At 59.2% G+C, this 55,529-nt stretch carries 58 protein-coding genes and 3 pseudogenes (2 of these 61 running past the window's edge); 24 read left to right on the top strand and 37 right to left on the bottom strand.

What is annotated here, in order from left to right; translation table 11 throughout:
• On the bottom strand, positions 1-438 hold the 5' portion of the coding sequence (locus ASE04_RS29250; protein ID WP_056826263.1) for a PAS domain-containing protein. The gene continues 255 nt to the left of window position 1, outside the view; 438 of the gene's 693 nt are visible here — the first part of the coding sequence; the start codon lies at positions 436-438; its stop codon lies off the left edge, out of view.
• A 607-nt stretch (positions 439-1,045) separates the two neighbouring features.
• On the opposite strand from ASE04_RS29250, the gene ASE04_RS29245 reads away from it, so the two are divergent.
• The 6 genes and pseudogenes from ASE04_RS29245 (at position 1,046) to ASE04_RS31840 (ending at position 6,937) form a co-directional block, all read left to right on the top strand.
• Positions 1,046-1,297, top strand: coding sequence for a GlsB/YeaQ/YmgE family stress response membrane protein (locus ASE04_RS29245; RefSeq protein ID WP_056826261.1), 252 nt, complete (start codon positions 1,046-1,048; stop codon positions 1,295-1,297).
• A gap of 667 nt (positions 1,298-1,964) precedes the next feature.
• Complete coding sequence (locus tag ASE04_RS29240; RefSeq protein WP_056826259.1) at positions 1,965-2,870, top strand: hypothetical protein; 906 nt, start codon at positions 1,965-1,967, stop codon at positions 2,868-2,870.
• Positions 2,871-2,890: 20 nt separating this feature from the next.
• Positions 2,891-3,405: pseudogene (locus tag ASE04_RS29235) on the top strand (DUF3597 domain-containing protein).
• 59 nt (positions 3,406-3,464) lie between these two features.
• The gene (locus ASE04_RS29230) at positions 3,465-3,953 is read left to right on the top strand and encodes a hypothetical protein (protein WP_056826459.1); all 489 of its coding nucleotides are present in this window, start codon (positions 3,465-3,467) and stop codon (positions 3,951-3,953) included.
• 273 nt (positions 3,954-4,226) lie between these two features.
• Positions 4,227-6,377 carry a catalase C gene (gene catE, locus ASE04_RS29225; RefSeq protein WP_056826257.1) on the top strand — a complete coding sequence of 717 codons (2,151 nt, stop codon included), beginning with the start codon at positions 4,227-4,229 and terminating at the stop codon, positions 6,375-6,377.
• Positions 6,378-6,613: 236 nt separating this feature from the next.
• Positions 6,614-6,937: a hypothetical protein gene (locus ASE04_RS31840; protein WP_082597553.1), complete on the top strand. Its 324-nt coding sequence runs from the start codon at positions 6,614-6,616 to the stop codon at positions 6,935-6,937.
• A 493-nt stretch (positions 6,938-7,430) separates the two neighbouring features.
• Here ASE04_RS31840 and ASE04_RS29215 read toward each other — a convergent pair whose 3' ends face one another.
• Complete coding sequence (locus ASE04_RS29215) at positions 7,431-7,784, bottom strand: DUF2934 domain-containing protein (protein WP_056826457.1); 354 nt, start codon at positions 7,782-7,784, stop codon at positions 7,431-7,433.
• A gap of 105 nt (positions 7,785-7,889) precedes the next feature.
• Here ASE04_RS29215 and ASE04_RS29210 point away from each other — a divergent pair.
• The 3 genes and pseudogenes from ASE04_RS29210 (at position 7,890) to ASE04_RS29200 (ending at position 9,977) form a co-directional block, all read left to right on the top strand.
• Positions 7,890-8,518, top strand: a pseudogene (locus ASE04_RS29210) (hypothetical protein).
• A gap of 81 nt (positions 8,519-8,599) precedes the next feature.
• On the top strand, positions 8,600-9,412 hold the full coding sequence (locus ASE04_RS29205) for a DUF1206 domain-containing protein (protein ID WP_056826253.1): 813 nt from the start codon (positions 8,600-8,602) through the stop codon (positions 9,410-9,412).
• Between the two features lie 241 nt (positions 9,413-9,653).
• Positions 9,654-9,977, top strand: coding sequence for a hypothetical protein (locus ASE04_RS29200; RefSeq protein WP_056826251.1), 324 nt, complete (start codon positions 9,654-9,656; stop codon positions 9,975-9,977).
• A 262-nt stretch (positions 9,978-10,239) separates the two neighbouring features.
• On the opposite strand, the gene ASE04_RS29195 is transcribed toward ASE04_RS29200, so the two are convergent.
• Positions 10,240-10,539 carry a hypothetical protein gene (locus ASE04_RS29195; protein ID WP_056826248.1) on the bottom strand — a complete coding sequence of 100 codons (300 nt, stop codon included), beginning with the start codon at positions 10,537-10,539 and terminating at the stop codon, positions 10,240-10,242.
• Positions 10,540-11,176: 637 nt separating this feature from the next.
• Here ASE04_RS29195 and ASE04_RS29190 point away from each other — a divergent pair.
• The 5 genes from ASE04_RS29190 (at position 11,177) to ASE04_RS29170 (ending at position 16,070) form a co-directional block, all read left to right on the top strand.
• Complete coding sequence (locus ASE04_RS29190) at positions 11,177-11,647, top strand: HD domain-containing protein (protein WP_056826246.1); 471 nt, start codon at positions 11,177-11,179, stop codon at positions 11,645-11,647.
• Positions 11,648-12,476: 829 nt separating this feature from the next.
• On the top strand, positions 12,477-13,253 hold the full coding sequence (locus ASE04_RS29185) for an SDR family oxidoreductase (protein ID WP_056826243.1): 777 nt from the start codon (positions 12,477-12,479) through the stop codon (positions 13,251-13,253).
• Entirely contained in the window at positions 13,250-15,130 is a 1,881-nt protein-coding gene (treZ, locus tag ASE04_RS29180) for a malto-oligosyltrehalose trehalohydrolase (RefSeq protein WP_082597551.1), read from the top strand. Before ASE04_RS29185 ends, treZ begins: the two co-directional genes overlap by 4 nt.
• A gap of 446 nt (positions 15,131-15,576) precedes the next feature.
• Complete coding sequence (locus ASE04_RS29175; RefSeq protein ID WP_056826239.1) at positions 15,577-15,759, top strand: hypothetical protein; 183 nt, start codon at positions 15,577-15,579, stop codon at positions 15,757-15,759.
• Between the two features lie 35 nt (positions 15,760-15,794).
• Entirely contained in the window at positions 15,795-16,070 is a 276-nt protein-coding gene (locus ASE04_RS29170) for a hypothetical protein (protein WP_056826237.1), read from the top strand.
• A 435-nt stretch (positions 16,071-16,505) separates the two neighbouring features.
• On the opposite strand, the gene ASE04_RS29165 is transcribed toward ASE04_RS29170, so the two are convergent.
• The 9 genes from ASE04_RS29165 to ASE04_RS29125 all read right to left on the bottom strand — a co-directional run bounded on the left by ASE04_RS29165 (position 16,506) and on the right by ASE04_RS29125 (position 24,058).
• Positions 16,506-17,042: a dihydroxyacetone kinase subunit L gene (locus ASE04_RS29165; protein ID WP_162260552.1), complete on the bottom strand. Its 537-nt coding sequence runs from the start codon at positions 17,040-17,042 to the stop codon at positions 16,506-16,508.
• 62 nt (positions 17,043-17,104) lie between these two features.
• Positions 17,105-18,097 carry a dihydroxyacetone kinase subunit DhaK gene (locus ASE04_RS29160; RefSeq protein WP_056826232.1) on the bottom strand — a complete coding sequence of 331 codons (993 nt, stop codon included), beginning with the start codon at positions 18,095-18,097 and terminating at the stop codon, positions 17,105-17,107.
• Between the two features lie 19 nt (positions 18,098-18,116).
• Positions 18,117-18,833 (bottom strand): amino acid ABC transporter permease, encoded by a 717-nt coding sequence (locus tag ASE04_RS29155; protein WP_056826230.1) that lies wholly within the window; start codon positions 18,831-18,833, stop codon positions 18,117-18,119.
• A gap of 1 nt (position 18,834) precedes the next feature.
• A complete protein-coding gene (locus ASE04_RS29150; protein WP_056826228.1) occupies positions 18,835-19,482 on the bottom strand; it encodes an amino acid ABC transporter permease in 648 nt (215 codons plus the stop codon).
• Positions 19,479-20,258, bottom strand: a complete 780-nt coding sequence (locus ASE04_RS29145) for an amino acid ABC transporter ATP-binding protein (protein WP_056826226.1) — start codon at positions 20,256-20,258, stop codon at positions 19,479-19,481. The genes ASE04_RS29150 and ASE04_RS29145 overlap by 4 nt, the downstream gene beginning before the upstream one ends.
• Positions 20,259-20,312: 54 nt before the next feature.
• Positions 20,313-21,188: a substrate-binding periplasmic protein gene (locus tag ASE04_RS29140; protein WP_056826224.1), complete on the bottom strand. Its 876-nt coding sequence runs from the start codon at positions 21,186-21,188 to the stop codon at positions 20,313-20,315.
• Between the two features lie 32 nt (positions 21,189-21,220).
• Positions 21,221-22,375: an NAD(P)/FAD-dependent oxidoreductase gene (locus tag ASE04_RS29135; RefSeq protein WP_056826222.1), complete on the bottom strand. Its 1,155-nt coding sequence runs from the start codon at positions 22,373-22,375 to the stop codon at positions 21,221-21,223.
• Positions 22,362-23,747, bottom strand: a complete 1,386-nt coding sequence (locus ASE04_RS29130) for an FAD-dependent oxidoreductase (RefSeq protein WP_056826219.1) — start codon at positions 23,745-23,747, stop codon at positions 22,362-22,364. The genes ASE04_RS29135 and ASE04_RS29130 overlap by 14 nt, the downstream gene beginning before the upstream one ends.
• Positions 23,744-24,058, bottom strand: coding sequence for a (2Fe-2S)-binding protein (locus ASE04_RS29125; RefSeq protein WP_082597548.1), 315 nt, complete (start codon positions 24,056-24,058; stop codon positions 23,744-23,746). The genes ASE04_RS29130 and ASE04_RS29125 overlap by 4 nt, the downstream gene beginning before the upstream one ends.
• A 145-nt stretch (positions 24,059-24,203) precedes the next feature.
• Here ASE04_RS29125 and ASE04_RS29120 point away from each other — a divergent pair, with 145 nt between their 5' ends.
• On the top strand, positions 24,204-25,535 hold the full coding sequence (locus ASE04_RS29120) for an MmgE/PrpD family protein (RefSeq protein ID WP_056826217.1): 1,332 nt from the start codon (positions 24,204-24,206) through the stop codon (positions 25,533-25,535).
• Positions 25,536-25,598: 63 nt separating this feature from the next.
• Positions 25,599-26,429 carry an IclR family transcriptional regulator gene (locus tag ASE04_RS29115; RefSeq protein WP_056826215.1) on the top strand — a complete coding sequence of 277 codons (831 nt, stop codon included), beginning with the start codon at positions 25,599-25,601 and terminating at the stop codon, positions 26,427-26,429.
• A 21-nt stretch (positions 26,430-26,450) separates the two neighbouring features.
• Here ASE04_RS29115 and ASE04_RS29110 read toward each other — a convergent pair whose 3' ends face one another.
• The 3 genes from ASE04_RS29110 to alr are packed head-to-tail and all read right to left on the bottom strand — an operon-like array spanning position 26,451 to position 29,298.
• Complete coding sequence (locus ASE04_RS29110; protein ID WP_056826213.1) at positions 26,451-27,305, bottom strand: TIGR01459 family HAD-type hydrolase; 855 nt, start codon at positions 27,303-27,305, stop codon at positions 26,451-26,453.
• Entirely contained in the window at positions 27,302-28,195 is an 894-nt protein-coding gene (locus ASE04_RS29105) for a DMT family transporter (RefSeq protein WP_056826210.1), read from the bottom strand. Before ASE04_RS29105 ends, ASE04_RS29110 begins: the two co-directional genes overlap by 4 nt.
• Positions 28,195-29,298, bottom strand: coding sequence for an alanine racemase (gene alr / locus ASE04_RS29100; RefSeq protein ID WP_056826208.1), 1,104 nt, complete (start codon positions 29,296-29,298; stop codon positions 28,195-28,197). The genes ASE04_RS29105 and alr overlap by 1 nt, the downstream gene beginning before the upstream one ends.
• A 123-nt stretch (positions 29,299-29,421) precedes the next feature.
• On the opposite strand from alr, the gene ASE04_RS29095 reads away from it, so the two are divergent.
• Entirely contained in the window at positions 29,422-30,585 is a 1,164-nt protein-coding gene (locus ASE04_RS29095) for a hypothetical protein (protein ID WP_056826453.1), read from the top strand.
• On the opposite strand, the gene ASE04_RS29090 is transcribed toward ASE04_RS29095, so the two are convergent.
• On the bottom strand, positions 30,582-31,616 hold the full coding sequence (locus ASE04_RS29090) for a C45 family autoproteolytic acyltransferase/hydolase (protein WP_082597546.1): 1,035 nt from the start codon (positions 31,614-31,616) through the stop codon (positions 30,582-30,584). The genes ASE04_RS29095 and ASE04_RS29090 overlap by 4 nt on opposite strands.
• 432 nt (positions 31,617-32,048) lie before the next feature.
• Between ASE04_RS29090 and ASE04_RS29085 the strand changes: the two genes are divergently transcribed.
• From ASE04_RS29085 to ASE04_RS29075, 3 genes and pseudogenes are all read left to right on the top strand, one after another.
• Positions 32,049-32,258: a hypothetical protein gene (locus tag ASE04_RS29085; protein WP_156408918.1), complete on the top strand. Its 210-nt coding sequence runs from the start codon at positions 32,049-32,051 to the stop codon at positions 32,256-32,258.
• Positions 32,259-32,574: 316 nt separating this feature from the next.
• Entirely contained in the window at positions 32,575-33,021 is a 447-nt protein-coding gene (locus ASE04_RS29080) for a helix-turn-helix domain-containing protein (RefSeq protein WP_056826201.1), read from the top strand.
• 261 nt (positions 33,022-33,282) lie between these two features.
• Positions 33,283-33,887, top strand: a pseudogene (locus tag ASE04_RS29075) (outer membrane protein).
• Between the two features lie 87 nt (positions 33,888-33,974).
• On the opposite strand, the gene ASE04_RS29070 reads toward ASE04_RS29075, so the two are convergent.
• The 12 genes from ASE04_RS29070 to traI all read right to left on the bottom strand — a co-directional run bounded on the left by ASE04_RS29070 (position 33,975) and on the right by traI (position 44,996).
• The gene (locus ASE04_RS29070; protein ID WP_244490512.1) at positions 33,975-34,679 is read right to left on the bottom strand and encodes an autoinducer binding domain-containing protein; all 705 of its coding nucleotides are present in this window, start codon (positions 34,677-34,679) and stop codon (positions 33,975-33,977) included.
• 392 nt (positions 34,680-35,071) lie between these two features.
• Positions 35,072-36,352, bottom strand: a complete 1,281-nt coding sequence (gene trbI, locus ASE04_RS29065) for an IncP-type conjugal transfer protein TrbI (RefSeq protein WP_056826197.1) — start codon at positions 36,350-36,352, stop codon at positions 35,072-35,074.
• Positions 36,353-36,362: 10 nt separating this feature from the next.
• Positions 36,363-36,800, bottom strand: a complete 438-nt coding sequence (gene trbH, locus ASE04_RS29060; protein ID WP_056826195.1) for a conjugal transfer protein TrbH — start codon at positions 36,798-36,800, stop codon at positions 36,363-36,365.
• A gap of 3 nt (positions 36,801-36,803) precedes the next feature.
• On the bottom strand, positions 36,804-37,610 hold the full coding sequence (gene trbG / locus ASE04_RS29055; RefSeq protein WP_056826193.1) for a P-type conjugative transfer protein TrbG: 807 nt from the start codon (positions 37,608-37,610) through the stop codon (positions 36,804-36,806).
• A 19-nt stretch (positions 37,611-37,629) separates the two neighbouring features.
• Positions 37,630-38,286, bottom strand: a complete 657-nt coding sequence (locus ASE04_RS29050; protein WP_056826190.1) for a conjugal transfer protein TrbF — start codon at positions 38,284-38,286, stop codon at positions 37,630-37,632.
• Positions 38,287-38,314: 28 nt separating this feature from the next.
• Positions 38,315-39,496 carry a P-type conjugative transfer protein TrbL gene (gene trbL, locus ASE04_RS29045; RefSeq protein ID WP_056826451.1) on the bottom strand — a complete coding sequence of 394 codons (1,182 nt, stop codon included), beginning with the start codon at positions 39,494-39,496 and terminating at the stop codon, positions 38,315-38,317.
• A gap of 5 nt (positions 39,497-39,501) precedes the next feature.
• Complete coding sequence (trbJ, locus tag ASE04_RS29040; protein WP_056826188.1) at positions 39,502-40,296, bottom strand: P-type conjugative transfer protein TrbJ; 795 nt, start codon at positions 40,294-40,296, stop codon at positions 39,502-39,504.
• Entirely contained in the window at positions 40,268-42,718 is a 2,451-nt protein-coding gene (locus ASE04_RS29035) for a conjugal transfer protein TrbE (protein ID WP_056826186.1), read from the bottom strand. Before ASE04_RS29035 ends, trbJ begins: the two co-directional genes overlap by 29 nt.
• 10 nt (positions 42,719-42,728) lie before the next feature.
• Positions 42,729-43,028 (bottom strand): conjugal transfer protein TrbD, encoded by a 300-nt coding sequence (locus tag ASE04_RS29030; protein WP_056826184.1) that lies wholly within the window; start codon positions 43,026-43,028, stop codon positions 42,729-42,731.
• Positions 43,021-43,401 (bottom strand): TrbC/VirB2 family protein, encoded by a 381-nt coding sequence (locus tag ASE04_RS29025; RefSeq protein ID WP_056826182.1) that lies wholly within the window; start codon positions 43,399-43,401, stop codon positions 43,021-43,023. The genes ASE04_RS29030 and ASE04_RS29025 overlap by 8 nt, the downstream gene beginning before the upstream one ends.
• Positions 43,391-44,362 (bottom strand): P-type conjugative transfer ATPase TrbB, encoded by a 972-nt coding sequence (gene trbB, locus ASE04_RS29020; RefSeq protein ID WP_056826180.1) that lies wholly within the window; start codon positions 44,360-44,362, stop codon positions 43,391-43,393. The genes ASE04_RS29025 and trbB overlap by 11 nt, the downstream gene beginning before the upstream one ends.
• Positions 44,363-44,372: 10 nt before the next feature.
• Positions 44,373-44,996 (bottom strand): acyl-homoserine-lactone synthase TraI, encoded by a 624-nt coding sequence (gene traI / locus ASE04_RS29015; RefSeq protein ID WP_056826178.1) that lies wholly within the window; start codon positions 44,994-44,996, stop codon positions 44,373-44,375.
• A 38-nt stretch (positions 44,997-45,034) separates the two neighbouring features.
• On the opposite strand from traI, the gene ASE04_RS30905 reads away from it, so the two are divergent.
• The gene (locus ASE04_RS30905) at positions 45,035-45,235 is read left to right on the top strand and encodes a hypothetical protein (protein ID WP_156408917.1); all 201 of its coding nucleotides are present in this window, start codon (positions 45,035-45,037) and stop codon (positions 45,233-45,235) included.
• A 12-nt stretch (positions 45,236-45,247) separates the two neighbouring features.
• Here the strand turns inward: ASE04_RS30905 and ASE04_RS29010 are convergent, their stop codons facing one another.
• From ASE04_RS29010 to ASE04_RS28975, 9 genes are all read right to left on the bottom strand, one after another.
• Complete coding sequence (locus ASE04_RS29010; RefSeq protein ID WP_056826177.1) at positions 45,248-45,784, bottom strand: hypothetical protein; 537 nt, start codon at positions 45,782-45,784, stop codon at positions 45,248-45,250.
• A gap of 117 nt (positions 45,785-45,901) precedes the next feature.
• Positions 45,902-46,321, bottom strand: a complete 420-nt coding sequence (locus ASE04_RS29005) for a hypothetical protein (protein WP_056826174.1) — start codon at positions 46,319-46,321, stop codon at positions 45,902-45,904.
• A 530-nt stretch (positions 46,322-46,851) separates the two neighbouring features.
• Positions 46,852-47,562: a NapC/NirT family cytochrome c gene (locus ASE04_RS29000; RefSeq protein WP_056826173.1), complete on the bottom strand. Its 711-nt coding sequence runs from the start codon at positions 47,560-47,562 to the stop codon at positions 46,852-46,854.
• A gap of 3 nt (positions 47,563-47,565) precedes the next feature.
• The gene (locus ASE04_RS28995; protein WP_056826171.1) at positions 47,566-48,066 is read right to left on the bottom strand and encodes a nitrate reductase cytochrome c-type subunit; all 501 of its coding nucleotides are present in this window, start codon (positions 48,064-48,066) and stop codon (positions 47,566-47,568) included.
• A complete protein-coding gene (napA, locus tag ASE04_RS28990; protein WP_056826170.1) occupies positions 48,036-50,546 on the bottom strand; it encodes a periplasmic nitrate reductase subunit alpha in 2,511 nt (836 codons plus the stop codon). The genes ASE04_RS28995 and napA overlap by 31 nt, the downstream gene beginning before the upstream one ends.
• A complete protein-coding gene (locus tag ASE04_RS28985; protein ID WP_056826168.1) occupies positions 50,515-50,796 on the bottom strand; it encodes a chaperone NapD in 282 nt (93 codons plus the stop codon). Before ASE04_RS28985 ends, napA begins: the two co-directional genes overlap by 32 nt.
• Complete coding sequence (locus tag ASE04_RS30445; protein ID WP_156408916.1) at positions 50,789-51,286, bottom strand: ferredoxin-type protein NapF; 498 nt, start codon at positions 51,284-51,286, stop codon at positions 50,789-50,791. The genes ASE04_RS28985 and ASE04_RS30445 overlap by 8 nt, the downstream gene beginning before the upstream one ends.
• A gap of 10 nt (positions 51,287-51,296) precedes the next feature.
• Positions 51,297-51,488 (bottom strand): periplasmic nitrate reductase, NapE protein, encoded by a 192-nt coding sequence (gene napE / locus ASE04_RS28980; protein ID WP_056826166.1) that lies wholly within the window; start codon positions 51,486-51,488, stop codon positions 51,297-51,299.
• Positions 51,489-51,810: 322 nt separating this feature from the next.
• On the bottom strand, positions 51,811-52,107 hold the full coding sequence (locus ASE04_RS28975; protein WP_056826164.1) for a hypothetical protein: 297 nt from the start codon (positions 52,105-52,107) through the stop codon (positions 51,811-51,813).
• A gap of 499 nt (positions 52,108-52,606) precedes the next feature.
• Between ASE04_RS28975 and repA the strand changes: the two genes are divergently transcribed.
• The 3 genes from repA to repC all read left to right on the top strand — a co-directional run.
• A complete protein-coding gene (repA, locus tag ASE04_RS28970) occupies positions 52,607-53,830 on the top strand; it encodes a plasmid partitioning protein RepA (protein WP_056826161.1) in 1,224 nt (407 codons plus the stop codon).
• On the top strand, positions 53,827-54,870 hold the full coding sequence (gene repB / locus ASE04_RS28965) for a plasmid partitioning protein RepB (protein ID WP_056826158.1): 1,044 nt from the start codon (positions 53,827-53,829) through the stop codon (positions 54,868-54,870). Before repA ends, repB begins: the two co-directional genes overlap by 4 nt.
• 182 nt (positions 54,871-55,052) lie before the next feature.
• Positions 55,053-55,529, top strand: the start of a protein-coding gene (repC, locus tag ASE04_RS28960) for a plasmid replication protein RepC (RefSeq protein WP_056826156.1). The gene runs 738 nt beyond the window's last position; the window shows 477 of its 1,215 coding nt (coding positions 1-477); it begins with the start codon at positions 55,053-55,055; its stop codon lies beyond the right edge, outside the window.

Below are 55,529 nucleotides of genomic sequence, written 5' to 3'. Positions count from 1 at the left end.
GTCGATATTTATTCCGGCCCATTTTTCGATGTTACCACTGGCGTCGAAAACCGGGGCAGCGCACACATTGGTCCAGCGCCAACCGCCATCTGGGGCACGAAGACGAAATTCGGCATTGACGAGGTGACGAGCCGCCATCGCTTCTCGCCACTGGCGCTCCGCATACGCGCGATCGTCCAGATGTATGGCATTGAGCCACCCGTCTCCCAGCCATTCCTCCAGGGTTTGACCTGTATAGGCGCGCCAGCTCGGGCTGTCGGCCGTTACAACGCCTGCGGCATCTGTTTCCCAAACTGCCTGAGCCCAGGTGCCGATGAGCAACCGATGCCGCGTCTCGCTTTCTCGCGCAAATCCCTCAAGTTCGGCTTTCTCGGCCAGCTTGGCCTCGGCCCGGGCCAGGCGCTCCTCCAGCAGCTTTATGGTTTTGGATGGATTCATAACGTCGGTTTCTCGCTCCAGCAGTACGAGTTATCAAAGAATATTAGTTCACTTTGGCGGTCGGAATAGACCGCCTGGTGGAAGAATTCCCGATGGCTTGAATTTGAAGTCGTCCGCTCCGGATAAGGGCAACTTTGCCCAAATCGGGAAATAACCGCGCTTCAGGATAAGGTGGGTGAAGTCACTGGCGAGGCCTGCAAGGCGCTCGAACTCGTTCGTGACGAACTGGCGGAGCATTTTTGGGGGGCAACGCTGCACATCAACAACCCCACACCACACGGGTTATGACGGCGATGTCGAGCGCGACAGCACTGGTGTTGCCGAGGGATAACGAACCAACTCAACCGGGAATATTGGGTCTCTGACAGAGAGGAACTGGAGGCGCGCCTCGACGAGGACGAAATCGGGCATCCGTTCGGCGATGATCGAGTGGCTATGAGAGACGCGCCATCAACGAGCCACTTACTTCGAAGTTCAAGCCCTACCGTCCAGCCGTGGCGGCTCGGAGCGCAGAGCAGAAACATCGGACAATCGTGCGGCGGATTGAGGGGCTCGCGGCGAGCGCTAACTCACCTCATCGCTCGATAATCTGAACCGGAGGGATCGTATGGAACAGGCGAGTGTCGGCTGGATCGCAGCAATCATCATCGGCGCCATCGCGGGGTGGCTCGCCGAACAGTTCATGAGGTCCGACATGGGCGTCCTCATGACCATCATTCTCGGCATCGTCGGTGCGATCGTCGCCAACGCGATCCTGTCCCTTTTCGGCATCGAGTTGGGTGGCTGGCTTGCCTATCTCATCGCGGGCTTTATCGGCGCCTGCATCCTGATCGCGATCGGGCGCATGTTCCGGCGTTGAAGGATATGGCCTCCGCGCAACGACGCCCTGCCAGAGGGTGTGAAGGATCTCGGCCGTTTCCAAAAAATATTTTGGGCGGTGCAGCGTGTGGCCTGAATTGTCTCCGCGCTGTTCCTGGTGAGATGCCTGTTTGGCGCTTTCGACCGCGGCGGCTACCTGTCGCAAACGCTGGTTACCTCGGAGAGGGGCTTGGTCGACTACCACGCCATAACACGCTGGAACGCACCGGACGATCTTAAGGTAACGTTCGCTCCAGCGGCGGAAGATTGGCCCTCACAGACGGCCGCTCTTCGAAACCTAGTCCGTCGAGTGCATCGATCCGCGACAGAAGACGGCGACGAGGAAGGACGGCCTCACGGGCTACGTCTTCCATGGCGATCGTTCGAAACCGGCAAGCGCCACCTTCCGATCAGATGGCCGGGTTCGAAGTGGAAGGCGTGGATGGTTCGTGCCTTGCTCGGTAAAGCGCGCTCGATCAGGACCGAGCCGAACCTTTTCCGAGCTCGTCTTACCACCCGGGCTTCCCGCCTCGTGGAGATCCCCTTTGGCGACGAGACGGTGGCACTGCGCTGATCCTGTTCTTGTCACGACTTCGGTGAGCTGGAACAACTTGGCGCGACTAAGGTTATTCCGGCACTCACGAACCCGTGATCCAGGAGACACCCACATGACAGAGCCGGTTTCCACAGTCGCCCACATCCACACCCGTGACGACAATCCATATCTCAACGCGGCCCTGAACAAAGTGTCATGGGGATCCATTTTTGCTGGCGTCGCCGTCGCGCTCGTCGTGCAGCTTCTGCTAAACCTGCTGGGAGCGGGCATCGGCGCGGCAGTCATCGATCCGGCCTCGAACGACAATCCCAGTGCAACGGCGATGTCGGTTGGAACTGCCGTCTGGTTTGTCGTCAGCGGTCTTATTGCCTCGTTCGTCGGAGGCTATATCGCGAGCCGTCTGTCCGGCCGCCCGATTCGCTCGACAGGCGCTCTTCATGGTGTAGCTTCCTGGGCGGTGACAACCCTTGTGATCGTCTACATGCTGACCACGTCCGTCGGCGCGCTGGTCGGCGGCGTATTCTCCGGCCTGGGCGGGATCGTATCCGGTGCGGGTTCGACTGTGGCCACGGCAGCTTCGACGGCCGCCCCTGCCCTTGCGACAGCGAGCGATCCGATGGCCGGCATCGAGCGCAGCGTTCGTGACGCCAGCGGCGGCAACGACCCGGCAGCTCTTCGCGACGCAGCGGTGGCATCCGTTCGCGCGGCATTGACTGGTGACCAGGCGAAGGCCGAGGAAGCACGTAACCGGGCTGCGGACGCGATTGCCAAGGCGCAGAGCATTCCAGTGGACCAGGCCAGGCAGCAGGTCGCTCAGTACGAGCAGCAGTACAAGGATGCAGTCGCGCAGGCAAAACAGCAGGCAACGGAAACAGCACAGGTCGCGACGACCGCATTTTCGGCAGGCGCAATCCTCGCCTTCATCGCGCTCGCCATCGGCGGCATAGCGGCCTGGATCGGCGGCGCGGTCGGAACCACGCATGTCGATCGAGACGAAGAAGTCTACCTGAACCGCTAAGAATACCAAGGAGATCCGAAATGAGCATTTTCGACCGCATCAAGCACGCCATTTTCGGCGAGGCCCACGCGGCCCCCGTTCAAAAGCCTTCGGCGGGCGCCGGGACCACGACGTCAACGGGAGGAGCTTCATCGCCGGCACAATCCGCGCCCCGTCTTCGGCGGCAAGCCCAGCACCGACCTCCGCGCCAGCTGGAAACGCGACGCCGTCAGCCAGACAGACATCGCCTTCGCAAGAGTCGGCAACCAATCCCACTGCCATCAGTGCTCCAGGCCAGGCCGTCGACATCGAGCCGCTCCTCGACGAGGCAGTCAAGAAGTCGGGCCAGAAACTCGACTGGCGGCATTCGATCGTCGACCTCATGAAGGCTGTTGGGATGGATGCCAGCCTTGAGGAGCGGAAAGAACTGGCGCAGGAACTTGGCTATACGGCCGACGCTCATGACAGCGCCAAAATGAACAACTTCCTTCACAAGGCGCTCATGAAGAAGCTTTCGGATAACGGCGGAAAAGTCCCGGCCGATCTCCTCGATTGAGCAGCTTCAGTCTTGAGCGCGAACGCTGTCCGTACTCTCTCCACCAGGAGCCAAAGGCAATGCCAAATCCAAAAGATTCTCCAGCCGTCCGATCGATGCTGAACGAGCAGGCCAAACAGCGCAGCCGTTCGAAAGACCAGCTCGACCGGGGTCTCGAGGAAAGCTTTCCGGCGTCGGATCCGGTATCGGCGACAACCACGTCAATCCCCTCAGGTCGAGTAGACGCGGACGAAGCTTCCCGTCTCGCCGACACCGCAAGCGTGGTAGACCTCAGTGAGTCTCCCCTCGTCGATTCCGCGCTCGCAGCGACTCGCCACGAGGCTGGCGGCGGAGTGCAGACACCGTCGCGAGACGAACTTGCTGCGCTACGCCACGATGCCAGGAGACTTTCAGGTTCCGTTTCCGAACTAGCGGAAGGCGGCGCGCACCTCGCAAAGGCCGAGGTCCAGAGCCTGTGGAGCGACGTCGAGTTGGAAATCCGGGCGAGGCCCCTTACTGCCATGGGCATCGTTGCCGCGCTTGCCTTCCTGTGGGGCGCCACGAGATAGGGTGGTTTTGAACACTTTAGCCGGCCGCCGGGCGCCCTTCGAACATCAGCAGGAACGGATCATTCCCAGGTTCGGAACTTGCCGTCGGAGGCGGTCTTTCTTCTCGCGAATTCCCTAAAGAGGAGGGAACTTTGCAACGCACTCACAGTTAAGCCGAGACAATGGCGACTGTAAACGCGTGACGAGCGCCTAAGCCTTCCAGCCAAAAGCGAAGGCCGTCAGAAAGACGGCCCCTTTTTTGATGTCAGACAATGTTGCCAAGGGGAAACTGCAATGGCCAAACGCACGACGAAGGCTGTATCCGGCGCCTCGGATACAAATTCAGTAGGTATCCATGACCAGAAGCTCCATCGCGGCACTGGAGGCGAGCTCCACCAGTTCGCGGGGGATGGTCACGATGTCCTGACAACGGCGCAAGGCGGCCCGGTGGCCGATGATCAGAATTCGTTACGGATTGGACCGCGCGGGCCGCTCGTCGTCGACGACTTCCATTTTCGGGAAAAGATCTTTCATTTCGATCACGAGCGCATTCCCGAGCGCGTCGTGCATGCCAGGGGCTATGGTGCCCACGGCTTCTTCGAGACCTACGAGTCCTTGTCCGACATCACGCGGGCCGACGTATTCCAACGCGCAGGGGAAAAGACCCCGGTGTTCGTCCGCTTTTCAACGGTAGCCGGCAGCAAGGGGTCCTTTGACCTCGCCCGCGACGTTCGGGGCTTTGCCGTCAAAATGTACACCAAGGAAGGCAACTGGGATCTCGTGGGAAACAATATTCCCGTGTTCTTCATCCAGGACGCGATCCGGTTTCCCGACATGGTCCATGCGGTCAAGCCGGAGCCCGACCGCGGATTCCCTCAAGCGCAGTCGGCGCACGATAATTTCTGGGACTTTATCAGCCTGACACCCGAGAGCATGCACATGATCATGTGGGTCATGTCGGACCGCGCGATCCCGCGTTCATTCCGTTTCATGGAAGGTTTCGGCGTCCACACCTTCCGTTTCGTCAATGCCGAAGACAAGTCGACATTCGTGAAATTCCACTGGAAGCCGAAGCTTGGCCTCCAGTCCGTCGCATGGAACGAGGCGGTCAAGATCAACGGCGCCGATCCGGATTATCATCGGCGAGACCTCTGGCAGTCGATTCAGTCAGGAAACTTCCCCGAGTGGGAACTCTCGGTGCAGCTCTTCGACCAGGGCTTCGCCGACAGCTTCGACTTCGACGTCCTCGATCCGACGAAGATAATCCCGGAGGAAGTGCTGCCAGTGCGGCCGATCGGGCGACTGGTGCTCGACCGCATGCCCGACAACTTCTTCGCCGAAACCGAGCAGGTCGCGTTCATGACACAGAATGTGCCCCCCGGTATCGACTTCAGTAACGACCCACTGCTTCAGGGCCGCAACTTTTCCTACCTCGATACCCAGTTGAAGCGTCTCGGTGGACCAAACTTCACGCATTTACCGATAAACGCGCCGAAGTGTCCCTTCCAGCATTTTCAGCAGGATGGGCACATGGCGATGCGTAACCCTGTTGGACGCGTCAACTACCAGCCGAACTCGTTCGGTGAAGGCCCACGGGAGTCGCCGTCCAGGGGCTATCGCCATTTCCCGGCCGAAGAACAGGGCACCAAAAGCCGTTTACGTCCGGAGAGCTTCGCCGACCACTATAGCCAGGCACGGCAGTTCTACATCAGCCAGACTGGAGCGGAACAACGCCACATCGCCATGGCGCTCACATTCGAGCTGAGCAAGGTCGAAACTCCGGCAATTCGCGAACGAATGGTGTCTCATCTCATGAACATCGACGAGACGCTCGCGACGACCGTCGCGCAGAAGCTCGGTTTCAAGTCGATGCCGAAGCCTGCCGATGCCGCCATGCCCACCAGACAGGACCTCGAACCGTCGCCCGCTCTCAGCATCGTCGAACGCGGTCCCAAACGCTTCGAGGGCCGAAAGCTCGGCATTCTGGTGACAGACGGCGTCGATGCCAAGCTGTTGAAGAGCCTGACATCCGCGATCACGAAAGCCAAGGCGGTTGTCGAAATCGTAGCCCCCAAGGTGGGTGGCGTGACAGCATCGGATGGTAGCTTGATCGTGGCCCATCATATGATCGATGGTGGGCCGTCGGTTCTGTTCGACGCAGTGGCGCTTTTGGCTTCCCACCAGGCAATCGAGGACTTGGTCAAGGAGGCGGCCGCGAGGGACTTCGTTGCTGACGCGTTCCAGCATTGCAAGTTTATCGGGTACGACCAATCGGCGTTGCCGCTTCTTGACAAGGCGGGGATCGCATCCGCGTTGGACGAGGGAACGGTCGAACTGTCTGAAGCGAAGGATATCGCCGGCTTCGTCGAAGAACTTGGCAAGCTTCGCGTCTGGGGCCGCGAGCCATCGGTCAAGCTGGGCAAAGCGTCACCGCCCATCGCTTGAGATTGGGCGACGCCTTCTACCTGTTTGCGAAAGACAGGGGCGCCCCGCGATTCAGTCGGGGCGTCGGTGCCGGTCACCAAAGAGATCAGCGATGTGCATGCTTTCGACCAATGGAGGTGCGGGGAAGATTTTCACCTGCTCGATCAGCAACAACCGGGACGTCGAATATGATGGCGGCTCCTGGTTCCGATCGTTTGAAAAGAGCCTAATCGTCACTGTGGCGAGGGGGTGATATAGTGGCATCGCAAAGACCATTCCTCGAAACGCCAGATGGCCGCTACATTGTGGTTCGGGGTCGTCTCTGGAGGCGCACAAATCCAAATCTCCCCGAGGGAGAACGAAAGCGTCTCGTTAGAGAATTGATGGCAGCTCGAAGGGCTGTCAAGGACGCCGTCGGTAACGATGAGCGACTGCGTGAGGCACGGAAAGCTGTAGACGCCGCTAAGATCGGACTTGGTGAGAGAGGGCCTGCGTGGTGGACCGACGGATCGCCAGATCTTAACAGGCAAATGGCGAGGTCGACGCCTTACGCCAACTGGTTTGAACGGCCAACGGAGTAATGAGCGCGGATCGGGGAACATTCGCCCTCGCACTGCATTGTGCCGCCAGCACGCTGCCTTCGCTCCCATTTTGCGGGTGATGCCCGTCGCCAGTCATGGCACATAGACGAGGCCCGAAGCGAGCTTCGCCTCGTCCGCGTGTGGCCAAGACGCTGACTGACGAGACCGCGGCGGACAGGTGGGGCGCTCGGCTGCCGTTTCGTTGGCCATGACGAGAAACTGGAAAAATCGCCATGTTCACCATCCCTGTCGCGTCCAGTTGACACGCTCACGGCCTCAGAGAAGGAATGTGCGGGACCCAAAGACGTTCCGGCCCCCGCGTGGTTCGTACGCTGGGAGACACGGTCCGCCTTTTGATGCTGCAAGGTCGAAAACCAGAGTCACCAAGTTTTGACCCGAGAGGTGACGCCTACCTGGTTTGTGCGTTTGCTCGGTCCTGCCCGGGCAAGACCATTACTGTTCCGTATGTGAGTATTCGCTCGCGGATTGCCGATCACGGCTGCTCGCGGACGCCTGGAGTGGCTTCGCGCTGATCTGCATCCTCAAGATCGCTAGCCACGATGAAGGTGTCTGTATGTTGACGGGCGGCTTCGCGCGCAGCGGCAAGATTGGGAACGTCGTCGCTGTCTATTTCGTCATTCTCGCGCAGGATCTCTTTCTCTGCTTGTAGCCAATGATCATCATGGCGGCCATGGGGGCCGCCGTCCGCTTCCCAGATATGATATGCGCGGGACCGGATCCGGTCGAGAATATCTTCGTCACTTACCGCGCTGATCTCGGCCTGGGCTGGAATGCCCGTCTCGTTGGTGACGCTCTCGTTTTCATTGTTCATCCGTTGCTTGGCCAAGATCGTGCTCCTTGTTCGAAACCAATCCTGAAACGCTGCTGTCGAGGCACGGTTCCCAAAAAGGGAAGCGTTGACGCGAATGCCCTGAAAACCCATTTAGGCCGCATGCCAAAGCAAGAAAAGAACGATGTCGAACTCCTCAGAAGCTGGACGCTCACGCCGACAGCCACGCTGGGCTCAGCGGTGCGTGCGAAAGGCATTCTCCTCGAACTCCGGGCACGACTTCCGGCCGCCGTGAGGAAGTCGCTCGATCTTGAAGGGAGCGAGCTGAGGCTCGCCATGCCGGCCAGTGCGAAGTCGGAGTTCCAAGCCGCATCGGCCGTTGTCGCCGAGGCGATGAAGATTGTTGAAAGTCTTCCTGTGATCCCGCGCGAGATTCAGGACATCCTGACGATGAAGGCCAGCGAGCGACACCGCTGGCTGGCCGATGGTCGCCTGCCCAGCGCGGGAACGCGCACGGTCCGGCTGAACGGCCGCGCCCGCAGGATCACGTTCCACGTCTTCGATCCGAAGTTCGTGGAGGATATCCTTGACCGCGGCGTCGTTGACGAATGGCGATAGGATGACCTGGTGGCGGCAGCCGAAAAGCGCAGGCAGGCGGCATATAACAAAAGCTTACGCGCTCACTGAAGAAAACTGCCAAAGCGAAGAAGGGAAGTAAGAAGAGGCCGGACGAGGCAGCGGCTGCGCTTCGGGGATGGGAAGAATTCGATCTTGATGGGCTGCTTCGGTAGCAATGTGGCCTGAAGCAGGCAGCATAAACCTTTTGCTACATGGCGCGTTTCCGATGAGGAAAACTTTACAGGACGCCTTCCATGCCTCGCAAACCTAATTTCGAACTTCTGGCCAGATCTGGCTACGCCGCACGCGGCATCGTATTTTTGCTTGTCGCGGGGCTCGCACTTCTCTCCGGAGTGACTGGAGGAAAGGCCGACACGAAATCTGCGGTCTCGACACTGCTGGTGCAGCCCTTTGGTCGCGTATGGGTCGGGCTCATTGGCCTCGGACTTGTGGGCTTCGCGGCTTGGCGCCTTGCGCAGTCGCTGGCCGATAGCGACGGACATGGCTCCGATTGGAAGGCCGTAGTTATCAGGGCTGCGTTGCTCGCAAGCGCGATTACCTACCTCGGTCTAGCAGGGTATGCGCTTGGACACGCGGTTTCCGCCGCCGGCGGCGTCAAGGGATCCGGCGAAAAGGGCCTCGCTAGTTGGGTGATGTCGCAGCCCTTTGGTCCCTACCTCGCCATCATGATTGGTACAGGCTTTATTATCGGGGGCGTTGTAACGTCGGCAAAGGGCCTGACGAGGAAATTCGAGCGATATCTCCGCTTCCCCGATGCCAAAGGTGTCGTGGTCGCACTCTGCATCTATGGGCTGTTGGCCCGGGGTGTCGTCTTCGCGATTACAGGCATCCTGTTTGCCTACGCAGGCTTCACCGTCGATCCTGGGCAGGCTGGAAGCATTTCAGATGCTCTGGCATGGTTGGGGCAGCTCCCTTTCGGAGCCTTCCTTTACACCGCAGTCGCGATCGGGCTGGCGGCGTTTGGATTTTATAATCTTGTCGAAGCACGTTATCGGATTGTTCGCGGGCCAAGCGTCAGCGATATAAAACGGGCGGTGGCTCTTTGAGCCACCTGATTGTCCGCAATGTCGTGAGCTTGTTCTGAAGGCCGCCCATGCGAGCAACGGGGCCGCATCGCGATGCGTGCTCGATAAAAATCCTCCGTGAAGGAAGGTCCACGCCTGTCGGAACCTAGCTGAGTTTCACGATAGTATTCCAGAATTCGTCAGACAACCTCGGCGTCGCTTTCTTCTGGTTGGAACCCATAGTTCGGCGTCCTCGTTAACCGCAAAACCCTGGAGGTCGATCATGAAAAAGCTCGCAGTCCTCGTTGCAATCGTGCTGGCGGGCTCGCCTGCCTTGGCGATCTCACGCCTAAGCCCGCTTAAGATGACCTGCGATCAAGCGCGGGCCACTGTCCACAATCAAGGTGCGGTAATCTTTCGGTGGACGTCACCGCGCGGGTTGCCGCTCTACGACCGCTTTGTGCGCAACGGCCGCTACTGCGATCCGAACGAATACGCGGAGTGGAAGCGGATCCCAACGCGTGATAATCGCGCATGTCTAGTGCTCTTTTGCGAAAACCTCAATCGGCTGGACGGCGATTTCATCATCCCGGACAATTCGCTTTGAACGGCGTCGTCCGGCGACGTTTATCCGATTTCGTAGGCGGCAGCGTTGAGCCGTTTGTTTAGTGCTCAATGCGCATCGCGAAGTGGTTGCTGTCATGCTCGACTTTGAAGAGGTATTGCGGGTCGGAGTGGCCTTCGGCCAGAAGAGCTGCACGCACACCCGATCCGCTCCGGCACAGGATTCTGCCAAACGGGAAATCACCGTCCTTCGCGCGTGAGTGAAAGCCCGCTGCGGGGTCTCGACAGCGGGCTTGTTTTTTGGTTCACCCGACGGTGTTGGGAGATGAGAACGATCCCGTTGTGGGAGTAGCTTCCGGAACGTCCTCGATGATGCCTTCCTTGTTCTCTTCCGCCGAAGCCTGAGCTAGCACAAATGCTTCATCCGGAATGCCAAAAGTGGCGACCTGCACCATCAGTTCTTTGGCGTGGTGGACTGAGGCTTCGTCCTGCAGGTCGAGCGGGGCGGCCATTCGAACAGAAATGAATTCGCCGCCCTCGCCGTTGAATTCAACTGTAACCTTGCCGTCATTTCCTTTGGTGACATTGGTGTCGGTAATCTGCATTTTCGGCTCCTTCCATTGTAGGAAGGAAAATGTCCAGCTCGGCGTGGAGTTCCGTCGAAGCCATCTTCTTGCGTTCGGCCATTGGCGATCCGCCGATGATCGATCGAAACTGCCCGCACCAGTGCGTCCGATTGCACTGCAGCAGGTTACGTCGGGCTCACGAGTTCCGCTATTCGAACCAATCGTAACGATCGGACGTCCGAGCGTTCGAGCATATCATCAGCAGCGACCTGAAACAGATTCGGAGGAAGGCTGCGTCGGTCCCGGTTCCTCTCGCAAGCACTATGAGCCTCATCATGCTGACACTGATGTCAGGACGACGGCTGATGTCTGCCAGCCGACTGGTCACATTCGGTTACATGGAAACGCCCAATACCCCCGCGCCTTGTTCTGGTTCACAGGCTCGGGCTGAAGTTCGATCAGAAAAGGCGGGATCCCTTTTGGGCAGGATCGCCTGTTATCGCACTCGCACAGAACGCAGGCAGCGGACCGACTACTTCGGCATGCGGGAGAGCGGTAGAACTTGGTCTGCAAATGATCATACGAGTGAGCGCCGGTTTGCGGATAGCCGATACGGCATCCTGTTTTTCGGAACAGAGAGGGCTGCTTCACGTTCTCGGCAACGGAGGAACTGTTGATGTCGGACCACAGCGAAATTTCCGCAGCCGAAGCCTCGGAACTCGAACTCGCCCGGACAATCGCGTTGCAAGCTCATTTGGGACAGAGCGACAAAGCGGGCCATCCTTACATCGAGCATTGCGAAAGAGTGGCGAGCCGGGTTCAAGATACCAAGGAGAAGACAGTCGCCTTTCTCCACGATCTTCTCGAAAAATGTCACGGCTGGGATATCGACCGCCTCAGGCAACTCGGTTTTAGCAACGACGTTGTGGACGCAGTTGACGCCCTGACACGTCGTCGAGGAGAAGCCGACGATCAGTTCGTCATTCGAGCGATAGCAAACAAACTTGCCTGTCCAGTAAAGGTTGCCGATCTCGAGGATAACCTTCGGCAGGCAAACGCCTCGGGATCCGATGCCGGCAAATACAAACGTGGGCTCGAAGTTGCGGCGATGGTTCACGCAGACCCTGACTTTAGACGGTTGACGTAAAAAGCCATGGAGCCGAGGAGGGCAATCTGCCTCGTTCGAGGCGGCGCAAATCTGTAGCGGCGTCGGCGGCCTGTGCGCTCGTCGAGGTATGTCGGCGGTTCACTCCGCCTTCCCGGAGAATGGAAACACCAGACGCTTCAGGCGGACGCGGCCAAAGACGAAGGCTAAGGTCGATCAGTTGGTTTCTTTTCGGCTTTCATCTCATGTATCATGGGGCAGTCGCAGCTTTTTGGGCACATCCGTTAGCATCTTCCCGCCCTCTTCTTCCGGCGCGACCGCTCTCACCTGCCGGCTTGTATAGCGTCATGAGTTGCAGGGTGGAGGAGCCGTCCCTGACGACACGTCTGTCTCATAGGCCATCGACCCACGGCAGCGCCTATCACACCTGGAGCGCTGAGGCTCGCAGCGTTAGCAGGTACCCAGAATACTCGCCTTGCCAACCGTTGGGTCCCAGGACCGGATGGCTGGAATCGCGCAACTTCTCCCCGCATGGACCGGGAACCTTAACGTTCACTAGAGGTTTAAGACCTGCCGCCCGGTCTCGGGAGCCCTCCTGCTGAGACGACCGTATTCCGGTCGAAACCGGGCGGCACCATTTTACGGCACTTCGTTATTGTCTGCCTGGTCGCGACCCTCTAGCGCGACCTTACGAAGTCCGGTCGTTTGCCCCATTGAGCCCATTGCGAATTCGCCAAAAAACGGCGGGCGAGTGGAAGCACGCGCGTTTTAATGCCGGGTTCGACCGCGATCCGAATTGTCTGATCCCGTACCGCATCAAATACGCAGTTCGAGCGTTCATGAGTTCAAAGGCTCTAACCTTGGAGGCACGATGAGCGACCGCGTGGCACTGGTAACCGGGGCAGGATCCGGAATCGGCAAAGCCTCATCAAAAGTTCTCGCCAGGGACGGCTACGCTATTGGAGCCCTGGGCCACAGCCGAGAAGAACTGGACGTCACGGTCCGCGAGATTGAGGCAGTTGGGGGGGTAGCGATGGCGCTGGATGCCGATGTCTCAAGTGAAGATCTAATGGCTTCCGCTCTTTCTTCACTGATGGGTCGTTTTGGCCGCCTTGATGTCGTTGTTGCCAATGCGGGCATCAACGGGGTCTGGGCACCGATTGACGACATAACGCTTGCCGAGTGGACAAGAACCATATCCGTAAATCTCACCGGGACGTTCTTGACTATCCGCGCGGCGGTACCGCATCTGAAGTCGTCAGGAGGCGGTTCGATCGTCGTCGTCTCCTCGATAAACGGGACCCGAACATTCACCACCCCAGGCGCGACGGCTTATACCGCCACCAAGGCCGCCCAGCTTGCCATGGTGCAGCAACTTTCGCTGGAACTTGCCCGTCACCACATTCGGATTAATGCCGTGTGTCCCGGCGAGATTGAGACGAACATCGACGCTAACACCGACCTTCGTGGAGAAAACCAGACGGCCATCCCGGTCATCTGGCCGGAGGGACAAGTGCCCATCACCGGAGGTCGACCGGGGCGCAGCGAGGATGTTGCTGAAGTGATTGCGTTTTTGGCATCGGAGAAATCACGGCACATGACGGGATCTCCGGTCTGGGTCGACGGTGGCCAAGGGCTTCTGAGATGAGCGTGCCAAGTCAGAAAACTCTTTCCCGCAATCGCAGATGGGGCCCCACGTCCCTGCCGAACGGAAACATGCGTTTCCAACTTTGGGCACCGACGGAGCCCATGGTGAGCCTAAAACTTGGGCAAACGAGTCATCCCATGGCGACATCAACAGGTGGCTGGCACGTCATCGATATCGCGACGGATCCTGGCATGGCCTATCAATTCGTGTTGTCCGATGGGCGAGCGGTCTGCGATCCAGCATCGCGCCTTCAACTCGGCGAATTGGACGGGCCATCAGTCGTGACCGATAGCGACAGCTACGCGTGGGAGAACTCAAGCTGGCGCGGCCGTCCCTGGCAACAGGCGGTCATCTACGAGATCCACGTGGGAGCCTTCGCTCGGGAAGGCACCTTCAGAGCGGCGGTGGCGAAGCTTCCGATCCTGGCCGACCTGGGCATAACTGCATTGGAGATCATGCCGCTCGCGCATTTTCCGGGAACCCGTGGCTGGGGCTACGACGGCGTACTTCAGTTCGCACCACACAACGCCTACGGCACTCCAGACGATTTGAAAGCACTTATCGACGCGGCGCACGGCCACGGGATGATGGTCTTCCTCGACGTCGTATACAATCACTTTGGTCCGGAAGGGAACTATCTCGGCCAGTACGCTCCGGACTTCTTCAGAGCGGACAGTCCGACGCCCTGGGGTGCGGCGATTGCCTACGAAAGACCCGAGGTTCGAGCGTTCTTTATCGAGAACGTCCTTTACTGGCTCGAGGAATTTCGACTGGACGGCCTTCGGTTCGACGCGATCGATCAGATCGAGGATCGCAGTGAGGTCCATGTCCTAGAGGAAATTGCATATCGCGTAAGAGATGAAATCAAGGGTCGCCATGTCCATCTGATAACCGAAAACCCGGCCAACAGCACCGACCTAATGGCGAACGTGCCGGGAGGATGCCTCTACAAGGCCGACTGGAATGATGATTTCCATCATGCGGTTCATGTAGCCGTAACGGGTGAAGCAAGCGGCTATTATGCGCCATTCAGGGACGACCCGTGGGGCAAAATCAGACAAACGATGGCAAGGGGCTACCTTAGGCCGGGCAAATCAATCATCAGTGATACCCCTCCCCCAACGGAGGCACTTCCGCCAACTGCCTTCATTCATTTTCTGCAAAATCACGACCAGGTTGGCAACCGTGCTCTTGGCGATCGCCTTCCGATCGGCATGAACCGCAAGCTCTACCGTGCCCTCACTGAAGTCTTGCTACTTTCTCCGCAGATTCCGCTGTTGTTCATGGGAGACGAGCACCTGTCGGCAAAGCCTTTCCATTTCTTCGCGGACTACCGCGGCGATATCGCGGAAGCGATACGCCGGAACCGTCCCGCGGAGGCCGAGAATTTCGGGGGTATCCCTGCCGGAAAGACTGAAGCAGACATCCCCGATCCGAACAGCGTGGATACTTTTGTCAAAAGCAAGATCGATTGGCACGATTCCCAGTCAATTGGCGGTCTGGCATGGGCAGAGCACGTACGCCATCTTCTTAAGGTTCGTAGGGACCACATCATTCCAATGTTGATGAGCACAAACGGACACGCGGGCACCGTGGTTGACGCGCCAGACAAGTGCCTCTTTATCGACTGGAAAATCGGAAGCGGAATCCTGCGAATGAGGGCGAACCTTTCGAACGAGGACGTGCTGCTTGCCAACGATATTGGTGAAGCGGTGTACCTCACCTTCTATTCCAGGGAGTCTTGGGACCGTTCGTCGTTGCTGTCTTTGTCATCTGACCCCGTGGCCCCAACGTATGAGCCAGAGAAGGCGTGGGTGCCATATCAACAAAGCCTCTTATGCAGCCTGACGCGGAGTTGCCCATCTTCCAGTCCGTGAGAAAACTCTGTTCGAAGGCTGGGATGTCCTGCCGACATCGAAACCGCGATCAGATATCGGCAATTTTTCACTACGCGGACAGTGATCTCGGTGGGCTTCGTGCTTAATTCCGACGACTGCCGACGGCTTGCCGTGATTTACGGAGATCGTCCCACCAAAGATGGAGTGGATTCCTTTCTCCCTGTGTGGCGTAATGCGGCAATGGCAAAGTCTCCGCGTTCCCAGCCGTTAATCACATCCGAGGAGCCGCTTCGCGGCTCCGTCCGAAAGGCTCGTGATCCATCACAATCACGCCTTCCCTTCGGTCAGATACACGTTGGTATCGAAACCTGTCTAGGCGCTTCGCAAGGAGAAGCTGCCAATCGGCGACGAATGGGCATACGAGATCGAATGGGGACGGATATCGCGTTCCTGTTCGATTTTTAGGATCGAAGGTTAGATCGGATATGTCGGAAAACGAGATCCCGAAACTCATTGAAACCTTGCGGCTCGCCCTCCAGATGGCGGAAAAGGAAGAGGATGGGGAGGTACTCTCCTTCCTTATTCAGCAGGCGATTGGTGAGGCCATTTCCGAGGCAAGGCGTCGCGGCCAGGCGGTAACGCCGAAGCCGACCGCGGGAATGCAGTAACGGGAAAGACGACTTGGGCCCCTGAGGCGATTGCCATGCGAGAACGTCGAACGAATCAAAGCTGGTACGAGATCGGCAAACAACAAGGTTCGCGCGCAGGTAGGCGTGGCGGAGAGGTTCAGCGCCATGCTCGCGACTTTGTCGATGAGGATGACAATGCTGCATGGATCGACGGGGTGCTTGAGGGCGTCATGTCATGCGGGGCGAGGATCGTTTCGGTGATCGCTGTCCAGGACCTGATGCCGGGATCAAAGGGCGGATTGATCCAGGTCATCCTCGTTGAACCCAGCGGCCGTTACGCTGGCGATTGATCGACACTGTCGAAGGGTATGTGGCGCGCCGAAGGGATAGTAACGGCGGGTTCACCATCCGCCGTAAGTATAGGCGGCTCGATCCGGTAGTAGGATTGATTCTCACTGGGATTTGAGGCTGTGCTAAGAGCCCGACTGTTGGCAGGCCAGAATGCAACGCTACGAGATACAGCTTCTTGAGAACGGAACGTGGGCCGTCATCGATTGCAGGAATGGCAAGCCGGTCAATGACCCTTCCGGATGCAGCAAACCAAGCCGGCTGGAGGCGCAAGCCCTTGCGGATTTTCGCAACGGCATTGCAATCCCCCTACCAAAGGATCGAGTATCGGCTCGACTGCAAACGCTTCGCCGTGTCTGGGGGATGTTGTCGGCCCGACGGCACGGCTAATCCTTCCCGCCGTCAATACCATCAGCAACAATCCAGCCTCCTCGCTTCTATCCCCGTTGCGACGATGGAATGTAGATGGCTTTGACGATCCCGGCCAACGCAAGCATTCCGGGATCATCGAGATCCATGCTTTGCTCGGGCCACATGCGTGCACGGCCAACCTTGCAGGGCTTCCCCCTGAAGCGACTGAGGGCTTCGTCCACTGCCTTGCAGGGGTTGGACCCGTTCTCGAGCGCGCAGGCCAAGGCGTCCAGACCATCCACGATCGTCTTGTCGCCGAGTTGCGAGCGTCCGAGCGACAGCATTTCATCCCGGGCGACCTTCACGATCGTTCCGATGTCCGCGACCGAAAGCGCAGGACTGCTGGAAAATCGCGAGCCCGCCGACAGCAATGATGCGCTGATAAGCGTTCCCAAACTAGAGCCGGTGCTCTGGGCCGCTTTCATGGCCATCACCTTGAAAGTGGCGCCGATGTCGTCCTGGACAGGCTCCGCTTGTTCGATGGCAGTCAATAACCGCGCCAACATCGTACCCGTATCACCGTCCCCCAGGCGGCTGTCAGCGGCATTCAGGGTCGCTTCCATCGTTTTGGCCGTAAGAGCGGCGCGCTTCGCCGCGGCAAGCATGTCCGTTGAGGTGAAGCAGGTCATTGAACGCTCCAGAACGGTGATTGCGCAGGCGCTTGGAAGAATGCATCGAGTTCATCGTCGATAAAGCTGAGGCTGATAGAAATTCCGGCCATCTCCATCGATGTGGCGAAGGTGCCAACGAAGGATCGAGCAATCGCAAACCCCTTTTCGGAAAGCGCCCGGTGGGCGCGGTCGAATGCTATGAAGAGTTCATCGACCGGCGTGCCGCCAAGGTTGTTCAGCATCAGGATGACGCGATTGGAGCCGACGTTCTCGCCGCGATCAGCGAGGATGCGTTCGATCATCTCGTCGACCAGCGCATTGGCGGACGTTATCGGCTTTCGCCAGATTCCGGGCTCTCCATGAATGCCGATCCCCATCTCAACATCGCTGTCTTGCATCTCGACAATCGGCACATCTTCCGACGGCAGCCTGCAGCCGCCCCAGGCGATGCCGATCGAGGCTGTTTGGTCGACAGTTTTTTGTGCAATCCGCGCGACCTCGTCCAGAGGAAGGCCTGCTTCCGCAGCGGCTCCAGCTGTCTTGAAGGCAAGAACGAGGCCCGCCACGCCACGCCGCTTCTGGCGCTCGAGGCGGTCGGCACTTGCGATGTCGTCGGTTCCAAGCACCATGCGGACATCGGCCCGCGACATTTTTGATGCCATTTCGAAATTCATTCGGTCACCGCCATAGTTTCCAAAAAGAAGCAGCACACCGGCACCGCTGTCGGCCGCGTCTACGGCATCGATGCAGGACTGGAGGGCGGGGCCTTCGAAGACATTGCCGACGGCGCAAGCATCGAGCAGGCCCTCCCCGAGATAGCCGCAGAAGAGCGGAAGGTGCCCCGATCCTCCTCCTGTGACGATTGCCACCTTGCCCTGCCTGACGCCATTGCGCCTGAGGATCGTGCGACCCGTATTTCCGGCACGGATCAGGTCCGGGTAGGCAAGCACCAGTCCGGAAAGGCTTTCGTCTACATAGCCTGACGGGCTGTTCATCAGTTTCTTCAAGATATCCTCCTTTTCGCGCTCAAATGGGCTGTGCCGTTAATTTCTTCGCGGTGCTGCGCTGACGCGATGCGCCACTACCGTGCGCAAGGTGTTTCTCAATCATCCTGACGGTGAGCGAAGCCGGCCATGCCAATGCGAAGTAGAGCACGGCGGTCAGGGCAAAGACATGCAGCGGCAGGAAGCTCTCGGACATGATCGCGCGCGACGTTAGCGTCAGCTCTGGAACGGCAATCAGCGCGCAGATCGAACTGTCCTTCAGAAGCGAGACGAGATTGACCAGCAAGGGAGCGAGCATGTGGCGGATGGCCTGCGGCAGCAGCACGAGACGGAATGCCTGGGCAGGTGTCAGGCCCGCCGCCAGGGCTGCTTCTCTTTGACCGGGGGGAATGGCCCCTAGCCCGGCACGAAAGACCTCGGACAAATAGGCGCCGTATACAACGCCCAGACCTATGCTCCCGGCTGCAAACGCGGACAGCACGATGCCACTGCCCGGAAGCCCGAAATAGATCAGGTAAAGGATCACAAGGATTGGAACGCCACGTGCGATGACCACATAGGTTGTCGCTGCCGCCCTGATTGCAAAGGACGAACGGGTTCTGAGATATTCGAGCGAAAGCCCGAGAAGGAAGGCCAAGGTAAAGCCCGCGGATGTCACGGCGAGACTCATGACGAGGCCTGCGGCAAGCCGGGGCCCCCAGTCGGAAAGGTTGGCGATGACAGTTTCGATGAAGGTCATGTCAATACTCCAGTCGGCGTTCAGCCAGAACGAACGCCTGTCCGACAACGAAGGTGAGCAGGAGATAGAGAAGGGCAGCTGCTCCGTAGATCGTGGCGGTGGCGAAGGTCTCGTTGACGATCTGGCGCGCGTTGAACATCACCTCGGGGGCCGCGATAGCAGCAACGAGCGAGGTGTCTTTCACCAGGCCAACCGCATAATTGCCGAGGGATGGCAGAGCGAGGCGAAGTCCCTGCGGAAGGACGACCAGGCGAAACGCAGGAAGGGGCCTGAGACCGATGGCGGCAGCCGCTTCGTTCTGGCCCGTCGGCACCGACTGGAAGCCGGCGCGAAGGATGTCGACGACAACCGCACCGCCAATCATGCCGAGCCCGAGGATGGCGGCTACCATCGACGACATCCGCAAGCCTGCCGACGCCAGTCCGAAATACAACAGGAAGAGGAAGGTCAGGCTCGGGACGTTCCTGAGGGCTTCAACATAGGCCCTGATGAGAAATGCTGCCGCTCTATTGTCGGAAAGATGTTCGGTGGTTGCCAGCACAAGTCCGATCAGCATCGCAATCGCCAAGGCACCCAGGCTTACCTCTATCGTGACGACCGATCCGTGCAGGAGCGCATCGGCTATTCTGCCCAACAGATCCTCGCTCATGAGTCGCCCCCCTCATTCGACAGGCTGGAGAGGAATTGTCTTAGGCGCGGCGCCCGCGGGTGATCGAGGACGTGACGCGCTGGGCCTTCCTCGACGATGCGACCGCCGTCCATGAAGATGATGCGGTCGGCGACTTCTCGGGCAAAGGCGATCTCATGCGTGACGAGCACCATTGAACGCCCTTCGCCGGCGAGCTCCTTGATGACCGTCAAAACCTCTCCGACCAACTCCGGATCAAGGGCCGAGGTTGGTTCGTCGAAGAGCAGGAGCTTCGGCTGCTGCGCGAGAGCGCGGGCAATCGCTACCCGTTGTTGTTGGCCGCCCGAAAGGCGCGACGGCATCTCGCCTGCCTTGTGAGAAAGGTGGACCTTGGCGAGCAGGTCGGCGGCCAGTGCCGTGGCCCGGGCAGCCGCGAAACCGCGCACCTTGCGGGGTTGCAGCGCGACATTCGCCTCCACGGAAAGATGGGGCCAAAGATGAAAATGCTGAAAAACCATGCCGATTTCAGCGCGTTGCGGCGCGAGTTCGGCATCGGTCATGCGACGGCCGTTGGCATGACGGCCGATGAGCTTGCCGTCTATCCTGATGTCGCCACTGGTCGGCGGCTCCAGGAAATTGATTGCCCGAAGGCAGGTCGACTTGCCCGATCCGCTCGGGCCGATCAATGCGATGCGTTCGCCCCGCCGCAGAGAAAACGAAACATCTTTGAGTACGGAAATAGGGCCGAAGGACTTGTTGAGATTGTCGACGGTCAGGAGAATGTCGGCGTCGGGCATGGGAGCCTCCAGGGAACGGTATGCGACCGGGCGAGCCGGTCGCCGATGTAGTCGTTATCGAGCGCAAACGGGTGGTGCCCACTCGTCGGGGCGGTCGACGCCTGTACGGAAGTTTTGCGGCGACGGCTTGTAGTTCGCCTCGCTGACATTGCCGTATTTCTTGCCGATTGCCTTGACCTCGCAGCTCTCCCACAGTTTGCGAATTTCTCCGCTGATGGCGTCCGAAAGTGCCTTGTTATCCTTGGATAGACCGAAGACGTACTGGCGGCCGATCCCTGTCAAAAGCGGGAAGTGGGGATTGTTGTCGGTGAAGGGCAAGTTCGCGAGTCCCCAATCCGGGTTCTTCGAGATCGCATAGTCGATGACCGGCGGGTCGCCGACCAGCGCCTGGATTCGTCCGGCAACGAGGTCGCGCAAGGCAGCATCCGAGCTGTCATAGAGTGACAGTTCAAGCCCCTTAATCCGCCTCAGCTCGGGCAGAAAGGAAAACCCTGTCATGGAGCCAACCTTCATGTCTTCGAGATTTGCAAGGCTATGCCATCCGGTTGCCGTCAGCGACGTGATGCCGTTCTGGAAATAGCCGCTCGGGTCGGTCAGCGAGAGCGTAGCGGCTCGCTGTTCGGTCCAGGCGACGTTGCCGCCGATAATGTCGACGCGGCCCGTCTGAACGGCCGCGATGGCGCCCGACCATTCCATTGGAACAGGCTTGATTGCCAATCCGAGATGCTCCGCTGCAAGCTGAAGGATCTCTCCGTCGTAACCGACAAGCTTTCCATCGCGCGCGACGAGGCCTGGCATATCGCCGGTAATGGCGACCGATAGCGTTCCCGGTTCGACTAGCTTGTAGGCGGCGTTGTCTGCTGCGGATAAGGGCCCGGCAAGCAGCGCGATTGTGATGGCCATCATCCCAGTCAGTGTCGTGGTCTTCATGATCGTTGTTCCCTTTGTTGTTGTGAAGTCGATCAGGTCTGGCCGGCAGCGTCAGCCGCTGCCGGATGGGTGGTCGGCGGGTCAAAGCGCGTCATCGAGAGGCCGTTGATCGGCGTCTCGGTTTCACCTCTGAGGCTAAGTTCCGCGAGAACGGCGCCAACGGCCGGGCCAAGCTGGAACCCATGCCCGGAGAAGCCGAAAGCGTGAAAGAGGTTGGACAGACCAGGACTAGCACCGACGACAGGCAGCCCATCAGGCATGCGTCCCTCGATGCCGGTCCAGCTGCGGACCAAAAGGACGTTCGCCAGAGCGGGAACCATCTCGATCGCCGCTCTAGCTGACTCCATTGTGACATCCGCAAGCGGCCGGGTACGCAGGGCGTCGCGGTCGGCAATGCCGAGCCCCGATCCGAAGATCACGCTCCCATGGTCCCTGGTCTGCCTGATATAGATCCCGCCGCCGCAGATGCCGAGATTGGGACCTATCAGCGGCGGGATCGGTTCCGTGACGCACATGTTGGGTGCCATCACGTCTTCGCGAACGACGTCGCCGAACCATGCCGCGACGCGCGCTCCCCATGCGCCGGCGGTGTTGATCAGCCGCCTCGCCCGGAACGGGACCAGTTCTCCGACCACGAAGAGATCGAAACCAATGTCTGAAACTACCGCGCGTTCGATTGCGCAGTTCTCGCGGACGACGGCGCCCATCGACCGCGCGGTGCGCGCGAATGCCGGCGCGACAAGTCTCGGGTTGGCCTGGCCATCCTCGGCGCAGAGCGAGCCGCCTGAAAACCGATCCCCGAGATATGGATAGCGTCGCCGCAAATCGGACCGGTCAAGGATTTCAAGCGATAGGTCGATGCTCTTCGCGAGCGCTTGGTGGGCAACGAGTTCCCACATGTCGCCGTCGTTGCGTGCCAGCTTCAGGTGGCCGGTGACCGCAAACTCGCAATCGTCACCGACGAGATCGGCGAGCCTTGCCCAGATCGAGCGGCTGCGTCGCGCGAGCGGCAGTTCGGCAACGTGACGACCCTGCTGGCGGACGCCTCCATAATTGACCCCGCTTGCCTGCGCGCCGCATCGTCCGCGCTCGAAGAGCGCGACGGAGGCACCCATCTGACGAGCATGAAGCGCTGCCGAACAGCCGGCAAGGCCGCCGCCAATGATGGCGACATCATAGACTGTCATCGACGCCTCCAGCCAGCATGCAAAGCGGTATGGGTTTCACCGGTGCCTGACCGCGCATCCGTCCAACGGCGCGAACGTCGACAGCGGCCTGCGCCGCGACGAGTTCGGCGGCTGCCGGCGCGCAGACGCGTCCCTGGCAACGCCCCATTCCAAGGCGGCTGAAGGCCTTGATGCGGTTGATATCGGTTTCGCCCGACACGGCCACGGCCTCGCGTACGGAACGCGCGGTCAGGCCCTCACATCGACAAATGAGCGTGTCGTCGGACAGGTCGGATGGCATTCGACGTGGAAACGGAAACAGTTTGTCCAGCGCGCGTCGAAACCGATCCATGCGCGCGATGCGACGTCGCAATTTTGCCGAGCGTGCCGTGTCTGGCTTTCCGCAATCTGCAAGGAGCGCCAGTGCCGCGAGTTCCCCGGTCATTTCCGCAACTTCGCTTCCACGGATTGCGAGCCCGTCTCCGGCAAGATAGACGCCGTCGATAGAACTCCGGCCGTCTTGATCCACAGTTGGAAGCCACTGGCGGTGCTGCTCGCTGAAATGAAAGTCGACACCAAGAAGGTCGGCCAGCTGGGTTTCTGATTTGAGGCCCTGGCCCATGCCAACGGCGTCACAGGCAAGCGAGGCTTCGCGCTTGCCAACGCGATAGCGCAGGCCGGAGACCCTGCCGCTTTCGGCCCGCATGATCTCCAGGGGCTCCACACCCGCATGGAGGGGAACACCGCGGGCTTTCAGCCAGGCGATGTAGTAGAGGCCCTTCGCCAGTATCCGGCCGCCGGCGGCAAGGCCTGCAATAGGCGGCAGTCGGTGAAACGGAGCGCCGGTTTCCAGCACGGCTGCGACCCTTCCTCCGGCCCGGGCGTACTGATAAGCGACCAGGTACAAGAGCGGACCGCTCCCCAGGAAAGCGGTCTCGTGGCCGATCAGGGATGCTTGGGCCTTCAAGGCAATCTGCGCGCCACCCAGGGTGAACACGCCAGGGGCCGTCCATCCCTTCACGGGCACGATCCGATCCATCGCGCCCGGCGCAACGATCAGTCGGTGCCAGGGTTGCCGGGTAATCCCGGCTGTTCCGGAAAGATGAAGCATGCCGGGCTCCACGTTCCAGATCAGCGTCTCCGGAAGATAGGTCAGTGATGGCTGGATGCGGGCGAAGCTGTCGCGCATGGAGCGCGCCCGCGCGGCGTCGAAGCCGTATAGCTGCCTATCGGTCCTTTGAAGGGTGTCAGGAGGGCGGCGAAAGACCTGGCCGCCCTGCGACATGCCTTCGTCGATGAGCACCGGGCGGTGGCCGGCTTCCACCAGGATGCTGGCGGCGCTGACGCCTGCCGGCCCCGCGCCAACAATGACGATTAGGTCGGGGCGGCTCATGCTCTCGGTCCCGGTGCGGAGGTGGACAACGTCATGCCCGGCTCAACAAGGCTCGTGCATGCACGGATGCGTTCACCGCCAGCAGTCCACATCCAGCAATCCTGGCAAGCGCCCATAAAGCAGAAGCCAGCCCTTCGTTCTTTGCAAAACTCAAAGTTGCGCACATGGCCGAGGGCAGCGTTCACCGCCAAAAGGATCGTCTCACCGCGGCGGGCAGCCACGCGAAGGCCATCGACCTGCATGGAGAGTTCAAGAGTTTCGGGCGTTTCAAGCCTCTTAACGCCCTTAAGTGTAGTATTTATCGTGGTCATCCTGGCGTTCCTCCCATTGCTCCTCGAGCTCGGATAATCCATAATATGGATGTTTAGTGGGAATCAAATTCAAAAAATCTACCTCTCGCCTCGGCTGTTCGAAACATTGAAGCCACCGGAGGTAGCATCTGGGGGAAACCAGCTCATGTCATCTGCCATTTCCGAACTGGCTGCCTTCTGCCGGTCAATCGCGACCGTTGACACACCACTGCACGAGGCGGTCCGCAGGACGCTTCAAGATACGATCGGTGCTGCAGCCAGTGGCGCGGCCACTCCTGCGGGTCGGGCCTCATTCGACGCTGCCCGCTCGATCTGGGGGCACGGCCAATCGAAGGTGTGGTTCTCGGCAAGCCAGCTCACCCCGCCCGGCGCAGCCTTCGTCAACGCTACCTATGCTGCAAGCCTTGACCTCGACGATGGCCATCGCGGTGCTGCCGGGCATCCCGCAGCAGCCATCGTCCCTGCGGTGCTCGCCTTTTCCTCTCTTGCTTCGATCTCCGCAGCGAGGCTGTTGACCGCAATCGCGCTTGGCTACGAGATCGCAGTGCGGGTTGCCGCATCGCGTGACATCAACGCTCTTCGCACGACGGATTCCGGGCTGTGGTGCGGATACGGGACGGCTGCCGCGACGGGCTATCTACTCGGGCACCCGGCTTCGGTCATCGCCCACGCCATGGCAATCGCCGGACAGACCGCGACCAGCCAATTTGCGACCGGATGGACACGGCTCGGCCACTCTGTGAAGGAAGGGATCCCATGGGCGGCGGCAAACGGTGTTCAGGCCGCCTTTCTGGCGGTGGCCGGGCACACGGGTCCGCTCGACCTCCTCGACGATCCATCTACCTTCGACAGGGCGCGGCTTCTTGACGGCTTGGGTAACAGTTGGCGTATCGGGGAGGCCTACTTCAAACGCTACAGCTGCTGCCGATGGGCGCATGCGGCGATCGACGCGGTATTGGAGCTGCGGGAGCGCCATGGCCTGGTAGCGCAGGCAATCGATGAAATCGTGGTCGAAACATTCGAGCGCGCCCTGACCTTGCCGAACCAGGCATCGCCGGCTTCCAACGAGGCCGCGCAGTACAGCATTCCATTCTGTGTTGCCGTCGCCCTGTGCCACGGCGAGCCGGCATTGTTGCCGCTCGAGGATCACCATCTTTCCGACCAAGATGTTGTCGCGCTTGCGGGGCGGGTCAAACTGAAAGCGGATCCGCGATATGCCGGCGCGTTTCCAGCCGCGACGCCTGCCACCGTCATCATAACCGCGAACGGGCAACAGTTCTCTCAGGAAATCGCCTTCCCGAAAGGTGAGCCGAACAATCCCTTGAGTGCCGAGGAGCGCGCGGCAAAGTTCGGGCGGCTCTCTGAACGACTGCCATTGCCGCCACACCGAACGCAATCGATCCATGATGCGATCATGCATTTTGGCACCGGTGCGACGCCGGCCACTCTTCTCCACGCCCTTTGCGAGCCCTTCTAGGCATTTTACAAAGCCACGATCTGGCACTAGGAATTGCCGAACCGGATGAGGAATGGATTTAAAATGGCAAGCGATGAGACCGGGGGAACCGGAACGCAGCTTCTCGATAGAGCGGTCTCCGTCCTGAGATTCCTTGGCGAGGCAGGACACGGCGGCGCGACGATGGTGATGATCAGGGAAACGCTTGGCCTGACGCAGCCGACGGCGCACCGGATCATCACCGCGCTCGAGCGCCACGGTCTCGTCGATCGCGAGCGAGAGACCAGGCGGTATCGGCTGGGCTTGGCTCTTTTTGCAATGGGGGCGACCGCAGCGGATGGAACGGGGCTGCGGGTACTGGCACGTCCGGCGCTGATGCGCCTGTCGGCTGCGACGGGCGATTCCGTCTTCCTGATGGCGCGTGCCGGTTTCAATACCGTCTGCGTCGACCGCCAACAGGGATCCTATATGATCGATAGCCTGACGGGCCACATTGGCGGGCAGATCCCGATGGGGGTCGGTCCTGCAAGCCAGGCTATCCTGGCATTTCTGCCGTCCGCCGAAGCCACGGTCATCACTTCCACGAACGCACCGCTCTATAGGCATTACGGCTCGCTGACGGAGGGGAAGGTCAAGAGTGCACTCGATGGGATCAGGCAGAATGGCTATGCGGTCGACCATGGCGAGCTTGTCGCCGGCATATCGGCGATCGCGGTTCCGATCCTGCCTCCCGGCCGCGACGCTGTCGCTTCGATCGCCATCAACCTGACGAGTGCGAGGCTCTCCGAAGAACGCCTGCCTACGCTCGTCGACTTGATCAAGGCGGAGGTTCGTACCTTGGAGGCGAGCCTCAATCCGCTTGAGGACGCGCACCTTGGATCTGCGGCGGCGGCCATGGTTCAGGCGCGTCGATAGCGCCCGCACGCCAGCAATTGATCAACTCCACGCCAATGCGTGCATGACGAATATCGGTTGGTGCTCTCGCTCCCGCATACGTTTGATCTTTGCCAGGGAAGCCCTCCCCGTTCGCCGATCAACAAGTTCATCGCGGTGAATGCCAGTCAGCACAAGCGCTGCGTCGATGCCGACCGCGCGGGCGCCTCGAATATCTGTGTCGAGGGCATCGCCGACCGCCAAAACCCGATCGCCGGTCAGGTCGAGCCGCGAGAGCGCTTGATCATACGCTGCGCGATAAGGTTTCCCGAAATGGAGGATGGTTCCTCCCATGGCTTCATAGTATTGCGCAACCGCGCCTGCACAGCTGATAAGTTCCTGGCCGATGATGACGCTGCGATCGGGATTGGCGCAGACCATGGTGAGCTTCCGGTCGATCGCCCGAGAGAACAGATCTCGCGTGAGAGATGTCGCATCGCCAATCCCTGTGCAGAGAAGAAAATCCGCCTCGTCGGGCTCCGTTACCGCTGTGCGCCCGCTTCCGTCGAGAAGCCCCGAAAGTTCGCTCGGTCCGATGTGAAAATAGCGATCGCCAAAATCTCCGCCACCGGTCGACAGGGCATCGAACGCCATCTCGCCTGACGTTACCAGGCCGCAATAGAATTCCGGTTCGAGCCCCATCTCCGAGATCCGGTTTGCGACATCACGAGATCGGCGCGGAGCGTTCGAAAGAAGGCAAACGCGAATGCGTCGTTGTCTGATTGCCCGGAGTGCGTCAAGAACCCCTGGAAGGAGATCGATGCCATCATGGACGGTTCCGAAGAGATCAAGGATCAATCCGTCATACCGATCCGCGACTTCGACAATACCGTGCAGGAAGGCCGGTCCATGTTTCATGATGGTCCCTCCGACGATTGACGCAGCCGCAATGATTCAGCCGAACTACGGCGAAGGTGCAGAACGCCATGGGCGGCGGCTGCGGCAAGGATGATCAGGCCACCGACCATCCCGGGAGGTGTCGGCTGCTGGCTGAACGCCAGCCAGACCCAGAGAGGAGAAAGCGGAACCTCGGCAAGCGACAACAACGCGGTTTCCGCGCTTGCAAGCAACTGGGCCCCCTTGCCATAGAGAAGGAGGCCAAACACCATCTGGATCAGACCAAAGGCTGCTAGGAGGCCGGTCTGAGCAACGTCGACGGCAATGTCGGGCGACAGGCAGTAGGCGACGCCTGCCGCGATGGCGTTGGAGGCCGCCACCATTGAAAGGTTGGACCCGCCGCGCAATCGAAGCGCAACCGTCATCAGTGCGATCGACATGGTCATGAGCAATGCCAGGAGGTCGCCGGCCCGGTCGGAGCTCCCAGCGGGCGAGCCGCTAAGGATCACAAGCGCACCAGCTAGCGCCACGCAGGACAACAGCACCGTTGCGCGCGACGGTGTCTCTCCGAGAATGAGAATGGAGGCCAAGGCAGCAAAGACCGGCAACGCAGCGTGGATCATCGCGACATTGGCGACCGAGGTCAGTCGCAGCGCCGGGATAAAGGCAACCATCCCGACCGCGGAAGCCGCGACCGCGATCCACCACCATTTCATCGACACCGCTGCACCACGGCGCCGGCCGGCGCCCGGAAAATATAGAGCAGTCGCCATGAATGCCCCAAACAGGCTTCGCCAGAAGAGAATGGTCCATGCATCAAGTTCGGCGAGCAGGCCCATGAACAGTCCGGCCGTGCTCCACAGCAAGGCTGCCGAAAGAACGCAGAGGGCTCCTGCTCGCCGGTCGTCCATCAATGCGGTTCCCCTGCGGTTGCGCTCGGAGAGCAAGCGTACTGCCGCCGGCAGCCCGATCCGAGACGAACCAGCAGCTCCTGTGGGATCGTGCCGGTTGCCGTTGCCATTGCGTCGACGGACATGCGCGGTCCGAGCAGTTCGACAGCCGTTCCCGGCACACAGATCGATCGGGGTAATTCGGTGAGGTCGATCGCTGTGTATTCCATCGCAATGCGGCCGACAATCGGAGCGATGTGGGAGCCAATCGCCGCGGAGATGGCGTTGCCAGCCGACCATGGGAGACCCTGTACGTAACCGAGTGCGATGATGCCGATGCACATTTGCCGGCTTGCCCGGAAGCTCGCTGCATATCCGACGCTCTCGCCCCGGTGAACCGTTCTAACATCGACAATTCGCGCCGTCAGCCGTACGACAGGCTGAAGCGGACATGGTTCAATTGCCGCGTTGTTCAGGCCGAAGAGTGCGGATCCGACGCGCACAACGTCAAAGTGAAAACGAGGACCGAGCCAGATCGCTGCTGAGGCGGCGAGGCTCCGTTTGCACGGTTGCAGGATTTCGCAGGCAGCGGCGAAGCGATCGCGTTGAAGCGCGTTTGTCTCGTTTGCGCGCGCGTCGGCGCAGGCCAGATGACTGACCAGCAGATCTGGCCGGCGGGACGTCCGGTGAACGAGGAGCGCAAGCTCCGAAAGAGGCAACCCAAACCTGGAAAAGCCGGTGTCGACAGCGAGAAGGAACTGCGGAAGCCGGTCGAGGGATGCCAGCGCTTGCGAAAGGGTGCGACAGACGGGATCGAGTCGCGAGCCGATGTAGTCATCGATATCGCGGGGCTCAAAACCTGACAGCACATGGATCATTGCGGAGCTCGAGAGGCGCTTGCGCACGTGAAGCCCCTCGCGCAGGTCTTTAACGAAGACGCGATTGCAGCCGGCGTCCAGGAGCGCCGGGACGACGAGATCGAGGCCGAGACCATAGGCATCGCTCTTGACCACCGCAGCAATTTCGGCGCCGTGCGCGGCCAGCGATTTCATATAGGTGTAATTCGCGGCGATCGCAGACAGATCGATCTGGAGTTGGGGCGCGGTTGGATAGAAAGAGGACATCGGAGACGCAACCAAGAGGATAGCTAAGTTCGATTGTTGCAATCTAAGATAAACTAAGTCACATTGCTACCGGGAAATGTATGAATTAAACAAAAGCTCGCTAAAGTAGTGAAGGATCATGCCATGAAAAAGGATCGGAAGGCCCCTCGAATTCTCATTATCGGCAGCGGAGTGCTCGGGGGCGATGTCCTCGACTTCCTCCTGCAAAGCGGAAAAGACTATGCATTGACCCTTGGGGCACGCGATCCGGACGCGGCGCTCCTGCGGGTAAACCTCGCGCGCTATACGGCCATGAATCTCGGCCAGGAACCGCGGGTCGACGTTACGCGCATCGACCTGATGGACATCGAGCAGACAGCTGAGCGGCTCGACAAGCTTAAGCCGGACATCATCTTCAACGCCAGCACGCTACACAGTTGGTGGGTCATTACCAAGCTTCCGCCAGAAGCCTACAAGCGCATTGACATGGCACGTGGCGGTGTCTGGACGCCCATGCACCAGGTTCTCGTTCGCAGATTGATGAAGGCGGTGCGTCTTGCCGACAGCCACGCGGTTGTCGTCAATGCTTCCTATCCGGATGTCGTCAATGCGTCGCTCGCGGCGGAGGGGTTGGCGCCGGCCGTCGGTATCGGCAATATTGCCAATGCGGTCCCTGGAATCCGTCTGGCCGCGGCGCACATGCTCAAACGCGAACCGGCGGCAATCGATGTTCGTTTCTTCGCTCATCATTACCTGAGCTACCGGATGCCGAGCACCGGTGGCACCGATGGCGCGCCCTACCATCTGACGATCTATGCCGATGGAATGGAAGTTCCTCCCGACGAGATCGATCACGCAGTCCTCTTCTCGCACGTCGCCGGTCGCTACCGGCGCGTGAAGGGCCGGGCCGGGCAGTCGGTCACCGCATCATCGGCGACCGCGATGTTGCGGGCAGTGGCAGCCCGTGCGGGTCACGTCGTCCATGGTCCGGGTCCGCTCGGGCTGGTTGGCGGTTATCCGGTTCGGGTATCACCGGCTGGGTTCCTCGTTGATCTCCCCGCGGGGCTGACGTTGGAAGAGGCGATCGACATCAACCGGCGCTGTCAGCGTTATGATGGGATCGAGAGCGTCGATGACGACGGTACGGTCCGCACGACCGACGCATCTGCAGAGATCATGCGCGACCTGCTCGGCTATGACTGCCGTCCCTATCGCCCGGATGAGTGCGAAGAGCGTGCTGATGAACTCGCGGCGCGTTTCGCCGACTACGCCCGACGATCCGGCGGCAGCGATCTGTCTATCGCCTAGACCGCGGTCGCGACGTCGAGGGTGAAGGCGTGATAGCGGCTACGATCCGGTCGCCCGAGACAAACCGAGGCCTGCCGCTTAGCGCAGTCAAAGATGATTGAGAACGCAGTTTGGGTCGGCTCTCTACGTGAGGCCGTCTTGCAGATGGCATCGGGGCTACCGTTCGTGTCGGCCAAAAGCCGGCGCATGTCTTCGCCGCACGCCACAGTGTGCGCGCGAGCCGCGCGTAGGCGTTCTCGGCTGGACGGATAGACGTGGGCGACCGCCTCTATGTCTTCCATCAACGCGGTGGCCGGCACGATCGGATGATTGGTGTGGACGATGGAATGTCCGGATAGTGGCCACGCCCCGATCATGGGTGAAATCTCGACGCCGGCGATATCGCCGTGAGCGTCGCCCAACAAATAACAGCGCCCGGCCCGATGGTCTAACTGGCGGACCGCATTCATTGCGTCGCACGCGCGACCATGACTGAGCAAGATGCGCCGGACGGCGAGCGTCGGTAGTCCATGACCCTGGACATCGAGCATCAGATCGTTTGTCACGAGCGCGAGGCCTGTCCTGTTCATGCCAACCCAACCAAGCGTTCCAGGTGAGGTGACCATCATCAGACTGTCGTCTCCCGCCTCGTGGATCATCAAGACGAGATTCCGATCCGTGCCGGGTGGAGCGTCCCAGTTTTGCGCAACGATTGCGCCATCGCCAATCGTGCAGGCTGCCGTCGTGCAACCGCTTGATGGCGCGCCTTCAAAGAAATCAAAGCCAGAAAGGAGGTAGACATCCAGAGGCGCCAGTCCGCTGCCTTCGGCAATGCCCCTGATCTCGGCCGCGACCTTTGGAAACCCTGCTTCGAGCTGGTGCCAGGAGCTCGCGGCTCGTTGGGCTGCATGTCGCAAGTCGCTGTCATTGCAGGTCTGCCTCTGGCGCCGGTTCGCGTCGTGGATCGCGGAAGACAATGCAACTCCATGTTGCTTACCGCGAGTGAATGGATCTCCCCGCAGATGGAGGATCGGGATTGCGGATGAACTCATATTACGGCTTCCATGCTGTCGTTAATCCATAATATGGATTCTCAGTGGCAGTGGGTCTACCGGGGTGCAAGCCTACGATGTTCGAAAGATCCTCACTACCAGCTGGCGATCTGACGGGACCGCGCCAGGAAAGTCGACAAGTCGGAGCGTGGAACTCTCGTCTGTAAACCGGTCCCGGGTGGACGTGACGATGGCCGGTCAGCGAGCAACCGGGGGAATCTGGGTGATCCGCAGGGGCGACTAATCTGTAGGATTCGCAGTATGTACCGATCTCGCTTTTTCGTGCAGACTGGAGGATTATCTCGATCATGTCTCTGCCGCTTCTAATGGGAAGCGAAAGACTAATCGTAGATAAAACAAATGGATATGGACCCCGTTCGGCTTGCGTGGCGACCGGCGGGCCATGTTGCAGGCCGGGGAGTTGATCGTGTCATGACACGTCGCAGAGGATCATTGGTGGATGCGCCGGAGGCCGAGCAACTCGTGAAGGCGATGGTCCACGAGGAGGCCGATGCCTTGAGACATATCGTCCGCGAGATCGCGCAGCGCTATCCGGGAAGCGACGACCTTGAGCTGCTTGGCTACCTTCTTGGCCTCGTCGTGCGACTGACGCGCGATCCATCGGCTCTCGATCGCGGATGAGCCGACCATCGCGACACGCCACGCCGCTTTTCGAGAATACCAAACGAATACCATTTACAAGTACTGGTTGATTTTGTAATCTGCGACGCGAGGCTGGCAAGATGCCGCCTTGGGGTGTGGAAACTCCGATGAAAATCTCTCATGCGCCAAGACGCGCATGCTAGCTCGATCCATCCGGGTCGGGGAACCTGCGACGTATGCAAGAGGCCGAAAGGCTAAAGGTCGCGGGGACCGTTGTTTCATCCGGTTTTCCAATTCCCCGGCTGTTGGATCATCGCCATTCGATCATACGTGTGGCGATGCGCAGGAGGATGGGATGGCACAGCACGCGACTGTTCAAGCACTAACGATACCCAACGACGAGAGCGAGGAGACCAAGCTTCATCCCGTCGACGTCGAGGTAGGCCGCAGGATTAGGGTTCGACGGCTGCAATTGCGGTTATCGCAGACCGCCCTTGGAACAGGTGTGGGCATTTCCTTCCAACAGGTTCAGAAGTATGAGCGTGGCGTCAATCGCGTCAGTTCCTCTGCGCTCTACGAAATTGCAAACGTTCTCGACGTGCCTGTTGCCTACTTCTTCGAAACACTGCCTCGTCCGGGAAAAGGCAACACGGGAGCCTTCGTCATCAAGGCGGATCGCCGCCAGGAGTTCGTGGCGACAAGCGAGGGGCAGCGGCTCGTCGACGCGTTCACCGCTTTACCGGCGAAGATGCGCTCCAGGTTCATCGCGTTGCTTGCCACGTTCGGTGGAGCGGACAGCTAGGAATTTGAGCCGCTGCGTGCGATCGCTTGCACGGGGAGCTTCGGGCAATCGCAAGGCTATCCCTGAAAGGTGGAATTGACCCTCGTCGACGTCCTGCTACTCTCACGACTGAGCGAGCAACAGGGCCCTCACCGTCCAATGTCCGCATTTTTGGACGACCGGGTGAATCGAGATCAACTCTGTTTCCTGTTGCGTCCACGCTTCAGTGATAAGGTTGAATATACTTTAACTGGCGCTAGTTCGGTTTGTGCGAGGTGTGCGATGAAGACGTTCGTTGTCACGGTTTTCGTGGTGCTGGAAGCTACAGCTTCCTATTCTGCGGTTCTCACTGAAACTGCCACTCCAGCATTTACCTGGTCCGGTCCCTATCTCGGCGTCGATGGGGGTGCTTCCTCGCTGAACGGTGACTTCGCGTCGGGAACCGGCGCGACGGCGTCTGAAGACTTTAACGGCGGGTTGGTCGGCGGCTTCCTCGGCTACAATTTCCAGTTCGACAATGTCGTCCTCGGTGTCGAAGGTAATCTCGAATACAATTGGAACGATAAGGGTTTTTCGGCTGCCAATGTCGGCACGGACGTGGCGGGGGCCGTTCGCGCACGTGTGGGTTACGCCTTCGACAGCGCCCTGATCTACGGTGCCGCTGGATGGACGGCCACGCGTGGTTTCGTCCATCTTCCGGGCGGCGACGAGGAAGGCAAGACGTTCAACGGTTATACGGTCGGGCAGGCATCGACTATTTGCTGACGGACAATGTCTTTCTTCGTGGCGAATACCGCTACAATGATTTTGGCAGCAAGGACGTCCTGGGTGTTGACGTCGACTTCGAGCAGAACGTGGTCAAGTTCGGGCTCGGCGTGAAGTTCTGAAACCAGTGTCTCATTGATTCCGACAGCCCCGCAACCGCGGGGCTCCTATTTCAAACGACCTGGTCAAGGGTGGTTGGTCGCCTCTGCCTAGAGCAAGCCCTCGTCTTTTGCGATCGAGACAAGTTGCGGAAGCGTCCTTGCTTCAAGCTTCTTTCGTGCGCTGTCGAGGTGATGCTGTACTGTCCGTGGATTGATGTGCGTGAGATCGGCAATCTCGTGACACCACATGCCCTCGGCGATCCATCTGATACAGATCGATTCACGCGGCGATAAATGGCGCTTGTGTTTCGGCGCCGCCCTGGCGGGCAAACTCCCGAGACGGTAGTGTATCGCGAGAAGCGCCTGGATTGCATCTTGCGGGGTAAATAGAGCGGCAACATTGGCGCTGTCCCTCGAGGAGGCGAATGTCAGCATCAGTCTTGCACCAAACGTGCCCACTGCCGGAATTGTCACGCCGGAACGAATGCCGTGGTCAATTGCCTCGTCACGGAAGCGTCGTGCGGCGGAAAATCCATGTGCCGGCCAGTTGTCGGCAGTCCATGAAAAGACCGTTTCCCGCCGGCCAGCCTCTGTCACGACCGGGTCGATGATCGAATAGTGACCGTCGATGTAAACACTCTGCCAGGACGCAGGATAATTGTTGACCGTCTTCACGTCTTTTCCGATGGCACGCAGATAGGCAAAGCGCTCGAACCCATGGTCGTTGGCAAAGTTCTTCAGGACGCATTTGATCATGCGTTCATTGCGGGCTGCTTCGATCATTTCGAGAAGTGTAATAAGGCTTCCTTTCACGAGTCCCTCCTGATGTGGTGTGGCCCGTCTACTTGTCCTTGTCTGGCTTCCGTGCAGATTTACCCACGGCGGGCGTCTGCGGCATTCACGAATGTCGGCGCTGCGATTTTTTCAAGCTGGGCCACTGTTCCCCGCCGCCTTTAAGTGCGGCCTCAGGTTGTATTTAGGGAGCGTCTGCGGATGCGTACAGGTCTTGTAGCGATCAAACGGAAGTTGTGTTTTCATCATTTCCTGTATCGTTGCAGTAGTGCAACAAAACTGTCGCAATGACCATCAAAACTTACTGGATCCCCTGCGCAGTATGGCGTGTCCATCCGCCGCGCTCCGATGATTCGCGGCAAGGAATAAGGCTATCGGTGGTCAGTCCAGAGACAAGCCCGTTCATTTTCCCTTCAACTTTTAGGGTATATCGAAGGAAATGCGATGTCCTGGTCGACCAGCACGTTGAACCGGTATCCGGGTTGTACCCGGATCGTCGGTTGGGTGTTGAGATTTTTCGAAATCGTCTGCTCCGTGACCCGCCCGAAACTCTCCGCGAAATTTCGCCGCGCCGCGTCCGAGGCAGTATCCTGCGTCGCCAAGGTCGAACTCTCCGGGATCGCCATGTCGATCCCAGTGCCGATGAGTGCAACAAGGGCCGCCGAACCAAAGGTGCGCCAAAGATGACGATCCACCTTGTCTCGAAACCCGCCATAACCTTCTGCATCCGTGCCGGCCATTCCTCCAATCTGGAGGGTCGACCCATTAGGAAAGATCAGGTCGGTCCATACGACGAGCACCCGCTCCTGGCCAAAGGACAGCTTGGAATCGTAGCGGCCGAAGAGTTTGGCGCCTTGCGGGATCAGCAAGCGGTGGCCGGTTGCGCTGTCGTAGACGTTCTGGCTGACTTGGGCGGTGATCCGGCCGGGGAGATCGGAGTTGATCCCGGTGATCAAGGTAGCCGGGATCACGGATCCTCGCTTGAGCTCGTTTTGCGATAGTGGTGGCACGACCTGGTTCGGAAGGTATCCGAGATCCCTGATGTCCTGATTGAAGAAGTCCTCCTTCGATACCTGTCCGGTTGGATCGGTGGCCTGCGACAGGACGCCAGCTTTCATCGCTGCCATGTAAAGGTCGGGTGCGGAACCGGTCGAGCTCGGGCCGGCAAGCGGAGCTTCCGCCTGCTTACCGATCTCCGAAATATCCACCTTGAGCGGTGAATCGAGCGCCGTGGACCTTGCTTGTAGGCGCGCCATGCGCTGACGCTGGTTTTCGCGCAGATACTGCTCCTTCTGCTCTCGTCTGAGCCGCGCCTCCCAATCCGCTTCTGTCTCGAATCTGCTCTCCCTTGGTTCGGGACTGAGCGGTCCTGCGTCGCGAACCGCAACCGGTTTTTCAATCTTCGGAGCGGCGATTGTTGGCGCAGGGACGGTCTCGCGATCGGGTGGCTCGCCGATGATCCCGTCTGAAACACCGCGTTTAAGCTGATCGCCGAAGCTCCTTGCGGATGCGTCGGAAATGCCGTTGAGATCGTCGCCGTGATGAAACGACAGCCCGCGCCACGAGAGACCCACTATGACGACGCCGAGGAACACCACGACGACGCCAATCACAAACGCGATCGGCAACCGATTGAGCCTGCGCATGCTTGCCTGTGACGAGGCCGGCGGGCCGAGTTGCAAGGATTGCACCATGGTCGTCTCCTCAATCGCTTTTCAATACTGAAAGCGGGCTGACCGGATCCGCGCCACTGGCAGTTGGCGTGTACGCGCGGCCAAGAGCAGTCGTCGGTGTCGATAGCTGTGCGAATACCTGACCATCGATGTCTCCCACCGACCAGGCAAGCACCGTCGGCTTCGCCCCATTAACCGCCACCCCATCCGCAACGACAGTGTAACCCCAGCCTTTCAAGGCAGCCTCGAGCGAAACCGCATAGGACGATCTGTCGTTCTTCATCGTGATTGTTCTGACAGTCATTGGGTCCGCCTGTTCCGCGAGCCGGGCCGCCATGTCGCCGGCGATCGCGCCCGCCGCCGGAGCGGAGAGACTTGCCGCGGTCGCGTTTGTCGTCAAAGCCGCATCAGGTGTCTGGCATCCCGAGAGGACAATGGTTGTCAAACCAAGGAGGACGGGTGTACGCATGTCTTAGCCTCCCCTCCGGATCGTCACCTTTTGCTGATGCCACCCCGCTCCCGAGATCAGAACGGCGGTGTCGAGCGCGTAGTCGACGATCATCACGTCGCTTTTCATGCGGTAGTTGACGATCCTGTTCTTCCCTTCGCTGATGACGAAAAGAACAGGTGCGTCCTGGCTCGAAACCGACTTTGGAAACTGGATGTAGGTTTTTGATCCGTCGGAATAGACCCGTTTGGGTTTCCATGGCGCGCTGCCGCGCATGCTGTAGGAAAAAGATAGTTTCTCCGGGGCAGGACCAGAGACGCCACCCGCTTCGAGGCGCGCATTCATGTCTGCCAGCTTCGTCGATACGTCCTCGGGATACGAGAAGCCGACACGTGCCATGTACTGGCTCTGATGAGACTTGAGTTGAATGTGATAGGTGCGGCGCGACGTCGTGACGACCATGGAGGTAGACAGGCCAGTCTCCGCAGGCTTGACGACGAGATGGATCGCCTGGCCCGCTGTCGCGCCCGATGTTGCGGGTTCGACCTTCCAGCGAACCGTATCGCCGACGAGCACGTCGCGAACGATTTCCCCACCCTGGAGTTCGATATCGCACACCTGCAAGGGCGAGCAGACGACCGAAGGTTGGGTTTCGCCGAAGAGGAACACCACCTTGCCGTCGCTGCCGTTGGTGACGAGACCAGGCGACATGCGCCATTTCTCCGAGAGGTCGGCGCCGCGCATCTCGTTGCTGGACAATGTCTGCCCGAACGCAAGACCTGCGAAGGTGAGTGCCGTCGCGAAGGCGGCGGTCGAGTAAAATTGTTTCATCACGAATGGGTCTCCAGCCCTAGAGTTGCGCGGTCCAGTCGAAATCCCTGACGTAGAGTCCAATCGGATTGAGCCGGATGGTTGCTTCGTCCTGCGGTGTCGTCAGGGAAACCGTGGCGATGCCGCGGAAGCGTCTCGTCGCTGTTTCCTTGCCTTTCCTGTCGCGCTCGTACTCCGTCCAATCAACCTGGTAGGAATGGTTCGACAACGCGACGACATTGTTCACCTCCACGGAGACGGTTGCGAGTCTTGCCTTTTCGAATGGCGAACTGCTCCTGAACCAAGCATTGATTTTCTCCGTCGCCGGATCCGGCATGCGCAGGAGCGCATATGTCCGGTCGATGTATTGCTTCTGGACGACGGCGTCCGGTGTGATCGAGCGGAAGCTTGCGACGAAATTGCCGAGCGTTGCCCGTACGACGCGCACGTCGGCATATTCGATCTGCTCGGGAAACCCTGACATGACAGCTGTCCCCAATCGATCGACCTCGACGATGTAGGGGACGAGCTTGACTTGCGTGCTGATATAAAGGGCGTAGCCAAACCCGATGAGGGCAATGGAAAGGCTGAGGATACCCACAAGGCGCCAGGCCGCTGCTGCTTTCACATAGGATCCGTAGCGCTCGGTCCACTCCTGGCGGGCGGCCAGATAGGGGTTCTCAGGGACGTTTTTCATCGGTGTTTCCTCTTACGCGGGTCGCGGTTCAGGCTTTGTCGTCGCGTTCCGGGGTCGGCACGTTCGTCTTGAAGCCGTTTTGTTCCTGTTCAAGTTTTGCGTTCGCCAATCCAAACAACGAGCCCGCATAGGCGCCAGGTGAGCCTATCGCTTTCTCCTTCGCTGCCGCGCCCGCAGCCTTGATACCGGCTCCGATGCCAGCGCCGACCCCTCGGATCGCCGCTCCTGTCGCTGAGGAACCCGCGGCATGCGCTGACCGCGCCGCCGCAAGTCCGGCGCTGCCTGAACCGGCTGCGAGGAAGCCCGCGCCGGCGAAGAAAGAGGCTGCCTGACCACCATGCCGAATGGTTTCCATGCCGGACGATACCGAGGCTCCCTGCACGACACCTTGAATGATGCTCGGGACGTACATGGCGATGACAAAGACGACGACCGCTATTCCGGCGATCGCAAGTGCGGTCTGAAACTCGTCGCCGATGTCTGTCTGATTGGCGAGTCCGATAAGGACTTCGGAGCCGATACGCGAGATCATCACCAGCGCCATGAGCTTCATGCCGACGGAGAAGGCGTAAACGAGGTAGCGGACAGCAAAATCCTTTGTGAAGGAAGAACCTCCAAGGCCAAGCATGATCATTCCGGCGAGCAGGCCGATGTACATCTCGACCATGACGGAAACGAAGATCGCGGCGACCAGCGAGAACGCGATCACGGTTACGACCATCGCGAACGCGGCCGATATCGCAAGCGTATTGTCCTCGAACAGGCCGAACTGGATTTTCTCGGACATCTTGGTCGCAACGGCAATGCCGGCGTTGAAGACGTCAGCCGGTGATGCGGTACCGTTGCCCGCCGCGATCTGGAAGAGACTATCGACGATTGCTCTTGCAAAGGTCGGTCCCTGCTCGAGGACGAATGCAAAGAAGCCGACAAACATGATCCGCCGGACCAGCTCGGAAAACCAGCTGTCGAGTGAAGCCGCCTGAAGTGCCAGCCAGACCGCGGCGATTGCGATCTCGATCGCGGCCAGGATCCAGAAGACAGACGTCGCCGCGTCCATGACCGTCGTTTCCCACCCCTTTGCGGCTACCGTCATCTGATTCTGGATGGATGTCAGTACCGAGCCCTCCTGGGCTAGCGCGGAATGGGATCCGACGAACAGGAGTGCGAGCAGGACAATTGCGACGAGAGATCGATGGCTTGCTGTGCTCATCTCCATCACCACTCGATCTTCATTTTCTCACCACCGGACGTCGGCGGCGCCGTGAAATGGAAGAATTCCTCGCGGCGCTTTTGAGCGAGATCCCGTGCGGTCTGTTCCGACTGCAGCCAGGTTCCCATCATCGTCATCTGCTGCGAAACGAGACCGCGCAGCTTCTGCATCTGTGCGACTTGCTCAGCCGCGAGCTGGTGTCCGACCTGCAGTGCCTTCATCTGTCCGTCTGCCGTCTCAGACATCGATCGAAGCGCATCCATTGTCCCTTCTTCAGTGTCGAAGGTTTCTGCTGTCAGTGCTGCTGCTTTAAGCGTGCCGCCAATCGTGTCGCGGTTGGTGTCCGACCATGATTGATATGTCGACGAGAAGCTTTCAGTGTCCGTCTTCAACTCGGCGTAGCTTCTGAACCGCTGCCTAAGAATATCGTCGCCATTGCCCATCGAAAACGCGATGCCCTGGCCCTGCTCAACGATGTCACGGAGCCTGGAGAGATCGCCTTCAACGTCTCCCCAAATCTGGTTGGGAAGCTTTGCGGTGTTCTGCAGCATGTTCTCGTAGATCTCCAGCTGATTGGAGATCTGCTCTGAGAGCTGGGTGATCTGGGTGAGCTGATTGTCGACCTGTAGGCCTGAGCTTTTCAGGAGATCGACGAGCTGCGCATTGTTGGCGAGCTGCGTCCATTCGGTTGCCGCACCCGTGGCAGCGCCGGCTTCGGTCGAACCCGGCTCGAAAGCAATTGCGATCGCAAGCGCCATGGCGAGGATCACTCTAGTCTTTGTTGAGTATGGATCCTGCATCCGCAACCCCTCTCTCTTCCAGCCAATGACTTGGCCAGCTGTCGCCGTGCAGCGCTTTCAGGCTTTCAATGCGCTTCAGGTCGTCCTTGCTGGATGCGCCGACGAAACTCAGCGTGAGCGGGCCAAGTGCCATCTCAAACAGACGTCGACCGTCGGGTGCGGTGACATAGTATTCCCGCTTCGGGACGGAATTTGCCACGATCTCGATCTGGCGGTTGTTGAAGCCGATGCGTTCGTAGAAGTCCCGAGTTCCGGGTTCGCGCGCAGCCCCATTCGGGAGACAGATCTTGGTCGGGCAAGATTCCTTCAGGACATCGATGATGCCTGAGCGTTCGGCATCCGATAGCGATTGCGTGGCCATCACCACCGCGCAATTGGCCTTCCTGAGTGTCTTCAACCACGCGCGGATCTTCTCGCGGAAGACCGGATGGCCGAGCATCAGCCAGGCCTCGTCGAGCAGGATAAGACTTGGCGAGCCGTCCAGCCGTTTCTCGATACGGCGGAACAAATACGCGAGCACCGGAACCAGCGTCCGCTCGCCCATGTTCATCAGTTGCTCGACTTCGAACGTTTGAAACGCACCGAGCGACAAACCGTCAACTTCCGCGTCGAGCAGGTATCCCATCGGACCGTCGATGGTATAGGGACGAAGAGCGTCCCTTATATCGCGCATCTGCACGCCACTGACGAAATCCGACAAAGATCGTCCCGAGGCAGTCGCCATCAACGAAATCTGGCGGGAAATCGCGTTGCGATGATCCGGGGTAATCGTCAAGCCCTGCAGGGAAACCAGCATTTCGATCCACTCGGACGCCCAGGCGCGATCGCCCTCGTGATCGAGATTCGAAAGTGGGCAGAAACCCGGTTGTCCGCCGGTCGCGTCGCCTCCAATCTCATGGTGATTTCCGCCAGCGGCAAGTGTCAGCGGCAATAGCGATTTACCCTTGTCGAAGGCGAAAATTTGAGCTCGCCCATAGCGCCGAAACTGTGCAGCTATCAATGCAAGAAGCGTCGACTTTCCAGATCCGGTCGGTCCAAAGATCAGGCTATGACCTACATCGTCGGAGTGAAGGTTGAGCCGGAAGGGCGTCGAGCCGGTTGCGACCTGCATCAGTGGCGGTGACGCCGGCGGATAGAATGGACACGGAGCGAATGAACTTCCCGACCAGACGGAATTGAGTGGAAGAAGGTCGGCGAGATTGGCGGTATTGATCAGTGGCTCGCGGACATTGCAGTACCAGTTGCCGGGAAGGCTCCCAAGGAAAGCATCGGTCGCATTCAACGTTTCTATCCTGGCACCAAACCCCTCTGCCTGCACCAGCCGGCGGACGATTTCGGTATTTTCTTCCAGTGCCGTTGCATCGTCGTCAAAGAGGACGATGACGGGCGTATAATATCCATAGGCCACGAGTTGCGATGCTGCCTCGGCTATCGCATCTTCCGTCTCGGCTACCATCGACATGGCGTCCCGGTCGACGGACCGGCTTTGGGTCTGTAACATCTGGTCGAGGAACGGCCTGACTTTCTGCAGCCATTTCTTCCGGGTTCGCTCAAGCCTTTGTCGCGCATCCTCCGGATCGAGGAAGATGAACCGTGATGACCACCGGTAGCTGAGCGGCATCTGGTCGAGGCTGTTCAGGATACCCGGCCAGCTTTCTGCGGGCAGGCCGTCGATTGCGATGACGCCAAGCGAACGGCTCTCGACTTTGGGTGCCAACCCATGCTCCAGTTGAGCCGTGGCGATCCAGTCAAGGTAGAATGGAATATCCGGTAGTTTGATCGGATGGCTTTCGCCGGTGACGCAGAAGCGGACGAATTGCAGGAGTTCGTCGTAGCGCGTCGATGTCTCGCCTCCGCCGTCGCGAACGGATCGGGTGACCATTCGCTGGATCGAGATCGTGTTGGCGAGATATTGTTCGATCTCGCGGATCACGGTTTTGAAGGCATAGAGAACGCTGTCGCCATAAGATGTCTTGCGGCTTTCCGGATCTGCGTAAACGTACCTGACCAGAGACGACCGCCTTTTTTCTGCTGGCCGATAGGTAAGCACGAGTGCATGCTTGCTTTCGAAATGTCCCTGGTCCTGTCTGAAATGCTTGCGACGTTCGTCATCGATCGCGCGCGTGACGGGATCTGGAAAGTGACAGGTTTCGTCGGAAGGATAGTCTATCGTTGGGATCCGGATGGCTTCGGTCTGCACCATCCAGCCACTGCCCAGCCGTGAGAGAATACGGTTGATCTGGCGTGACAGCTCGTTGCGCTCTGCGTCGGTGGCGCTCTCGGAGTCCGGACCGGAGAAGTACCAGGCCGACATCAGGCTGCCGTCCTTCAGCAGAAGGATGCCATTTTCGACCATGCCGGCGTAGGGGACGAGGTCGGCGAATGACGGACCACTTGATCGGAAGGGTTTCAGGAGGGTCATCTCCGTGGCCTCAGAATCGGCGCCAAGGCGATGTCGTCGCCTTGTATTGCGATCTGTAGGCGACGTGCCTGATATAGACCTTCCGCATGAGCGGATCGGATTTTGCCATCGTCCTCAGAAGTCCGACGATCGACATCCAGAAGGCAACACCGATGATGGCGGAATAGAGCGTCAGGACTACGAAGACCAGGATGGTGGCGGCAAGGCCAGATAGGAGAACCAATTCGCGATCAGCGCCAAGCAGGAGGTTCGGACGCGACAGCGCGCGGTGTATTCGGTTGCGATGAAGACTTGAAACATGATCAGACATGTCCAGCCTCCCCGGTTGGCACCGGAAACATTGGCGCGGCACTGTCGCCCGCCAATCCGATCGAGGCTCCGGTTGCACCGAAAAGACCGACGATTGTCGTGGCTCCAAGCAGGACACCGGCAACGAGAACGACGTAGATAAGGCGGCGCGCAAAGTCATTGAGTTCACCGCCAAAGATTAACATGCCGCCGGCAATGGCCACCGCAGCCAGCGCGATATAGCCAGCGACAGGCCCGGTGATCGACGCCTGGATCTGTTCCAGCGGAGCTTCCCAGGGAAGATTGCCGCCCGAGCCTGCCAACGCCGGAGTGGCGAATACGAAAAGGGCAGCAGCGCTCAGGGAGCGTAACGATCGGTTTGGTCTAGGCTGCATGGCGTGCTCCCTCCATCGGCTGGCGGACTTCAATCTGGTAATCGCTGCCGGAAAAGCGCTCGACCGCAACGATGTCGCGCACGCGCCTGCCTTGCGGCGTGCGCTCGATCGAGACGACGAGATCAACCGCCTCGCCGATCACCTGCTGCATCGGCTGTTGGCTTGCCTCTGCCGTCAGTTGCTCGAGACGGCGAAGGGCCGAACGCGCGCTGTTTGCATGGATTGTGGCGACGCCGCCGGGATGCCCGGTGTTCCAAGCCTTGAGAAGCGTCAGTGCCGCGCCATCACGCACCTCGCCGACCACGATCCTGTCGGGACGAAGGCGCATGGTGCTTTTCAGGAGCTTGGCCATGTCGACGGTGTCCGTCGTATGCAGGAGAACGGCATTCTCGGCTGCACATCGGATCTCCGCCGTATCCTCCAGGATGACTACGCGATCGGCGGGCGCCTGCATGGTGATCTGATGCACGACGGCATTCGCGAGGGTGGTCTTGCCCGATCCTGTGCCACCGGAAATGACGATGTTGAGGCGGCCCGCAACCGCATCGATGATCGCCTCGGCCTGCCATTTGGCCATCACGCCCGACATGACGTAGTCATCAAGCGGGATGAGGCGAGACGCCCGGCGCCGGATTGTGAAGGACGGTCGGGTAACAACGGGCGGCATGATCCCCTCGAAGCGGTGCCCGCCGATTGGAAGTTCGCCAGAGACGATCGGCCGGCCACCATCGACGTCAATCTGCAGCGCATGCGCCACGCTTCCGATTACCGTCTCGGCTGCTGCCGATGAAAGTTCGCCCTCCGCCGAGATCCCGTGCCCGACGCGTTCGATGAACAACCGACCATCGGGATTGAGCATGATTTCGACGACATCAGGGTCGTCAAGTGCAGCACAAAGCCGATCGCCCAACGCCTCCTGGAGCTTGCGGAGCAGGCGAGGAAACGAGCGTGGTTCCATCATATCGTACTCCTCAGGCGATGAGTTGTTGCGGCGTGACATCGGAATGGTAGTTGGCGGGGCGAACCGTCTCGAACGCTGCGCGGTTTACGGGCAGTGCGCCTGCCAATGCCATCGTCGCGCCGATCTTATGTGGCTCTCCAAGGCGTCTGAGTGGCCATCCGGCGCGGGAAAGAATGCGCTCGAAGCGAAGATCAGTGACCGTAACGATCTCGGTGTAGCCATTGAGGAGGCACCACTCGATGATGGCGGCGAACATGGTGAGCGTGACCTGGTGAAGGGTGCCCCTCTCCTGCCCTTCCGAAACTGAGGTGTTCACACAGAAGCGAGAACTCTCGATCATACGTGCATGGACTGGAAGCTTTCCTTTTGGCAGTAAGACTGAAAACACGTCTGCTGCCATGGTCGGGCCGGTCGCGGGCAACAGCCGTGCGCAGCCGACCACCTCCCCGTTGGATGCGACAGTGATGATGTAGGTGGGGTGAAGCGCGTCGAATGCGTCTATCTCGACACCATCCCGTACGTTCACATCCCACCCAAGGCGATCGGAAAAGACCTGGGCGCGCAAACGATGTTGTGCCTCGATGAGCCCCTTATGTTGGCGATTTCCCGCTCCTGATACTGCAACTGCCCTCACGTCCGATCCTCCATCAGTACTACTGTGGGGAGATGATCATGAATCGCGCATTCGCGGTAGTTGCAGGATTCTACATGGTTTTCATCACGCCTGCGGCGCGCACGAGGAGCTTATCGGCCACCCATAAACACGGCTGGGCAACAATCCGCCACCATGATCTGGCCATGTCGGAATGGAAAAAGGATGGAACTGCGCAGCCGCATCGAAAGCGAGAACATCAGAGCGGTTTGGCTAGCTAGCCCGGAGAGTGATCAGTCGCGCTCGAACCTTTCGAGCATCGTCTTCAACTGCGCATTCTGTGAACGGAGGCGCTCCGCCAGTTGGCGACGCAACTCCCGAATGTCATCGTCCAATTCCAGAATGCCTCGAGCGGCCGAAGTCATGCCAACCTGCAAAGGTTCGCGTACGGTTGGCGCCGCGTCCAGTGTTGCAGTCTTCGAAACACTCTTCGACGCTCGCGTTTTGCTCTGGTGCTTCTGCGCAGGTGTGTGGTCAAGTTCGTTTCGTAGAGGAGTGCCTGCGGAAGGAGCCGATTCCCCGTTTTCGGGCTGCTCCGCCGTTGGCGTTACATCACCCGGGACGTCTGACGGCTCGGTGAAGCGGCCCGCAACGGGCTCGGCCGGATCGTTGGCTGAGTGCTCGTCGATGTTGGGCGGAGCATCGGGGACGGCCGGCTTTTCCGCGTCGGACGGTTGAATTATCTCGGGTTCACTCCGTGCCGCACCCGGATCATCCTTGTCGCGTCGTCGGCCCAGCCCAAAGAGAAATTTCCACGGTGACGATGCCATCGCTTTCAGACCTCGTAAGCGTTTCTCGACCTCGGCGGTAACCGAATTGCCGCCGAGAGTTCTCGTCCCGGAAAGTCAGGCCGATGTTCGTTGAAGCCTGGCAGCTCGGACCGCCAATCAGGCGATACCGAGACGCTTTTTCAGATCTGCATTTTCGCTGCGCAGCTTTTCTGCGAGCTGCTTGCGGAGCTTCTGGTTTTCTTCCTCGAGCGTAAGAAGATCCGCGAGGTCGTCGAGAGCAGCAGGCGAAACAGCGTTGGCTGCCTGGGCAGGTTTTGCTACGCGTGGACCGCGGGTCTTTTTCGCGACGTCGGTTGCTTCCGGCGCGCTCGCCTTTGCCGCCGCACGGCCCTTGCGCTTGCCGGTTGCAGCGACTGCGGCGGCCGGCGCCGATGGTTCAATCTTCGCGTCCGACCTCGCTGCTTCGGCGACGATCTTTTTCGGGCGTCCGCCGCGATTCTTCTTCGGCTCTGGTGCCGCCGACGTCAAATCTGCGCTTGCTGAAGTCGGATTTTCAATATTGGTTTCGTCGGCCATATGTCTCTCCTGTGCGACTGATGTAGTTGTTTGTTGCGTAGGCCGCAGTGTCAAGGACAGCCTCGCCGAGGCGTTGGATTTTGTCGCGGAAACCGGCTGCGGAGCGGTATCTGCGCCGCTCGGTGGCGGCAGGTTTTCCGACACGTCATCGGAGAGAGCCTTCAGATCGAGGTTGCCCCAGATCGATGTTGGCTTGGAGGTTTGCCGCCGACGCCCGGATTTGACTTCAACGACAAAGGTGCCCTGTGACTTTCGCATGTTTAAATTGGAGCTTTCTGAAACGGATGGAGCTGGAGCTCATGCAGGTCGGGGTTGCCCGGCAAATATAGCCGTTAGCCTCGTCCGTCGAGTGGCCGAGCCAATATTTCTCAATGAAAGGATACAAATCTGCCGTTCCTTACCGCAGCGGCGAAGTTTGACGGACCAGTTTTGCGCGTTGCATGACGTTTCGCTTTTAAGCCCGCGTTCTGTTCTTCAGCTAGGCAAGCAGCCTAAAGGCTGGTCGCTCTCTAAAGATTTGATCTTGATTTTCACGGTTGCACCGCAAAGGCTTCTTGATGCGCCTCGGCAATCGCCTGTCGAAGATCGTCGATCGGCGTTGCATTTTCTGCGCGACTGCCCTGCAGGTCCTTTGGCATTTTCCAACCAGGGTCGACACCCTCCATGTTTGGCAATTGGTGCGCAATTCCCTTATGGCAATCGATGCATGTGGCCTTGCCGGATAGCAAATACTTGGAGTGAATGTCAGCGGCGCGCTGTGTCTGTTTCTGGAAGTCCATGGCTGCTGCCGAATGGCAGTTTCGGCACTCCAGGCTGTCATTCGCTTTCATGCGAGCCCACTCGTGTTGTGCAAGTTCCAATCGCTTTTCGAGAAATTTCGGTCGCGTATTAATCGTGCCAAAAATCTTGCCCCACACTTCCTTGGAAGCCTGCATCTTGCGGGCGATCTTGTCCGTCCACTGGTGCGGGACATGGCAATCGGGACAAGTTGCCCGCACACCGGATCGATTGGAGAAATGGATCGTGTGGCTGAGCTCCTGGTAAACGTTGTCGTGCATCTCGTGACAAGAGGTGCAGAAATTTTCCGTATTCGTCAGTTCGAGGGCAGTGTTGAATGCACCCCAAAACATGACGCCACCAACAAATCCTCCAAGCGTCAGGACGCCGAGGCCAATCGTTGCTGCTGGGGTAGTCAGGATTGACCATGCCCAAAGGATTGCCTTCTTGAGCCAGGGTATCATTGCCTACTCGCTTCCCGCCGGTTTGAAGCCGAGCTCACTCATGTCCTTGAACTGATTGACGACAAGATTGCGGGTATCCGCCTGAGGGACGTGGCATGCGGTGCAGAAATATCGGCGCGGCGAAACATCGGCCAGCATCTGACCGTCGCGTGTCATGTAGTGAGTCACGCTGATCATCGGCGCGCCGGAATCCTGCGTGAATTCCCGCTTGTGACAGGAAAGACAGCGGTTGGCGTTGACCGACAATTCATATCCTTCGATCGAGTGGGGAATGATTGGCGGCTGGTCAGGATAGGCCCGCATCCGGCGCTGGTCATCCGTCACCCATTTTGGCATGGGTTTCGCCTCGCCGGTTGCCATCGATTGCGGTGGCCCTTCAAGTTGCGGTACATGTTGCTGGACCACCTGACCAATGGCGGCGGTCGCTATGAAGACGAGGAGACCAGCCGCGACTGTCATCCAATGAGACCGCCTCAAATGGCGGAAATGATCTTGACCGCGCATTTCTTGAAATCCGTCTGTTTGGAGATGGGATCGGTGGCGTCCAGTGTGACCTTGTTGATCAACTGGCTGGCATCGAACCAGGGAACGAAGATGACCCCGGGCGGCATCCGGTTTCGCCCGCGAATATCGATCCGCGTGCGGATCTCTCCGCGCCGTGAGACAATGCGGACTTCCGCTCCCTGGTTAATGCCACGCTTTCGGGCGTCCTCGGCATTCATGAAACATCGCGCGCCGGGGAACGCCTTGTAGAGCTCCGGGACGCGCATCGTCATCGAACCGGAATGCCAATGCTCAAGGACGCGACCGGTCACCAACCAGAAATCATACTCGTCGTCCGGCGACTCGGCGGGCGGTTCGTATGGGACCGCCAGAATGACCGCCCTTCCGTCTTTTTGACCGTAGAATTTCACCCCTTCGCCCGGTTTGACGTATGGGTCGTAGCCTTCGCGGAAGCGCCAGCGCGTTTCCTGGCCATTTACGACCGGCCAGCGCAGCCCTCTTACCTCGTGATACATGTCGTATGGCGCAAGGTCATGGCCATGGCCTCTGCCAAACGTCGCATATTCCTCGAACAGCCCCTTCTGGATATAAAAACCGAAGGCGTTGGCTTCGTTGTTGTCGTAATCGACGTTGATGTCGGCCAGCGGAAACTTGTCGACTTGACCGTTACGAAACAGCACGTCGAACAATGTCTTTCCGCGGTATTGCGCGTTGGCGTCGAGGATTTCCTCAGGCCAGACCTCGTCGGTCGTGAAGCGCTTTGAGAACTCTGCGATCTGCCAAAGATCCGAGCGTGCGTCGCCTTTGGACTGGACGAGCTGGTGCCAGACATGTGTGCGACGTTCTGCGTTGCCATAGGCTCCCTCCTTCTCCACCCACATTGCTGCAGGCAGGATCAGATCGGCGCTCACTGCCGTTATTGTCGGATAGGCGTCGCTCACGACGATGAAGTTTTCGGGATTGCGGTAGCCCTGCCAGGTTTCATTGCTCGTGTTGGGGCCGGCCTGGACGTTGTTGTTGACCTGCACCCAGTAAAAATTCAGCTTGCCATCCTTTAGCATGCGGTCCTGCTGGACTGCGTGATAGCCGGGTTTTTCCGGAATGATCCCTTCCGGTATCTTCCAGATCTCCTCGGCGTGCTTGCGGTGCTCCGGGTTCGTTACCGTCATGTCGGCAGGCAGACGATGGGCAAAGGTGCCAACTTCACGCGCGGTGCCACAGGCCGACGGCTGGCCCGTCAGCGAAAACGGACTGTTACCGGGCTCCGAGATCTTACCGGTCAGAAGGTGGATGTTGTAGACCATCTGATTGGCCCAGACACCGCGGACATGCTGGTTGAAACCCATAGTCCAGAGGGACATTACCTTGCGTGCCGGATCCGCGTAAAGCTCCGCCAGCTCTTCCAGAAATTCCGCGTCGACACCGGAAAGCTCGGATGCCTTTTCGAGCGTGTAGTCGGCCACGAATGCCTTGAATGCTTCGAAATCGATCGGCTCCGTCTTGCCAGGGTCGGCCGAATTGGCGGCCTTTGCCTCAATCGGATCGTCGGGGCGTAACCCGTAGCCTATGTCCGTCACGCCGCGGGCAAACTTCGTATGCTTGTCGACGAAGTCCTGGTTTACACGACCGGTCTGGATAATGTGATTTGCAATGTAGTTGAGGATTGCCAGATCCGTGCCCGGTTTGAAAACGATCGGCACATCGGCAAGGTCCATGCTTCGGTGTGTAAACGTAGACAGGACCGCGACGCGCACGTGAGGATGTCCGAGCCGGCGGTCTGCTACCCGCGTCCATAGGATTGGATGCATTTCCGCCATGTTGGAGCCCCACAGCACAAAGGCATCTGCATTCTCGAAGTCGTCGTAGCAGCCCATCGGCTCGTCCATGCCGAAGGTGCGCATGAAGGCATAGGCGGCCGATGCCATGCAATGGCGGGCGTTGGGATCCAGATTGTTCGACCGCAGGCCGGCTCGCATCAGCTTGGTTGCCGCGTAGCCTTCGAATATCGTCCATTGTCCTGAGCCGAACATGCCGATCGCTGTCGGTCCCTTTTCCTTTAGGACTTTTTTGCATTGCTGCGCCATGACGTCGAAGGCTTCGTCCCAGCTTATGGGCGTGAACTCGCCATCCTTGGCGTAGACGCCGTCCCGCTTGCGCAGCAGCGGCGTCGTCAGCCGGTCCTCGCCGTACATGATCTTCGAAAGGAAGTAGCCTTTTATGCAGTTGAGGCCTCTGTTGACCTCGGCCTGCATGTCGCCGTGTGTGGCAACCACCTGCCCCGCCTTGACGCCGACCATAACGCCGCAGCCTGTGCCGCAGAAACGGCAGGGCGCCTTGGACCATTTTATCTGCAAGGCTTCGACACCGCCTGGAACCGGTTGCGCAGAAGCAGGAAGTGCGATCCCCGCCGCTGTCGCAGCGATTGCAGCCGCCTGAGCTTTCAACACGTCACGCCGTGTCAGGGATTGGTTCTTCGGCATGCTTTTCCTCCGTAACCTGCTCAAACACCATGTTGGCCGCCAACACGCCGTCGAGGAGCGAGATGCTGGTCAGCGCGCTCCCCAGTGCGCCTGTGGTTGGACCTTCGATCACAACGACGATCTTGCCGTGATCGTGACCGTGGATTTCAACGCCCTCGATGTCCTCGATGCGGGGAACGATCGCTTGTGTGTGCTCCGGCCTCGTGACTATAACAGCGCTGGAGACATGCCAGAGTGCGTTCTCAGCCATCGGCGAACTCCTTCAGTGGCTGCATCACGATGGCGTCCATCGGACAGACCTGCATGCATGCAGCGCACCCGGTGCAACGCGCGCTATCGACGGCGGGCACAAACGGTCCGCCAATTCGTGCTTCAAAGCCAATGGCTTGTTCCGGACAGGATTCGCCGCAAGATTGGCAGGCCACGCCTTTGCGTGCCAGGCACTGATCGGAAACTGTGGCAACGTGATTGAAGTGAAACCGCGAGCCATCGAAAACCGCCTGCGTGCAGGCGTCCAGGCAGGCGCGACAGAACGTGCATTCGCCCCCCTCTCCTGAAAGATTTATTTCGGGTAATCCGCCGGTCAGCTGGATTATCGAGGAGGGACATCGCTCGACGCATTGATTGCAACCGGTGCATCGGGTGAGGGAAGATCGGGACACACCTGGGGGGAGGATCGCCGGCGTACGGGCGAGTTCACCTTTAAAAAGCGATCTGCGGGAGATGGAGCCGGTGTTCATGAGAGCCGCCTCAATGAATGGTCGGCGGTGGTCCCGGGGGACCGAAGACAATCTGATAGAACCAAACAATAAATCCGTAGCTCGCCACCGTCCCGACCGCCAAGATCGGCCAGACGCCAAACGCCAGGACGGCGAACGCAAGCAACTCTCCGTATCGGGAAAGCTTCTTGTCATCTTTTTCTAAGTTGCGAAGGTCCGCCATTCCCACGCGCTCCTGAAGAGACGAAGAGGCCTCTAACGGACCCTGTTCTCAATCTCGACAAAGGTAACACTATCCGACGCGCGGGTAGCGTAACATCGCGTAGGTTCTCTAGTATCGGTCGATATCAACTCGTGGTGTTTCGGCGATTGCTTGACTGTCCTTTGGCTCAGTTCAGCCACGCATTCCTCGATCGAGGTTTCATTCGAGGTTGCGGGCACTGAATGCGCTTCGATCCACTGCTTCGGGCAATCTGTTGCGAATGCCCATCAGGGATGAACAAAGGGAGGCGATGCTGCGACATCTGCCTCCCTAATGGAAAAAATCAGTTATTGTTGTCAGCGCACGTGTTCTCGGCGTTCTCTGTGTTGCTGTTTCCGCCCTGGGTCTGCAGCGAACCCTTGCCCTTCAGCAACTTGCAGTTCTCCTTGTTGAAGTTGTGCGTTGTGCTGCCAGTCGTGTTCTTGTCGAGCTTCTTCATTTTCATGCTGTTCGTGCTACCCATGGTGTCCCCATGATTCTTGTCCATCGTGGCGCCAGCGGGAGCCGGGTTCGATTGAGCAAACGCCGGGCCGGCGAGCGCGAGCGCTAGAAGTGACGTGGCAAGGATTTTCATAGACATGATCTAACTCCGTCTCACGTTGCCTGAGTGCAACTAGATTTCAAACGGTGGGGTCGTGTCCTTGTTCCAAGGTATCTTTTTTGCAGGACTGAACGGGATGTTTCCTGCCACAGTGTCCAGCGTCTCGCTCGGGGCAAATTGCGGGGTCACCTCGCCGATTAAAGAAGCAATGATCGGGCTGACCCGCGAATCGATGCAGGTGATTGCATGCCGATACCGGGGTTATTTGTCTGTGCGCGTTGAAGCAGAGGGCGTTAGCGCCTTTGGGTGCCTTGTAGGATTAACAGGGGAACGTTCTGGCACCCGGTTTGATCTTCGGTAGACCTAACATATTGATATAGCGCGAGGAAACGACTCCTGTGTCTCGGTTTCCGATGTTTCAGGTTTCTGGGTGTTAACTGTTTGTTAAGGCTAATCTTCTGGACGGTTGGGGAGAATCGTGTTCTATCTTTGGCGGGCAGGGACCGGCAAACCGGTGGTGAGCCGCCAAGAGGGATAGATGGCGATAGCAAATCGAGTAGAGACAGTCGTTACCACGAAAGAGGATGCAGGCAGCAAGATCCTGCGCCATGCAACAATTCTTTCCGGGCAACTTCAGCAGCTCAGGACGCGGATGTACCCGCCGAAGTCCGAAAAGACGCTGCGGCAGTTTCTCACCAACGAAGTGTCCAAGCTGACCTCGATTCCCGACTCGACGCTGAAGCTGATGTCGTCGGAAGGCAGGGGCCCGGTCCCAAGCAGGCTTGAGAACAATCACCGCGTCTACACTCTGGAGCAGATCAACGAACTGCGGGAGCTCTTCGCCAAGCAGAAGCCGGCAGAGGCTCTTCGCTTTCTGCCGCGCCGGCGTGAGGGCGAACACCTTCAGGTGCTTGCTATCGCCAACTTCAAGGGCGGCAGCGCGAAGACGACGACGTGCGTCCATCTTGCCCATCATCTGGCGCTTCATGGTTATCGCGTGCTGGCGCTCGATCTCGATCCGCAGGCTTCACTTTCGGCGATGTTTGGCGCGCAGCCGGAAATCGACATCGGCGCCAACGAAACGATCTACGCAGCCTTGCGTTACGACGATAACGAGAGGCGCCCCATCCGTGACATTATCCGCAAAACCTATTTCGACGGTATCGACCTTATTCCCGGCAATCTCGAAGTGATGGAATATGAACATGAGACGCCGCGTGTTCTTGCGCAGAAGTCGACGGCTGGAGCGATATTCTTCGAGCGCCTGAAGCTTGTTCTGGCGGAAGTCGAAGACGATTATGACGTCGTCATTCTCGATACGCCACCATCGCTCGGGTTCCTGACTCTGAGCGCGATCTACGCCGCGACGAGCATGATCATCACCGTCCACCCAGCAATGCTGGACGTCGCGTCGATGAGCCAGTTTCTGCTGATGATGGGTGACCTAATCAGCGTTCTTAACGAAAACGGCGCTCAGCTCGACCAGGACTTCATCCGCTATCTGGTGACCCGCCATGATCCGAACGACGCGCCGCAGTCGCAGATCGTTGCGATGTTGCGGCATCTCTTCGGCTCTGACGTTCTCCTGCCGACGGCGATCGAAAGCACCGCCGTGGAGGCGGCCGGGCTCGCCAAGCGTTCGGTCTATGAGCTTGAGATGGGCCAGATTGGTCGCGATACGCACAAGCGCGCGCGCGAGGCGGTTGAAGCCGTCAACGAGGCAATCATCCGATTGCTCAGCGACAGTTGGGGGCGTGCATGAACAAATCGAACCGCAAGTCTATCGTTGCAAGCTTTGGACTGTTGTCGGCGTCACTCGAGAGTGGTCAGGCGCCGGAGCACGAGCAGGAGCAGGAGCAACAGCCGGTCGCAGCGCCTGCGCCTCCATCGGTAAAACGGGTAGGCGCTGGTGTCATCGGTGCTGCGCATCGCGCCATCGACGATATCCGCACGGAGCGCGATCGGTTGAAGGCCATGGTGGAGGCCGGCACACTATCCGTTCGCGAGATCGATCCATCCCTGATGGATCCGTCTCCTTATCCTGACCGACTTCCCGACGATGATGCCGCCGCATTTGCGCAGTTCAAACGTTCGATCGAGGCGGAAGGCCAGAAGGTCCCGGTCCAGGTTCGCAAGCACCCAGCATCTCCGGACCGTTACCAGATTGTCTACGGTCACCGACGCTGGCGAGCGCTTTCAGCGATCGGTCGAGCGGTGCTTGCCATCGAGATCGAGATATCGGACGCCGACCTCATCCTGGCTCAGGGCATTGAAAACGCAAGTCGTCAGGATCTGACATGGATCGAGCGCGCATTGTTTGCATCCCGTCTGGACGAGGCGTCGATCAAGACACATGCCATTAAGGCAGCCCTTTCGATCGACGATGCGGAGCTTGCACGGATGCGCGGTGTGTACCGCGCCATTCCGCGTGACGTGATCGAAGCGATCGGAAGAGCGCCCAAGGTCGGTCGGCCTCGGTGGGGCGATCTCGCAAAGGCGATTTCCGACAACGCCGAACGTCTTGCGTCTCTGAGGGCGGCGCTTGCAAGTACTGAGGGCATAGGCGGGTCGGACCAGCGCTTCCTTGTGGCCTTGCAGGCCATCAAGTCGTCGGCTCCCAAGCCTGAACCGGCTCCGATTGCCACTGGAAGCGGACAGGCGCTCGGCGAATATCTTGCCTCGGCCAAGGAAGTGCGGATCAAGGCGAGTGGCGCTCTTGGAACGGAGTTTTTGAAATTCGTCGAAGCGGAGCTGCCGGCACTGGCTGAGCGCTTCGTCCATAATAGGTCTAGCGGCGCCTGATAGCCGTCCGATTTCGCGGAAAGGAATAGCAGCAAAAGAAAAAGGCCCCCAAACGTTGCCGTCGTGGAAGCCTCTCTCAATGTGTGACAACTAGAGAATCGCATTTCCCCGAATCCCAGTCAAGAGTCTTTGGCACCGTTTTTGGTGAGCGGATTTCTTTTGCCTTTTGAGGGTGGAAGAAGATGCAAGGTGGACATGTGACGACGCCCTTTGGGCGGCGGCCGGTGAAGCTTGCCTTGGTAAAGCGGCAGGTTGCGACCGCCGAGATCAAGCAAGGCAAGACCGTCGACAAGTGGAAGGTATTTCGGGACGCTTCCGAAGCACGCGAACGGCTCGGTCTGCTCGACCGTAGCCTGGCGGTGCTGGATGCGTTGTTGAGTTTTCATCCCGAAAATGAGCTGCGACAGGACAAGGAACTTGTCGTCTTTCCGTCGAACGTACAACTGAGCCTTCGTGCGCACGGCATAGCGGGCGCGACGTTGCGCCGGCATATCGCACTTCTTGTCGATGCTGGCCTGATAGTCAGGCGCGACAGCGCTAACGGTAAGCGCTATGCCCGCAAAGACAGGGCCGGCGCGATCGAAAGTGCCTTCGGCTTCGATCTTTCTCCTCTGTTGTTGAGATCGGAGGAATTGGCGATCGTGGCGCAGGAGGTCGTT

It is taken from the genome of Rhizobium sp. Root708 (assembly GCF_001429725.1).
Taxonomy (GTDB): domain Bacteria; phylum Pseudomonadota; class Alphaproteobacteria; order Rhizobiales; family Rhizobiaceae; genus Rhizobium.
This window is presented reverse-complemented; position numbering and strand designations above follow the sequence as displayed.

What these genes read in the sequence shown, in the direction of transcription:
- ASE04_RS29245 (WP_056826261.1), top strand. Translation starts at nt 1,046, where the DNA reads ATGGAACAGGCGAGTGTCGGCTGGATCGCAGCAATCATCATCGGCGCC.
- ASE04_RS29240 (WP_056826259.1), top strand. Translation starts at nt 1,965, where the DNA reads ATGACAGAGCCGGTTTCCACAGTCGCCCACATCCACACCCGTGACGAC.
- ASE04_RS29230 (WP_056826459.1), top strand. Translation starts at nt 3,465, where the DNA reads ATGCCAAATCCAAAAGATTCTCCAGCCGTCCGATCGATGCTGAACGAG.
- catE (WP_056826257.1), top strand. Translation starts at nt 4,227, where the DNA reads ATGGCCAAACGCACGACGAAGGCTGTATCCGGCGCCTCGGATACAAAT.
- ASE04_RS29205 (WP_056826253.1), top strand. Translation starts at nt 8,600, where the DNA reads ATGCCTCGCAAACCTAATTTCGAACTTCTGGCCAGATCTGGCTACGCC.
- ASE04_RS29200 (WP_056826251.1), top strand. Translation starts at nt 9,654, where the DNA reads ATGAAAAAGCTCGCAGTCCTCGTTGCAATCGTGCTGGCGGGCTCGCCT.
- ASE04_RS29195 (WP_056826248.1), bottom strand. Translation starts at nt 10,539, where the DNA reads ATGCAGATTACCGACACCAATGTCACCAAAGGAAATGACGGCAAGGTT.
- ASE04_RS29190 (WP_056826246.1), top strand. Translation starts at nt 11,177, where the DNA reads ATGTCGGACCACAGCGAAATTTCCGCAGCCGAAGCCTCGGAACTCGAA.
- ASE04_RS29185 (WP_056826243.1), top strand. Translation starts at nt 12,477, where the DNA reads ATGAGCGACCGCGTGGCACTGGTAACCGGGGCAGGATCCGGAATCGGC.
- treZ (WP_082597551.1), top strand. Translation starts at nt 13,250, where the DNA reads ATGAGCGTGCCAAGTCAGAAAACTCTTTCCCGCAATCGCAGATGGGGC.
- ASE04_RS29175 (WP_056826239.1), top strand. Translation starts at nt 15,577, where the DNA reads ATGTCGGAAAACGAGATCCCGAAACTCATTGAAACCTTGCGGCTCGCC.
- ASE04_RS29170 (WP_056826237.1), top strand. Translation starts at nt 15,795, where the DNA reads ATGCGAGAACGTCGAACGAATCAAAGCTGGTACGAGATCGGCAAACAA.
- ASE04_RS29165 (WP_162260552.1), bottom strand. Translation starts at nt 17,042, where the DNA reads ATGGAAGCGACCCTGAATGCCGCTGACAGCCGCCTGGGGGACGGTGAT.
- ASE04_RS29155 (WP_056826230.1), bottom strand. Translation starts at nt 18,833, where the DNA reads ATGACCTTCATCGAAACTGTCATCGCCAACCTTTCCGACTGGGGGCCC.
- ASE04_RS29150 (WP_056826228.1), bottom strand. Translation starts at nt 19,482, where the DNA reads ATGAGCGAGGATCTGTTGGGCAGAATAGCCGATGCGCTCCTGCACGGA.
- ASE04_RS29145 (WP_056826226.1), bottom strand. Translation starts at nt 20,258, where the DNA reads ATGCCCGACGCCGACATTCTCCTGACCGTCGACAATCTCAACAAGTCC.
- ASE04_RS29140 (WP_056826224.1), bottom strand. Translation starts at nt 21,188, where the DNA reads ATGAAGACCACGACACTGACTGGGATGATGGCCATCACAATCGCGCTG.
- ASE04_RS29135 (WP_056826222.1), bottom strand. Translation starts at nt 22,375, where the DNA reads ATGACAGTCTATGATGTCGCCATCATTGGCGGCGGCCTTGCCGGCTGT.
- ASE04_RS29130 (WP_056826219.1), bottom strand. Translation starts at nt 23,747, where the DNA reads ATGAGCCGCCCCGACCTAATCGTCATTGTTGGCGCGGGGCCGGCAGGC.
- ASE04_RS29125 (WP_082597548.1), bottom strand. Translation starts at nt 24,058, where the DNA reads ATGACCACGATAAATACTACACTTAAGGGCGTTAAGAGGCTTGAAACG.
- ASE04_RS29120 (WP_056826217.1), top strand. Translation starts at nt 24,204, where the DNA reads ATGTCATCTGCCATTTCCGAACTGGCTGCCTTCTGCCGGTCAATCGCG.
- ASE04_RS29115 (WP_056826215.1), top strand. Translation starts at nt 25,599, where the DNA reads ATGGCAAGCGATGAGACCGGGGGAACCGGAACGCAGCTTCTCGATAGA.
- ASE04_RS29110 (WP_056826213.1), bottom strand. Translation starts at nt 27,305, where the DNA reads ATGAAACATGGACCGGCCTTCCTGCACGGTATTGTCGAAGTCGCGGAT.
- ASE04_RS29105 (WP_056826210.1), bottom strand. Translation starts at nt 28,195, where the DNA reads ATGGACGACCGGCGAGCAGGAGCCCTCTGCGTTCTTTCGGCAGCCTTG.
- alr (WP_056826208.1), bottom strand. Translation starts at nt 29,298, where the DNA reads ATGTCCTCTTTCTATCCAACCGCGCCCCAACTCCAGATCGATCTGTCT.
- ASE04_RS29095 (WP_056826453.1), top strand. Translation starts at nt 29,422, where the DNA reads ATGAAAAAGGATCGGAAGGCCCCTCGAATTCTCATTATCGGCAGCGGA.
- ASE04_RS29090 (WP_082597546.1), bottom strand. Translation starts at nt 31,616, where the DNA reads ATGAGTTCATCCGCAATCCCGATCCTCCATCTGCGGGGAGATCCATTC.
- ASE04_RS29085 (WP_156408918.1), top strand. Translation starts at nt 32,049, where the DNA reads ATGACACGTCGCAGAGGATCATTGGTGGATGCGCCGGAGGCCGAGCAA.
- ASE04_RS29080 (WP_056826201.1), top strand. Translation starts at nt 32,575, where the DNA reads ATGGCACAGCACGCGACTGTTCAAGCACTAACGATACCCAACGACGAG.
- trbI (WP_056826197.1), bottom strand. Translation starts at nt 36,352, where the DNA reads ATGGTGCAATCCTTGCAACTCGGCCCGCCGGCCTCGTCACAGGCAAGC.
- trbH (WP_056826195.1), bottom strand. Translation starts at nt 36,800, where the DNA reads ATGCGTACACCCGTCCTCCTTGGTTTGACAACCATTGTCCTCTCGGGA.
- trbG (WP_056826193.1), bottom strand. Translation starts at nt 37,610, where the DNA reads ATGAAACAATTTTACTCGACCGCCGCCTTCGCGACGGCACTCACCTTC.
- ASE04_RS29050 (WP_056826190.1), bottom strand. Translation starts at nt 38,286, where the DNA reads ATGAAAAACGTCCCTGAGAACCCCTATCTGGCCGCCCGCCAGGAGTGG.
- trbL (WP_056826451.1), bottom strand. Translation starts at nt 39,496, where the DNA reads ATGAGCACAGCAAGCCATCGATCTCTCGTCGCAATTGTCCTGCTCGCA.
- trbJ (WP_056826188.1), bottom strand. Translation starts at nt 40,296, where the DNA reads ATGCAGGATCCATACTCAACAAAGACTAGAGTGATCCTCGCCATGGCG.
- ASE04_RS29035 (WP_056826186.1), bottom strand. Translation starts at nt 42,718, where the DNA reads ATGACCCTCCTGAAACCCTTCCGATCAAGTGGTCCGTCATTCGCCGAC.
- ASE04_RS29030 (WP_056826184.1), bottom strand. Translation starts at nt 43,028, where the DNA reads ATGTCTGATCATGTTTCAAGTCTTCATCGCAACCGAATACACCGCGCG.
- ASE04_RS29025 (WP_056826182.1), bottom strand. Translation starts at nt 43,401, where the DNA reads ATGCAGCCTAGACCAAACCGATCGTTACGCTCCCTGAGCGCTGCTGCC.
- trbB (WP_056826180.1), bottom strand. Translation starts at nt 44,362, where the DNA reads ATGATGGAACCACGCTCGTTTCCTCGCCTGCTCCGCAAGCTCCAGGAG.
- ASE04_RS30905 (WP_156408917.1), top strand. Translation starts at nt 45,035, where the DNA reads ATGAATCGCGCATTCGCGGTAGTTGCAGGATTCTACATGGTTTTCATC.
- ASE04_RS29010 (WP_056826177.1), bottom strand. Translation starts at nt 45,784, where the DNA reads ATGGCATCGTCACCGTGGAAATTTCTCTTTGGGCTGGGCCGACGACGC.
- ASE04_RS29005 (WP_056826174.1), bottom strand. Translation starts at nt 46,321, where the DNA reads ATGGCCGACGAAACCAATATTGAAAATCCGACTTCAGCAAGCGCAGAT.
- ASE04_RS29000 (WP_056826173.1), bottom strand. Translation starts at nt 47,562, where the DNA reads ATGATACCCTGGCTCAAGAAGGCAATCCTTTGGGCATGGTCAATCCTG.
- ASE04_RS28995 (WP_056826171.1), bottom strand. Translation starts at nt 48,066, where the DNA reads ATGCGCGGTCAAGATCATTTCCGCCATTTGAGGCGGTCTCATTGGATG.
- napA (WP_056826170.1), bottom strand. Translation starts at nt 50,546, where the DNA reads ATGCCGAAGAACCAATCCCTGACACGGCGTGACGTGTTGAAAGCTCAG.
- ASE04_RS28985 (WP_056826168.1), bottom strand. Translation starts at nt 50,796, where the DNA reads ATGGCTGAGAACGCACTCTGGCATGTCTCCAGCGCTGTTATAGTCACG.
- ASE04_RS30445 (WP_156408916.1), bottom strand. Translation starts at nt 51,286, where the DNA reads ATGAACACCGGCTCCATCTCCCGCAGATCGCTTTTTAAAGGTGAACTC.
- napE (WP_056826166.1), bottom strand. Translation starts at nt 51,488, where the DNA reads ATGGCGGACCTTCGCAACTTAGAAAAAGATGACAAGAAGCTTTCCCGA.
- ASE04_RS28975 (WP_056826164.1), bottom strand. Translation starts at nt 52,107, where the DNA reads ATGTCTATGAAAATCCTTGCCACGTCACTTCTAGCGCTCGCGCTCGCC.
- repA (WP_056826161.1), top strand. Translation starts at nt 52,607, where the DNA reads ATGGCGATAGCAAATCGAGTAGAGACAGTCGTTACCACGAAAGAGGAT.
- repB (WP_056826158.1), top strand. Translation starts at nt 53,827, where the DNA reads ATGAACAAATCGAACCGCAAGTCTATCGTTGCAAGCTTTGGACTGTTG.